This window comes from Candidatus Methylacidiphilales bacterium, from assembly GCA_030054035.1.
In the GTDB taxonomy this organism is placed as follows: domain Bacteria; phylum Pseudomonadota; class Gammaproteobacteria; order JASGCS01; family JASGCS01; genus JASGCS01.
The window spans coordinates 1-49,164 of record JASGCS010000005.1 but is presented as its reverse complement, the minus strand read 5'-3'; the positions used below and the strand labels follow the sequence as shown (position 1 = coordinate 49,164).

The following is a 49,164-nucleotide window of genomic DNA, read 5'->3' as shown; positions in this document are numbered from 1 at the left end:
CACCTTTAAAGTAGAGGTGGCCAAGACTTAATTGAGCTTTAGCATCCCCTTGTTCAGCCGCCAACTTAAACCATTTAAACGCTTCACTATAATCTTGCGTTACTCCTTTTCCATGGTAGTAGAGAGAACCAATAGAAATATGAACTGATGCAATTACTTTAACCTCAATATATTTATACCAATCACTTAAAATAGCATTGTAATTAATTTGACCTTTTGTTTTTATTGTATTTAGTTCTCTAAAATATTTTTGATGTTCTGGTAAGCCTTGTGTTGTGGCAATATTAAGCCACTTAAACGCTCGACCATAATCTTGATCAACTCCCTTGCCATTCATGTAGAGATATGCGAGTTGAAGTTGAGCGATCACTAGTCCTTGCTCAGCCGCCAACTTAAACCACTTAATCGCTTGACCATAATCTTGAGTAACTCCCATACCTTCATAGTAGAGATTTCCAAGAAGAGATTGAGCGCCTGCAAGATCTTGATCTGCTGCAAGTTTAACCCATGTAAATGCCTGTTGTTTATTGTTTTGAGTTACTCCTTCATCTGAAAGATAGTACAGACTAAGTAGTAATTGAGCTTCTGCAAGTCCGCGTTCAGCATCAAGCATGATTATTTTTAAAACTTTATTGCTGATTTGAAGTGAATTGCTATTTAATTCAAAATTAAATTTAAATTTGTTTAGTTCAGTAATAATGTCTTTATTACTCTCATGATAAATATTCTTAATCCCTGTACTGGAAGCTTCACTTTGTATATCTTTAAAGTCTGCAAATCCTTGAGACTGTAGTAGTAATAAACAAATTAAATAAAAAACAATATGTTTAATCATACCAATTGAAATTTTACTTTGCATAAACTAACCCTCTTGTGTTTTGGTTGATCTATTTATAAATTCTACCATAGTTCTAACACTGGTGATTTCAAGAGAAGAAAATAGAAGAAGGGTATAGCTGGTGGTCTTATATTGATTCTTCTTCAGTGGTTTTTTTTACTGAGGGAAGTGATCCGATAACGATATATGCAAAAAGACCCAAATCAAAATAGGGAATATACATTGTGATTACCCACCAAGGATTTATATCTGCATCACTGCATCTTCGTACGGTAGTTGCAAAATCAACAAGTAGTAATGGTAAGAGGAAGGTTAAAGCTATGAGTAAAGCTATTTTATTAACGAGAGGTAAAGTTCCGTCGTGAAACAAACCGTATTAATAGTGTATCTGCTTTTTGCTTTTTAGTGTAGGTACTTCTTTGACGAATTTAGGTACGAGGTAGCCTGGTAGGCTGTGGAGGTAGTAGGGGGTGATATGGTAGTTGAAATGTCTTCTGAAATAATATCTGCAGTGAATGGCACAGGCGCCTGTGGTGGTAATGAGCGCTCTACTTTGATATTTTTGTATTAGTCCATTGGTGATGATGTGTGCTTGTTCTTGGAGAGGATCGGTAGTAAAGCCATTGATGGCTCTTACTTGGTTTCTGCCTTTAGTGATTTTAGTTTTTCTTGAGCACTTTCATTCCCTTGATCAGCCGCCAACTTAAGCCACTTAATCGCTTGACTATAATTTTTAGCAACTCCATCGCCATTCATGTAGAGGTTTCCAAGCATAAATTGAGCGTTTGCTTCCCCTTGCTCAGCCGCCAACTTTAACCATTTAAACGCTTCACTGTAATTTTGAGCAACTCCTTCTCCTTCATAGTAAAAGAAGCCAAGACTACTTTGAGCGATTGCAACTCCTTGATCAGCCGCCATCTTAAGCCACTTTAATGCCTGACTATAATCTTGAGCAACTCCCTCGCCTTTAATGTAGAGGCCACCAAGACTTAATTGAGCGTTTACATCCCCTTGCTCAGCCGCCAACTTAAACCACTTAATCGCTTGACCATAATCTTGAGTAACTCCTTCTCCTGCATAGTAGAAATAACCAAGATTGTTTTGAGCACCGGCATTCCCTTGTTCAGCCGCCAACTTATACCACTTAATCGCTTGACTATAATTTTTAGCAACTCCCTCGCCATTCATGTAGAGGTGGCCAAGACTAATTTGAGCGATTGCAACTCCTTGCTCAGCCGCCAACTTATACCACTTAAACGCTTGACTATAATCTTGAGTGACTCCCTCGCCATTCTTGTAGTGAATACCAAGATTAAATTGAGCAATAGCATTCCCTTGCTCAGCCGCCAACCTAAACCACTTAAACGATTGACTATAATTTTTAGCAACTCCTTTTCCTTCATGGTAGAGATCACCAAGATTATATTGAGCGCCGGCATCCCCTTGTTCAGCCGCCAACTTATACCACTTAAACGCTTGACCATAATCTTGAGCAACCCCTTTTCCTTCATAGTAGAGATCACCAAGATTAAATTGAGCTTTAGCACTTCCTTGATCAGCCGCCAACATAAGCCACTTAAACGCTTGACCATAATCTTGAGCAACTCCCAAACCTTTCATATAGTTGTAGCCAAGATTATTTTGAGCGCGTACATACCCTTGTTCAGCTGCTAACTTAAACCACTTAATCGCTTGTCCATAATCTTGAGCAACTCCCTCTCCTTGAAAGTAGAGGTTTCCAAGATTGTTTTGAGCACCAGCATCCCCTTGATCAGCCGCCAACTTAAACCACTTAAACGCTTGACTATAATCTTGAGCAACCCCCTCACCTATAATGTAGAGGTAGCCAAGATTAAATTGAGCTTTAGCATTCCCTTGCTCAGCCGCGAGTTTAAGCTTTAAGAATGTCTGTTCGTTGTTTTGAGTTACTCCTTCACCTGCCAGGTGGTTGAGACTAGGTAGGAATTTATCTTCTGCAAATCCTTGAGACTGTAGTAGTAATAAACAAATTGAATAAAAAACAATATGTTTAATCATACCAATTGAAATTTTACTTTGCATAAACTAACCCTCTTGTGTTTTGGTTGATCTATTTATAAATTCTACCATAGTTCTAACACTGGTGATTTCAAGAGAAGAAAATAGAAGAAGGGTATAGCTGGTGGTCTTATATTGATTCTTCTTCAGTGGTTTTTTTCACTGAGGGAAGTGATCCGATAACGGTATATACAATAATTCCTAAAATGGGAATCAAGTAAGCAAGAATCCACCAAGGATTTATATCTGCATCACTGCATCTTCGTACGATAGTTGCAAATTCAACAAGTAGTAATGGTAAGAGGAAGGTTAAAGCTATGAGTAAATCTATTTTATTAACGAGAGGTAAAGTTCCGTCGTGAAACAAACCGTATTAATAGTGTATCTGCTTTTTAGGTTAGGTACTTCTTTGACGAATTTAGGTACGAGGTAGCCTGGTAGGCTGTGGAGGTTGTAGGGGGTGATATGGTGTTTGAAGAGTTTATTGCTTAGCTGGATTAATGTCTCTGGGTTGTCATTGATGCCTTTAAGTAGCACTGACGCCTGAGGTGGTAATGAGCGCTCTGCTTTGATATTTTTGTATTAGTCCATTGGTGATGATGTGTGCTTGTTCTTGGAGAGGATCGGTAGTAAAGCCTTTGATGACTCTTACTTGAAACAATGCCTTATTTGATTTCTACGTTTAGTGATTTTAGTTTTTCTTGAGCATTTTCATTCCCTTGTTCAGCCGCCAACTTATACCACTTAATCGCTTGACTATAATTTTGAGCAACTCCTTTTCCTAGATAGTAGAGATCACCAAGATTTTTTTGAGCTATGTCATCCCCTTGTTCAGCCGCTAACTTATACCACTTAAACGCTTGACCATAATCTTGAGCAACTCCCAAACCTTTCATGTAGAGGTAGCCAAGATCATTTTGAGCATATGCAAATCCTTGAACAGCAGCTAACTTAAACCACTTGAACGTTTGACTATAATCTTGAGCAACTCCCTTGCCATTCCTGTAGAGATCACCAAGATTATATTGAGCGATTGCAACTCCTTGTTCAGCCGCCAACTTATACCACTTGAACGATTGACTATAATCTTGAGCAACTCCCTTACCAAAATAGTAGAGGTTTCCAAGCATAAATTGAGCTTTAGCATTCCCTTGCTCAGCCGCGAGTTTAAACTTTAAGAATGTCTGTTCGTTGTTTTGAGTTACTCCTTCACCTGTCAGTTGGTTGAGACTAGGTAGGAATTTATCTTCTGCAAAACCTTGAGACTGTAGAAGTAATAAACAAATTGAATAAAAAACAATATGTTTAATCATATCAATTGAAATTCTACTTTGCATAAACTTACCCTCTTGTGTTTTGTTTGATCTATTTATAAATTCTACCATAGTTCTAACACTGGTGATTTCAAGAGAAGAAAATAGAAGAAGGGTATTGCTGTTTTATTAGTTATATGCCTGAAATAACATAACTATTTATTCAATTAATAGTGTATCTGCTTTTTGCTTTTTAGGTTAGGTACTTCTTTGACGAATTTAGGTACGAGGTAGCCTGGTAGGCTGTCTCGTAGTGTTTGCATGATCTGTTTTGCTTTGGGTAGGGGAACTTGAAAGTGGCTGGTGCCTTTGACAGGGTCTAGGCTGTGGAGGTAGTAGGGGGTGATATGGTGTTTGAAGAGTTTATTGCTTAGCTGGATTAATGTCTCTGGGTTGTCATTGATGCCTTTAAGTAGCACTGATTGGTTGAGGATGTGGTGGGTAGTTTGGTGGAGTTGTTGGATTGCAGTGGTGGCTGGTGTGGTTAGTTCATCTGGGTGATTGATATGGAGAACGATGACGAGTTGTTGTTTGATTCGTTTGAGGATATTGATGAGTTGTTGGGTAATTCGTTTGGGGAGTACCGTTGGTACTCTGGTGTGAATGCGAATGGTGGTGATATGCTTGATTTTGTGGATGAGGTTAAATAGTTGTTGAAGTTTGTGATCGTCAAGCATGAGTGGATCGCCACCGCTGAGGATAATTTCTTGGATAGTTTTATCGTCGGCTAGTGATTTGGTAATGGCTTGGAGGTTGGTGGGGGTGAGGGGGTTTTGTTCTTGGTAGTTGAAATGTCTTCTGAAGCAATATCTGCAGTGAATGGCACAGGCACCTGTGGTGGTAATGAGCGCTCTACTTTGATATTTTTGAATTAGTCCATTGGTGATGGTGTGTGCTTGTTCTTGGAGAGGATCGGTGGTAAAGCCTTTGGTGATTTTGGTTTCTTGTTTACTAGGGAGTACTTGCTTGATCAGTGCAGGGTTATTTGTGTTTAAGAAACTGATCGGTGCTAGGGTAGGGAATTGTTGATGCGCTTGGTTGCTGGTGGCTCGTTTGGTGATGGTGGTCAGTTGTTGGGGTGAGCGGACGGTTTCTTTTTTGAAAGTGGTTTTCCAGTTGTGCATGTATTTTGGTAATTTGGTACAATAGTGCACTATTGTATGACACAAATAAGTACAAATGAGTTTAAGGCAGGAGTTAAGATTATTCTTGATGGTGATCCATACAGTATTATTGAAAATGAGTTTGTTAAACCTGGTAAAGGTCAGGCTTTTAATCGGGTACGAATTAGAAATTTGAAAAATGGTAAGGTAGTGGATAGGACTTTTAAGTCAAATGACACTGTTGAGCTGGCTGATATTCTAGATACTGAAGTGCAGTATCTCTATGCAGATGCTGAGTTTTGTTATTTTATGAATCCTGAATCATTTGAACAAATTTCTGCCAATAAACAAGTAGTGGGTGAATCATTGCAGTGGTTAAAAGAGCAAGAAATATGTTTTATTACCCTTTGGAATGGTGTGCCTCTGCAAGTTACTCCTCCGCAGACTGTTAAGTTATTGATCACGCAAACCGACCCTGGCATTAAGGGTGATACTGCAACTGGTGGAACAAAGCCCGCAACATTAGAAACAGGTGCGGTAGTTAAAGTTCCCCTTTTTATGCAGGAAGGTGAGCTGGTGCTTGTTGATACTAGAAAGCAAGAGTATCTTTCCCGCGCCAAGTCTTAATCAATTGTCAGATTCCAATCAGTCGCCAAGTTCCAAGTCGTTGCTCGGTTATGCACAGGTACTCAAAATAGTTAGAGAATTCTTTTTGGCACGCACTGTGCTTGAGGTGGTTACGCCAAGCATCGGTAAGTATCCTTGTGGAGATACCAATACTCATTCATTGCAATTAATCAATGGACAGTTTCTTCGCACCTCGCCTGAGCATGAAATGAAAAAACTCATTGTTTCATGTGGTCAGGATATCTATCAACTTGGTGTAGTGTTCAGAGATGAACCGGTGCTTAGTGATTTGCATATGCAAGATTTTATAATGTGTGAGTGGTATCGGCTGGGTTACACAACCGATAGGTTGATTAAAGAGGTGGTAGATTTATTAAAGCAAGTTACATTTTTATGGCCACCAGAAGAACTATCGTTTTATCAATTGTTACAGCGTTCTTTTGGGGTATGGCTTGAGGACGCCTCGCCAGAAACATTAATGAACCTCGCTCGTGAATTAGGTTTGGTAGATGCAAAGGGGGCAAGGCCCGAGCAGGTGCTAGATTTTTTATACGCCAGTGCAACTCGTCAATTACCCCAAGAATCAATAACGGTTGTGCGTTATTTTCCAGAGTCGTTAGCTAATCAGTCCTGTGTGTTACCCCATGCACCACATTTGTGCGATCGCTTTGAGTTGTTTATTGGTAGGGTGGAAATTGCCAATGGTGCACGAGAGCTACGAGATGCGGCGCTCTACACTGAGCGACTTAAAAAATACAATCCTAGTGTGGCAATTGATGCTGAGTTGGTTGCGCTGATGCCGAGACTTCCTGATATGTCGGGTGTTGCGCTCGGTATTTCTCGTTTACAATACTTATATAATATTAAAAATACAACCTTATAGTTTGGTATGACCGTAAAAAATATTGCAGTGCTGTTTGGTGGCGTTTCTCCAGAACATGAAGTATCAATTGTTACTGGTTTACAAGTGATGGAGCATCTTGATAGAGATTTGTATTTTCCTCTCGCATGGATGGTGACTGGACAGGGCGAGTTATATTATCTACAAGGTTGCCATGATAGAAAGTCATTTGCATCAGCTTTGAAGAAAAGATTGTATTTGGGTTATGACGCAGAGACGATGAGCCCGTATTTTGTTCTGGAAGGTTGTGAGATTAAGCACCCGCTTTACTGTGCTATTAATGCAATGCATGGAGGAGGGGGAGAGGGTGGTGCTATGGCAGGATTGGCGGCGAGTTTCTCAATTCCACAGTCCTCTGAAACGGTAGAGTCGGCAAGTATTTGTATGAACAAGACCCTGACTAAAATTATCGTGCAAGAAGCGGGTGTCAGAATAGTTCCCTATAGATCTCTGCAACGCGTTCAATTCCAATATATAGATGAGTTTTGCCAATCAGTTGTTGGTGTATTAGGGTTTCCATTGATTATAAAACCTGCGCATTTGGGTTCAAGCATAGCTATTAGCGTTGCGCATTCATTAGCTGAACTTGAGTTAGCGATCCAAGGGTCATTGCAAGTAGATAGGGAAGTTGTGGTTGAGCAATATATGTCTGATTGTGCTGAGTACAATTGCTCTGTGCGTAGGGTGAATGGCAAGATTGAGGTAAGCCCAATTGAGCAACCCATTAAACAAAATCAAATGCTTAGCTTTGAAGATAAGTATCTGCGTGGAGCAAAAAAATTAGGTGGCATGAGTGATTTGCCGAGAAAAGTTCCGGCCCCAATTACTCCAGACCTTGCTGCTCAGATCGTTGCTGAGGCAAAAAAAGTCTATCTCGCATGTCGGTGTCAGGGTGTGGTGAGAATTGATTGGATTGTGCATGCCGAGTTACTTTATTGTAACGAGATAAACCCAATTCCTGGCTCTTTAGCAAGTTATCTTTGGGAGACAACTGGTGAGCTCTTTAGAGCTCAATTACATCAACTAATTTTGCAAACCAGGGAGCGATGGTTTTCTTCCCCGCTGCTCTGCGTTGAGACGAGCGACCTAGTAAAAAAATTTACTAGGTGACACATGTGTTACTAATGACGCGTTAATAATAGAGATCGGTTAACTCTGGAAATTGTAATAGCAGGGTTTGTTTCGGATCCTGTGATGTAATTAGATATTGAATCGCATCGCTCATTGAAGTGTGAAGAGAGAACGATTTGTTCGCATCGCGCAATACCTCAGCCATCTCTTTAGCAAAGATACTAGTTAGCAGTAGCGTGTGGGTAGCGCGCTCCCCAATCGCACGCGCGAGTTGCTGGTTGCGATCTCGTTCGCTCGGTAACAATTCTGGAATGCCAGCGCAGAGCACTAATAGATTTTTCTTTTCCTTACTAGCCAGTTCATGGGCGGTGGTAAGCGCGCTGATTGCAGTGGTGTAGCTGATATTATACGAGTCATCAATCGTAGTGAAGCCATGCAACCAAGTGAGTTTTTGTCTCCGATCTGGTACGGTGAGAGACTGTTTACATAATTGAAGTACATTCGGTTTTATTTCAAGCTGATGCGCTACCGAACAGGCAAGATCTAAACATTGTTGTTGAGTTTTACTTAAATGAGTTGCTTGCTCAGTAGATTGTGCAAGGTGGTACAGAACGGTTTTAATATTTTGCTCTCGGATATACTGATCTACTTCCCTGGTGGTGATGTGGTTTTGTGGCTTATGACATGGGGTGTGTATTTCTAGGAGAGCCGTGGCGAGATTTCTTTTTGAGCCAAAGCGCTCTCCATGCTGATCTCCAATCGAGGTTAGTATGGTGTAGTCTGGGCAAAGCATGGCCACACTTCGTGCGATTCGTCCTAGTGCATAGCTATCTACTTCCACTATGAGAAATTGGCACTGAACTTGATAGTTCTGTAATATCCATTGAGCAATGCCGATCGCAGAGTTAATATTTCCTCCCACCATTTGAGTTTTGTAAAAAGGTTTGAGCAGTTGGTAAAGAAAATTTTTCACGGTAGTTTTTCCATAGCTCCCAGCAATCACAATTACTTTTGTGCGTCCTTTACGGAGCAGGGAAGTTGCTTTTCGGATTTTTATTAATTTTAATAAGCCATAGATCGGCTCAGTAATCAGGAGTGGAGGCACGATCAAAAGTGGGATGGCTAATGTGGAGATAGCTATGATGGTGAGCGATGATGTGCTGGTCACACACCATAGCCATATTGCCACACTTCCACTATAGATAGCTAGGGCGCGTTGGGTGTAGATCAGTCTTCCTCTTGTTTGAATATTTCTTCTAAAGAAAAATCGTTTTACGAGCGTGAGGTATCTCCATACATCGTATTCTTCAAGTTGAGCAAGATACATAAAATCACTAAAGGGAAATATTTTACTCATCATAGTGCATTAGAAAACTTTTTGATTATGCCGAAAAGTATAAAGGGATTTTCAAGATGTATATTATGTCCAATTCTCGGTATGGTTATGCAGGTTGGATGTGAAGGTATAGCTGAGATCATTTCTTGGTATGTAGCATGGGTTACGGCAGTATCATGCTCACCCCTGATCAAGAGGGTTGGAATTTTAATTTGGGTAAGTTCTTGTTTCTGGTCGACTGGTACAATTTTTTTAAAAATTGATGCCAGGCCTTTTTGATCGGCATCTCGGAGTTCTTGGCTGCCTAGTACATTAGTGTTAGGTAACTTGAGCGATTTCCAAATGCGCGCGAGTAAAATTTTACTCCTCACTTTTCGGGAAGGACGATACAGTCCGGGAGTGCCCGATAAGATAACGCTACGCAACCATGCAGGTTGGCGAGCGGCTAACCCAATTGCCACTCTTCCTCCAAAAGAATGACCAAAAAGTATTGCGGGTGGATGTTTGGAGAGTTTGTCTGCAGTCCATTCAATATACTCTTGAATTCCCCAGTGTGATCCTGGGGCTGGTCCTGTACCGAAGCCAGGGAAATCAAATGTTGTAACTTGGAATTCAGATTCCAACATGGAAACAAGCGTTTGAAAACTAGTAGTGTCTTGTCCCCATCCGTGTAGCAAAATTATATGTTTTGCCCTATCCATAGTGGTGCCGAGGGCGAGAGTCGAACTCGCACAATGTTGCCATTACCAAATTTTGAGTCTGGCGCGTCTACCAGTTCCGCCACCTCGGCGCTTGTGAATCATGGATTGGTCGGTCTCCGATTTCTGTTGTCAAATTTTTTTGGTTTTCGTCTTCGGTGCATATTTCGAGAGTTAGGATTCGGTGCAGTTTGTTTACTCGGAACGAAATTTTTTTTCTTAAACAAATTTAGGAAAAATGAATTAATTTTTTGCGCTAAACTCTTTTTATCAGGTCTATAGACAAGGCTGACTTTGGCGCGATCTTGATTCTTTTCACGAAGGTCATTGTTTTTTCGATACTCTTTAAAGAGGTTTTTTGCCCGCTGTTCTTTTACCTCTTGTAGATATTCAGTTGATTCGCGTTGTTTGCCTTTTTCAATTCTTTTAATTTCAATTTGATGGAGCATTAAATCATAGGAGGGGATTAAGATAATTCTTCCATACTGTTCCCGTAATCTTGCTAAGTCATAAATTTTTTCATTATACAAATATGTAGCGATAGCTTCGGCAAGTACCACCACTGTTTCTACACTGTTAGCCTGTGCAGCTTGCTGTTCAATTAGATTTAGCGTGCTAATTGCGTAAGACTCTATAGATCGCACATGCCTAGAACCTAAGCAAGTCGGGCAGAGCGGATAACTACTATCCAGTAGGGAAGGTCTTAAGCGTTGTCTTGTAAGCTCCATCAATCCAAATTTAGAAATAGGCTCAATTTGAATTCTCGCTGAATCTTTTTCAGTAATAGAGAGCATATGTTTATAGGTTTTATCTTGGTTATTGCTTGAGCCCATGTCAATAAAATCTATTACTACCAGACCACCGACATCGCGAAGTCTAAGTTGACGCACAATTTCATTGGCAGCTTCAATATTGGTATTAAACGCAGTTTCTTCAATACCTCCTCCAGAGGTTGCTCTTGCTGAGTTTACATCTATAGCGGTGAGTGCTTCAGTGGGATCAAAAATGATCTCACCACCAGAGGGAAGTTTAATTTTGCGCTGATGAATTGACTCAACATCGGTTTCAATGCCGAAAAAGTTAAAGAGTTGCATGCCGCTTTCGTAGTGCCTTAGTTTTTCAATTTCAGAGCTCATGCTTAATGCCATTTTTTCCTTTACTTGCTCAAAAATAGTAGGCTCGTCTATGTATACTTCATCAACAGACTGATTCAAATTATCTCTGATAAAACTAAATACCGGACTATCTTCTTCAAACAACAAACAAGGGGCTTGTACTGATTCATGTTGTTCTATGATTTCTTTATAGGTATTAATGAGCACATCAAGCTCGTTCTGAAGCTCCCCAAGTTCTTTACCCTGCGCTGCAGTCCTAATGATCAAACCCATTTTTTCAGGTAACACGAGCTGCTGGATAATTTCACGATATTGCGCTCGCTCATCACTTGCCAGGGTTTTTGAAACACCTCTACTTTTGGTTGAGTTAGGTAGGAGAACTAAATTTCTTCCAGTTATGCTAAAGTTCATAGTAAGAAAGGCTCCTTTTGAGTCTCGCTCTTCCTTTTCAACTTGTACGATTATCGTATTACCTTTTTTGAGAATTTCTTTATAGTCTAGTTTATTCAACTTAATAGACTCTTCATCGCATCCCAAAAGAGTAAAATCAATATGAGAAATAGGTAAAAACCCATGGCGCTCACTACCAAAATTTACGAAAACTGAATCTAAACTAGGTAGATAGCTTCCGATGATTCCTTTATATATGTTAGATCGCTTTCTTTTAAAATGTGTATGCTGTGTTTCCAGATCCACCAATTTGCCATTTTCTACGGTAGCAAAACGAAGTTCTTCTTGGTGGGTTACATTGATTAGTATTTTTTTCATTAATATTGTTTCCGTTAAAGGTGGAGCCAGTGTATAAAAGTACATCGGACTGTTGCGTCCTTAAATAATGTGCATTAAAATATTCTTGATACATGACCATAGTTATTTATTTTGCTTTACAAAAGCAAGTTGACCCCTATTATACCACATGAAATTAACTCTTCCTGACCTTTACAATGCGTTTTAGGACAACCATTATTGGCGCAGACCAGAGTTTGCGAAGATTAGATCACTTTATTAAGAGTCTTTTACCGAGGATTTCCACTTCGTTGATTCAAAAGCTTATTCGAGTTAAAAAAATTACTATTAATGGAGCAAAAAGTAAAGCACATTATCGGTTACAGGAAGGGGATCTGGTCATGCACCCAGACATGATGGAAAGCCAATCTAGGGGTGAGCAAGAGTATGATGTAAAAGTTACCCAAATCTGGAAGTCGAGAATTTTGTTTGAAAATGAGGATTTTATAATAATTAACAAACCTCCTGGACTCGCGGTGCATGGGGGGACACAGATTAAAAGCACCGTACTAACAGAGCTTTCTCGTTTTTATCCTGAGACCATAAAACTGCATCTTGCACACCGATTAGATAGGCTAACGAGTGGGTGCTTATGTGTGGCGAAAAATCATTTATTCTTAAGGCATTTTCATCGGTTACTCTTGCTTAGTGAGGTTCGTAAAAATTACCTTGCGATTTTAAATGGCGTTGCTCCCTGGAGCTATATCACCGTTAATAAGAAACTTCAAATTATCCGATCTGATGTTGGTGGTCAAAAACGAAGCGTGGTGGCTGAAGAAGGTAAGGACGCAGAATCAAAATTTGAGCTATTAAAAACCAATCAGAAATATAGTTTGGTGCGTATTGCTATTACCCATGGAAGGTTGCATCAAATTAGAGCCCATGCAAAATATCTGGCTTTACCGATCCTTGGCGATAGTTGGTATGATGACAGCGCGCCTAAACACTCCCCGCTATTCTTACATGCAGAATCAATTTCATTTATTGACCATCATGGTAGTCAACATGCGTTTCGTTGCCAGCCTCCTTCATACTTTGATTCTATAATGTAAAATATAAATCAATATGGATGAGCAATCAGTTTTAAAAGACATTGTACTGACCAGTATTAAAGAGAATCGCAAAACCCAACGCTGGGCGATTTTTTTTAGATTGTTATTTTGGGGGTATCTTTTTTTCGTTACTTTTATAGTTGCCCGTTTGATTTTTTCAGAAAACCAAAGCACCACTTCTTCAACTCAGAAAAATCATATTGCACTGATTCGCTTAGAAGGGGTTATAGATTCTTTAAATCACACCACCAATTCTAACTCGATTATTGATAGCCTTGAAAATGCATTTAAAAATAAAAATAGTCAGGCCGTTATTTTATATATCAATAGCCCAGGGGGGAGTGCTGTGGAAAGTGATATTATCTTTCGTGCAATTAGGGAATTATCAAAAACATACCCTAAAAAAAATATTGTTGCCGTAGCGGGCGAGTACGCTGCCTCTGGGGGTTACTATATCGCATCGGCATGCAAAAAAATTTATGCAAATAACGCAAGTATTGTCGGATCAATTGGAGTTCGTTTTGATAGTTTTGGTTTTTCAGAACTCATGAAACGCTACGGCGTGGAGCGTAGACTCTACACTGCTGGAGATCACAAGGATTTGCTTGACCCCTTTTCCCCTTCTAAAGATCGCGACAAAAAATATCTTATAACTATGCTTAACGAAATACATAAGACTTTTATTGCTTCAGTTAAGGAAGGGAGAGGTGACAGGCTAAAAGAGTCAGAACCACTATTTGATGGTAGGGCTTGGGTAGGCTCGCAGGCCTTGGGATTGGGAATTATAGATGAAATTGGTGATTATAGATCTGTAGCCAAATCTATTGATGCAAATGCATCATTGATTGATTATTCTCCAAAATTATCGGTAATGGAGGAATTGGCATCAAATCTCGGAATACGTAGTTTAGTAACTACATTGAATCACCCATCCCCCATCACATTACTCCCATAACTAAAATTATAATCAACAATACTGAAGAAGATTTATTTCCTTTTTTTCAGGAAATAAAAAATACTATTGCTGACAAACAAGTGATTATTCATCTTGAAGGCGAACTCGGATCAGGTAAAACTTTTTTTGCAAACCAATTACTTGCGTTTTTACATTGTCTTGAAATAGTCAAAAGCCCTACCTATTCAATTATTGAATGGTATTCGTTAGAGCGGGCAACCGTGGCCCATATAGATTTATATAGAATTAGCTCGGAACTGGAGTTACATCCACTCGGACTAGATCAAGTCTATCAGCAATGTGATTTAATTTTGATTGAGTGGGCTAGCCTATGGGAGTCATACCTCCCAAAACCGAACCACACCTTGACTTTTTTATTCCAAAATCAAATTAGACAAATAGCGCTCATGTCATGGTAAGAATTAACAGCTTAGCAATGTGGGTATTACTCTGGATACTGTCATGGTGTTTTTTACCAGTTCACGCTAACACACTTTCATATGTGTTACAGCGCGCTGAAGACAATCAACACGCCACGATACAATTTTATCTTAGCGCTAATCAATCAGTGAAGGCGTATGAGCTACAAGCCCCGAGAAGACTTCTAATTTCTTTTGAGCAAACTCAAACAGATATTTCTGCGTTATTAGCACAACTATCTCGCTTAAAAAATGACTTTGTTTCTGAGATTACTGTCGAGCAAAAAAATTCTACCCTATTTGCGACTTTTATATACGCTACTAAAAACATTTCTATTCAGCAGGAATTAAAAACAAATAATGTAGTGATACGATTCATTAAAGATTTAAGCACCACCCCCACCACCCCCATCTCCGCTTCCGCCGCACCATCTCCAGCTATTACCCAACCTACAACATCACTGGTTCCAAAAAAATCAATCACAGGTAATGCACAGCGGTTAGTCATTGTCATAGATCCTGGCCATGGAGGCAAGGATCCTGGGGCGCTCGGAAAAAAAGTATATGAGAAGCAAATCAATCTCAGAGCCGCCTTAATGCTTAAAGAAAAGTTAGAAAAAATACCTTCGGTAGTGGTTAAACTCACCCGCGACAAGGATGTATTTGTGGAACTTCAAGATAGGGTGGAGTTTGCGCAAAAATACCGAGCCGGTCTATTTATTTCGCTCCATTCTGACTCAGCGCATAACACCAAGGCCAATGGTGCAAGTGTTTTTGCTCTTTCTATTATCGCAGCGTCGAGCAAGTCTAAGCGTTTATTAGATCGGCCGGGAGATGCTGTGTTGGGCTATGGAAAAATTGAATTGCGTTCTATACCAAAAGACCTAGCAAAAACCTTGCTTGATTTAAGTCAAAAAAGCTTAATCCATTCCACTGCGCTTGGTGCTATGTTATTGCCAGAAATTAGCAAAGTATCTGCCATCCACAATCATCAAGTGCAACAGGCGGCGTTTCAAGTGCTGAAGTCTTTTGATTTCCCCTCGTTGCTTATAGAAATGGGTTTTTTATCTAATCGCAAGGATGAGCAAAATCTCTTAAATTCGACTTGGTTAGATACGTTAACTAATGCTATTGCAAAAGGGATAAAAAAATTCTTAACTACTAATGTTAATTTTATTCAATTATATGGAAATGAATAAACTCACACTTTTTAGTCTTAGTGGCCCAACCTGCTCAGGCAAAAGCGCACTGGCTATAACGCTTGCAAAAGAATATAATTTTGAATTGATTAGTGTTGATTCTGGAATGGTATATAAAGGCATGGATATTGGTACTGATAAGCCGACCCTCCAAGAGAGAAGTGAGGTAACCCACCACCTCATTGACATTATTGAACCTCACCAAAGTTACAGCGCGGCGAGGTTTTGTAACGATGTGTATTCTCTCTGTGATGAAATATCACAGAGAGGCAATCGAGCACTTATGGTGGGTGGCACCTTGATGTATGTGCAATCCTTATTAAGCGGATGGTTTGTAAATCCCATCAAACCCATCACTATTTATCCTTTTGTGTTTGTACCTTTTACAAAAAAAGAATTGGATAGTAGAATTGAGACTAGATTTAATCAAATGTTGGAGAAAGGGCTAGTTGCTGAAAGCGAATGTTTGTTAAAAACACATTCATTAACTAACCATTGCCCCGCTTTTCGAGTGGTTGGTTACAGACAAGTCTTTGAATACCTCCAAGGAAAATATTCTTACCAATTAATGAGGAGCAATGCAATTATTGCAACTCGGCATTTGGCTAAGAAACAATTTACTTGGATACGAAATTATTTCTTTGGTCAAGTGTGCGTTTTCCCTCAAGCAATTTTTCAAGCTATCGCTTCAATAAAAAAATAATGCGTTGCCTAGTAATCCACATTAACTATAACCACTATATCCTAGAGCACTTAAAGCTAATTCAATTTGAAGAACTTGAACTGGTCAAACTCTGCGCCGCAGCTGGGTATAGCACCATGCAGGAAATACGATTCACCCTCAGCCATATTAATACAAATACATTTATTTCTAATGATCGTTTAGAGCAAATTCAACAGGCCGCCAAATTGCAAAATGCAAAGGCGGTGATTTTTAATGCCTCGCTTTCGGCTCGTCAAGAACTAAACATAAAAGAATTTTTAAAACTAGAAGTTAGAACAAGAAATATTATCATCTTAGAATTATTTTCAAAACATGCGGTTAGTTCTGATAGCAAGCTCCATGTGTCACTCGCGAGGCTTGAAATCTCAAGAGCATCGTTAGTTGGGCACTGGACTCATTTAGAACGACAACGAGGGGGAACTGGTACGCGATCCGGACCAGGTGAAACTCAATTTGAATCTGATCGCCGGGGGCTAGATGTTAAAATAACTTCGCTTAGAAAAAAAATAAAAAAAGTCGCATTAAGAAGAAAAGAGTTTCAGTACCGAAAGCGTGACTCTGTATTTAGAATTGCAATTGTAGGTTACACAAACTCAGGTAAAACCACACTATTTAATGCGCTTAGTCGCGCTAACCGTGTGGTAGCGGATCAGTGGTTTGCAACCTTAGATCCGCTGGCAAGGCGAATCTTTGTGACTGGATTAGAAAGGACTACCGAAGTAGTATTGTTAGATACTGTGGGCTTCATTTCACATTTACCCAAACAACTAAAGGAGGCTTTTACAGCGAGCTTGGAAGAAATTCTCTCAGCTGATTTGATTCTCCATGTCATTGACTGCGCAAGGGTAGGTTACCATGATCGAATCGCTGTGGTTGAAAATCAATTGAGTGAGCTCGGTGTTTTATCCACGGTTCCTATTATTGAAATATACAATAAAATTGATTTGATAAACGTTCCAAGTAGCTCGGTATACTTACCCGAACAAAATAAATACCGCATCTATCTATCTGCTCTCAATCAACCGCAATTGCCCACTATCCACTCTTTGATAGCAAGTCAAATCCATAATAACTATAGTAAAATAAATATCGTATGTTAGATTTGTTTACTAGACGATTTTCTCAGGGGCCCCCTGATCTTGATGAGTGGTTAGATTCAGTAGGAAGAAAATTAAAAAATTTTCTTTCTGGTAGGCCGAATTCCAATGAAGACTATCGAGATAACCATAAAGGTTCAGATGATAATGACTCTAACTTTTTTAACAATAATGCGTTGCCTCCTTCAAAACTATTTTTAATCGGATTAGGGATCTTATTTGCAATCTGGTTTGTTTTAGGGTTTTATATCGTCGATGAAAAAGAACGCGCTGTGATACTTCGTTTTGGAAAATACAGCACCTTACAAAACCCCGGAATCCATTGGGCGCCTTTTTTTATAGATTCTCCTATCAGAGTTAACATAAAACAAGTTCGCTCAACAAGTTATAGTTCAACCTTGCTGACTGGAGATGAAAATATTGTCAAAATTCATTACGAAGTGCAGTATATCGTCAGCGATCCAATTAAATTTTTATTCAATGTTAGAAATCCTGAGGCGGTAGTGGGCGAAGTGGTTAATAGTACTGTGAGAGAAGTAATTGGAAAAAATACCCTAGATTATGTTCTTCTTGAAGGAAGACCGGTAGTGGCTCAAGAGTCCAGAGAGCGTGCCATTCAAATCCTTGATGACTATCAAATCGGCATAACGCTTCAAACCATAAATATCCAAGAGGCCCAACCACCCGAAGAAGTTCAAAATGCTTTTAACGATACCAATAAAGCCCGAGAAGATAAACAACGTTACATTAATGAAGCGGAAGCGTATAGTAATGAAGTTATACCGGTTGCAAGAGGAGACGCTCAGAAAATCCTTGAGGGAGCTAATGCCTATAAATCTCGTGTTATCGCTGAAGCAGAGGGGGACGCTTCTAGGTTTTTGAATGTTCTTTCTGAATATGTTCAAGCGCCTGAAGTAACTGAACGAAGACTTTGGTTAGAGACACTTTCTGATATATACAGTAGAAATGTTAAAGTTTATGTAGGTAATCCAAAGTCAGGACAGCTACTCTATCTACCTTTAGATTCTATTAAGAAAAATCTAAGTGCTAATCAAGAGCTTAATCAGTCTTCACCAAGCCAAAATCAAAACACGACTAACGAAAATCAATTGCGTCAGCAGAATTCTGATACGAGAAGCAGGTTGGTGCGATAACCTATGAAAGAAACTATTATTATTAAAATTGGATTAGGGTTACTTGCTCTTACTATTCTCACCTCTTCTTTTTATCAAGTCAGGGAAGATCAATTTGCAATTTCAAAATTTTTAGGAAAAATTGGCGAGGACACTATTGAACCTGGCTTTCATTTCAAGATTCCTATCCTTACCCAAATTTACCTGTACGACAGAAAGTTACTTTCCTTAGATCAGCCAGCAGAAAGATTTTTAACATTAGAAAAGAAAAATTTACTTGTTGATTATTTTATTAGATACAGAATAAGCAATCTAAAAGATTTTTATACTAATGTCTCAGGTGACGAAACCATTGCTGCACGTAGGCTTATTTCAATTGTTAATGATATCCTAAAGAGTGAGTTTAGTCGTCGTACAGTACGAGAAGCCATTACGAGTGAACGCGATATCGTTACAAAAGCAGTGTTAGACACTGTGTTAAGTAAGGCCAGCAATTTAGGTATTACGGTGATTGATGTTAGAGTAAAGCGAGTAGATTTTCCAGAATCGGTAAGTGATTCTGTTTATGAGCGAATGATTAAGGAAAGAGCTTCTGTAGCTAAAGAATTCAGATCGGAAGGTAAAGAACAAGCCATACAAATCCAAGCAAAAGCTGATAGAGATCGTGAGCAGATTCTCGCCCAGGCCTACAAACAATCCCAGATACTAAAAGGGCAGGGCGACGCAAAGGCTTCACAAATATATGCAAGGGCGTATGGAAAAAATGTTAGATTTTTTAAGTTATATAGAAGTCTTGAAGCATACAAAAAATCTTATACTTCCGGAAATGATATCTTAGTAATTGACGGTGATTCTGAATTTATGCGCTATTTTAAAGATATGCGCTGATGCAGTAACGAATGCAACCGCCGCTATTAAAAGACCTACTACCTGCACAAGCCACTCAAGTAGAAAAATTTAGGAGAATTTTTTTGGATATACTCTGTGCAAAAAAATATCAGTTAATAGATCCTTGCGCCTTAGATGATCTCGAACGGTATGGCGCTACCCTTGGAGTACAATTCGTTAACCAGTCATTTTTAGTACCTGATCCATTTAGTGGAAAAACCTTATTACTTCGTGCAGACGCAACTCCACAGGTCGCGAGAATTGATGCGGAACTGAGTAATAATCAAATTATCCCAAGAAGATTTTGCTATGCAACCTCAGTCTATGTCACTAAACCACAGCACCCACTCCAACAGAGGAACCAAGTACAAGTTGGTGCGGAATTATTTGGAGTAGAGGGCGAAAAAGGTGATGTGGAAGTTATCACATTGCTCTATCAGCTCCTCAGGAAATCTAATTGCAACCAGATTCACTTGATTATAGGAGATGTTCGTTTTTTTCAGAATATCGTTTCAAAAATTAACTCAGAAAATCGAAATGAAAAGTTGTTACAAGAGCTATTGGTATTAGTGCGATTAAAATCACATACAGATTTAAATCTTTTTTCTAATCATTACAAATTGACAGCTGCAACTCAAAAACTATTACATTTGTTGCTTGACGCCCATGGAGATGCTCAGTCATCACTTACATTCAAAACAATTGAACATCTTGCTATGCAATTAGAGTTACAGCAAACCGCCCGTTCAGTTAAATCAATCTGTCAGTATATTAAGAAAAATCTGCCTCATATAACATGTATCATAGATCTCGGAGAATTACATGGCTACCATTATAAAAGTGGGTTGGTTTTTACCGCTTACACAACGCTCAATAACAATGAATTGGCTCGCGGAGGTAGATATGACGGGCTGTATCGTTTCCATGATAAACCCAGATCCGCAGTTGGGTTTTCACTTATGATTGATGCACTCTGCAATCTTTCTGGAAGAGCGTCATGAAGCATGTTCCTCAATTATTGTATATAGTTGGAACCCATTTTGGTGACGAAGGTAAAGGCAAAATTGTTGATACCCTTGCGAGTCAATATGACTACGCGGTAAGATTTTCTGGTGGAAATAATGCAGGACATACCTTATATCATCAAGGTAAAAAAATTGTACTTCATCTAATTCCTTCTGCGATTTTTCATCCCAATACTACATGCGTTATTGCGCAAGGAGTAGTGTTAGATCCCTATGGCTTACAAGAGGAAATCAAACAAGTCTCCACGCTGATGCCTGGGTTTGATCGTCGCTTAGCTATTTCTGGCAACTGTGCGTTATTATTTCCACTCCACCGTGACCTTGATAGTATGCGTGAAACAAGTCTCGGTAACAAAAAAATTGGTACGACAGGCAAGGGTATCGGTCCTGCCTACGAAGATATAAGTGCGCGAAGAGCTATTCGTCTCTATGATTTGCTTTCTCCTAACTTACCAGATAAACTTCACACCCTTGCACATCACGCTTCTGTCATTATGCAGCAACCGTTTGATGTGATTTATTCAAAACTTTGTTGCGATGCAGAGTTTGCCAAACAAACACTTTCACCTTTTATTGTTGATACCAACACCCTCCTGCGTGATGCATTAGAAAAAAATCGACCAATTCTTTTTGAAGGTGCGCAAGGAATTATGCTTGATTTATACGCAGGAAGCTGGCCATATGTTACTTCTTCTAGCTCCACATTTGCTGGATTGCTTACTGGCACTCAAATTGTCCCATCTCCCAGCAATCCAGTTTCTGTACTAGGTGTTTGCAAAGCATATACCACTCGAGTTGGGGGAGGGCCATTTCCTACTGAGATTGAAGGTCCAATACAAGATTATTTAGTGGAAAAAGGTAGTGAATTTGGTTCTACCACTGGTAGAAAGCGAAGGTGTGGGTGGTTGGATTTGCCAATGTTACGACATGCGGTGAGGCAAGGAACGGTGACCAGTCTATGTATAACTAAACTAGATGTATTTGATACCTTTGATACTATTTCTGTTTGTACCATGTATGATTGTAACGGTAGGCTACTTCGCTACCCCCCAGATAATATGAATGAGCTTGAGTTTTGCAAACCAATTTTTACCATGTTACCTGGGTGGAAACAATCAACTAATCACATAACTGATAAAAACAAAATCCCAACTGAAATGCAATCATTTATTAGTTTGATTGAACAAGAAGTTGGGGTTTCCATAGCAATAATTTCTGTTGGCACCAATCGTGAAAATATTGTGTGGTGCCGAGGAGAGGACTTGAACCTCCATGAGTTTCCTCACTAATACCTGAAACTAGCGCGTCTACCAGTTCCGCCACCTCGGCACGCATGATAATTTTACCCTAACAAAGATGTATGAACAGAATTAATACGATACCTAAAGATATAGATCTGATTGTAAAGCAGTACGCGCTACGGGCACAATTTACCGCTAAGCAGTTAGATCAAGCTGAGCAATTGGCGAACGCCGGTACCCGAGCTGAAAAAGAACCCAGATATGACGCGAGAAATCTACACTTTGTTACTATTGATGGAGATGATGCCAAAGATTTTGATGATGCAATTTGTTTGTTGAAACTACCTAACAACACATTTCAACTTCATGTTGCAATAGCTGATGTGAGCTTTTTTGTTACTCCTCAAAGTGCTTTAGATATTGAGGCACAAAAAAGAGGCACTTCAATTTATTTCCCTGACTTTGTTATTCCAATGTTACCACCAGCACTGAGTGAAGGTGTGTGCTCTCTCCTTCCACATACCGATAGGTACGTGGTACTTTGTACTATGGATTTGACTAACGATGGAGATGTTTCAAAATATGAATTTAAGCGTGCCATAATTAATTCAAAACACCGGCTTACCTATCAAAAGGTAGACGAATTACTTATTGCAAATAATCAGTCAGATCCCCTCACAGTTTTTTTACTAAAACTAAATGAATTACGCATAGTGCTTGAACACAAAAAAATGCTTAGAAAAGCACTTCATGTAGAAAGAAAAGAGACTGTAATTACTCTTGACGCTGAAAGAAATGTTAAACAGATCGGTAAAAAAGAACCCCTGATAAGCCAATCCATTGTAGAAGAATGTATGGTGCTTACCAACACCTGTATGGCGAATTACCTTCTCAAACAATACCCAGATGGAGCAATTTATCGAACCCACCAACCACCTCACCTCGATGACATAATCAAATTACAATCCACCATGAAAAAGTACGGTATTGCTATAGCGTTACCACCACCAAGTCAAGAAAAAAAGTTTTATTATGCAATGTTACTTGAGCAAATTAAAAAGCATGTTCTGGCTCCACAACTCTATCCTTTAGTATTGCAATCTTTACCCCACGCTTGTTATACCATTGATGCATTTGGGCATTTTGGCTTAGCCCTACAGCAATACACTCATTGTACTTCTCCAATTAGAAGATACAGTGATATCATCGCACATAGGCTATTACTACAATCGCTCTCTAGTACTACCAAACAGGTACCGTATTCCAAAAGTTTTCTTACTGAAGTGTCTACAATTTGTTCAGACCGGGAAAGAACCTCAGAGCAAGCGAGCAGAACCCATCAAGCATTGCTTGGTTGTCTCTATGTAAAACAAAAAATCTCTACCCAAACCCAAGCTACAATTGTAAGTTTTTATAAACATGGTGCGTTTGTGTACCTAACTCAATATGGTGTAGAGGCCTTTTGCAAATTTAAAACTGATTCCATACGATCGAGAAGGTTTCGTTCACGAACGCGAACATCACTTCACTTAGAAGATTATTTTTCAATTGGACAAACTATAGAAGTTACCATTAGTGATATTGATTTTGATCGTTATAAAATCACCACGACCGTAAGTTCTAAACTAATACCTCAATCCAAGCATGAACGAAGAAAAAATTACTGAGAAAGTTTTTGGAATCCATGCGGTATTATCGTTACTATCGCATCAACCGAGCCGAGTGTCACAACTACTTATTGATTGTAAACGCCTTGATAAGAGAATGGAGGAAATAAGAAAAATTGCTAATACTAAATCCTGTGCGATCTCTGAGGTTTCTCGTTCTAGATTAGATGAGATTTCTCCAAATATTAATCACCAAGGAGTGATTGCGTATCTCAACAAAGAAAGTAAATCGCAACTCAGCTTTAACCAATTACTTGACCGATTACCTCATGCGAAACCAACACCACTCATCATTGTGCTTGACAGAATTACTGATCCTAGAAATTTAGGTGCGTGCATTCGTTCAGCAGACGCTTTTGGTGCAACCGCAGTGATAATTTCTAAACATCAGACTGCAAGTGTATCGCCTCTAGTTAGCAAAGCTTCAAGTGGAGCTACGGTGCCAGTGGTGGTCGTATCAAACCTAAGCTTTGCCTTAAAAAAATTACAAGACCAGGGAGTAACTTGTATTGCGACAGTGGCTCAGCAAGCTTCAGATATTCAAGACGTAAACTTACTTGGCCCTGTTGCTATCTGTTTAGGGTGTGAAGGGCAAGGGCTTAAGCAATTGCTCATCAATTCGTGCGATCTTATAACAACAATTCCAATGAAAAGTGCGATAGGGAGTGTTAATGTTTCGGTGGCATGTGGTATACTTTGTTACGAAGTTAACCGTCAAAGAAATCAAGGGATTGCTTGAACAATACACCCTGTTTATGGTATACTATCAGCCCTTATGTCCATTAAAACAAAGATGAATCATTACGAAATCGTAATTCTAGTACATCCAGATCGAGTGGATCAGGTTGATGCAATGCTTGAGCGTTATGTAAGTATGATTGAAAAAGGCTCCGGTAAGATATATAGAAACGAGAACTGGGGAAGACAATCCTTAGCGTACCCAATTGAAAAATTAACTAAAGCAATTTATCTTTTATTAAATGTAGAATGTAATAGCGATGTGCTACATGAACTTCAAAAACTTTTTAGATTTAGCGATTCAGTAATGCGTTTTTTGATCATTCGGATGGATAAAGCAATCTCAGAGACATCGTTGTTTCTAAAACGAAAGCAGTTGCAAGAAAGTTCAGAAGTGGAAAACAACTCCGAATTGAGCGATGACCCTCTTCTAGCACCAATTACAGAACGGATATAACTAAACAAATGGCAGCCCCTAAAAATAAAAAAAGCAAAAGTTTTTCAATTAGTAAATCTGAACTTACTCGACTAGATTATCCAATCTTACGTGAACCTCCTAAAATGTTTGACTATAAAGACATTGCGTCGCTTGTGCCGTTTCTAAGCGAAACAAAAAAAATTCTTTCTCCAAAATCTAGATTTATGGATTCAAAAAAACAACGACAACTTAGTCTCGCGGTTAAACGAGCCAGATTTATTGCGTTACTTCCCTACACAGATAGTCACTCGTTACAACAATAATTTTTATGCAAGTTATTTTATTAGAACGTATTGCAAATCTCGGTTCAATTGGGGAGAAAGTTAAAGTTAAGAATGGCTATTGCAGAAACTACCTTATACCAAATAAAAAGGCACTACCTTATTCCGAAGAAAATTTTGCAATTTTTGAAAAGTTAAAAGAAAAATTACTTGATCAAGAGTCAAAACGCACCACTGATGCTCAAAGCGTAGCAGTTGCGCTTGAAGGATTAGCAGTTGTTGTTAATTCACTTGCCAATTCAGAAGGGAAGTTGTTCGGTTCTATTGGTACGACGATAATTTCTAGTGCGGTTAATAAACTTGGATTTTCTATTGGACGTTCGCAAGTGCTTATGCCCAATGGCCCGATTCGAGAAGTTGGTATTTTTCCTATTTCTATCAGGTTGCATTTGGATATTATTTCTACTATTCAATTAACAGTTAAAGCAGAAGAATCTTAATATTTGTTTTTTCGTGGGACCAGAACAACATTACAGTTTACTCCCGCATCAAAAAGAGCGCAATGAAGACTTAAAAAGACTTCAACAAGTTGAAGCCTCATTACTTGGTTGTTTGATGCAAAGTGAGCTGGCTTGGGTGGAAGTATTTGATAAAATTACAGTCGAAGACTTTTCTTTAACCAGCCATCGGCAGATCTTTAAAGCCATTACACAAATTGCAATCCATACCCATACCTTTGATGTAGTAGCGGTGGCTGATTTCTTAAGTAATAATAACCATCTTGAACAAGTAGGAGGGTTATCGTACTTACTACATCTTGTCTCAGAAAACCCATCTGCTGCCCATGTTAAAACCTATGCGCAAATTTTAAAAAACGCTTCACTGTTACGGGCGCTTGCAATTTTTGGTGAAAAAACTACCAAACACGCACTGTACCCTGAGGGAGAGTCTGCGAAAGATATCATCCGAATTATTGAGACTGACTTGATGAAAATTCAAGAACATGGTGGGTTAAAAAGTGATGTTGCGCATATTTCCGCCTTCTCTTCTTCTATTCGAGAAGATATCAAGCGAAACCAAGACCGAGAAACCAATTTACTTGGAATCTCAAGTGGTTTTCCAGCACTAGATAAAATTACGTTAGGTTTTCAACCCGGTGATTTGATTGTATTAGCAGCTAGGCCAGGACATGGCAAAACCGCCCTAGCCTTAAACATTACCCAAGCGGTTGCGCTCAACAAGTTACCAGTATTATTTTTTAGCATGGAAATGTCGTGTAAACAGTTGGTGGTTAGATTGCTATCTTCGTTAACCAATATTAATCACGCGACCATTCGATCTGGCAAATTACAATCTCAGTCCGATTTTGATATGATAGATAAAGTGCTCAGTTTAGATGAGCAGGAGTTCCCTCTATTTATTGAAGATGCTTCTGCACTTACTCCATTGGATTTGTTTACTATAGCTCGGATGGTGGTAAGAAAACATAAACTTTCTTTTATCGTAGTAGATTATATTCAGTTGATGAGCTCAAATGAGAGAGAAAATAATAGAGTAAATGAAATCGCAAAGATAACTAGGTCTTTGAAGCAATTAGCTAAAGAAATCCAAGTTCCGGTGCTTGCACTGTCACAGCTATCTCGTGAAATTGAAAAAAGAGGCAGGGAAGAGCCTAAGCTTTCCGACTTGCGCGATAGTGGTACTATTGAACAAGATGCCGATATTGTGCTCTTTATACATCAAGACGAAAAAGATGAAAATAAGAAAACTAATTATTTACAATGTAAATTAATAATTGCAAAACACAGAAATGGCCCAGTCGGCTCAATATCACTTGAGTTTAACAAACCGATAGTAACATTTACTTCAAGAGAAGTGGTGCCACTCCCTCCTATGCATTCCAGCGATAACGCTGACGATAAAAATAATTTCGAGCGTTATGAAGTTTAATATAAAACGTTAGCTAACACAAACACTACCCATGACTATGGCGAGTTTGCCTCTCTTCTCGCTCTTTAGCAGATTTACATTGTATGCAAAGGGTTGCTTCTGGTCTGGAAAGCAATCGTTCTCGACCAATTTTATCACCGCAACTTTCACAAAAACCAAATTGATTTTTTTCTAGTAGTCTTGTTGAGTGTTCAATCTTTTTTAATAAATTTCTTTCACGATCTCTTGTGCGAAGTTCAATAGAAAACTCTTCTTCTTGTGTGGCTCGATCGGTTTGGTCAGGAAAATTAATTGAATCAGATTGAAGGTGATCTTTGGTTAGATTCATCTCGTTAAGTAAAAGATCTTTTTTATTGGCAAAATATTGCTTGAAAAATTCAACATCTTTTTTTTGTAGATAATTACTCTGTTTTTTTAATTTACTTAATTTTGCTTTTTCGTACTCTAATATATTTTGCGGGGTGGTAGAATTAGTGTTATCAACTGCCCTTGCAATTACAATATGTTCTGACTTGAGCTTGCTTTTTAGCTTAGTATTACGAACTCGTACCAGGTTAATTAATTTTTGTTTGGGAGTTAGCGATTTTTCAGAGCGCGCAGTCTTTTTTTTAGCAGTCTTAGCGATTACCTTAACAATTTTACGAGAAGTAATTTTTTTGCTAGGCCGTTTGGATAGTGTTCGTTTAATTTTTATTTTGTTAGATTTCTTTTTTAACTTCTTAATCATCACAAACCTCCAGGTAATTAGTCATCTATTTTACACTATCAATAGAAGTAACTTTTGAACTAAACTCGCCGGTAGCGACTTTTGTTTTAACAACTTGCCCCTCAGTTAATGCAGCGCTGTCAGTAATTAATCTGCCACTTTGATCCTGTACTATAGCGTACCCTCGCTGTAAAAGTGCCATGGGATTATTCAATCTAAGCGAATTGATTAGCTCAGAGAGTTGATAGGATTTTTTGTCAAAAACACTTTTCCAGTAGTATTGTAATTTGTCTTGTTTATTTTGAATTGAGTTTTCTAAATGTTCTACCAACATGTGTGGGTGGTGATGTGCAAGGGTGCGTTGTTTATAATCTAGTTCCATAGCGTGTTGCTCTAGCAATGTGTACATAGTGTGTTTTATATTGTCAGAATAGTGCGAGATTGTTTCTCGTACTTCAAATTGATCTAACGTTACTAACACTGCTGCTGCGGTAGGAGTTGATGCGCGAACATCAGCGACAAAATCAGTTAAGGTAAAGTCATTCTCATGACCAATCCCACTAATAATTGGCACAGGAGACTTAGCTATCAATCTGATTATTTTTTCTTCATTAAAAGTCCAAAGGTCTTCGAGAGATCCTCCGCCACGAACGAGTAAAATTACTTGATTGCTAGTATCTAGGTATGCTTGTTGCAGTGCGTGGCATACTGCCTCAACACTACCTTGCCCTTGCACGGTAGTGTGATAAAAATTAACTTCCATGAGAGGCCACCTTTTTTCAAGAGTCACAACCACATCATGTTGCGCGGCTCCAGTTGGGGAGGTGATCAGTGCGATTGTATCAATAGCTGTCGGCAACTCTTTTTTTCTTTCTTGGGCAAAAAGCCCTTCGGCCTCTAATTTCTTTTTCAACAATTCAAAAGTAATTGCCAAAGCGCCAACCCCAAATTCCACTAATTTTGAAACAATTATTTGAGTCTCACCCCGTGCTACATATACTGAAATCGTACCAAATAAAATAACTTCCATACCTTCTCTTGGTTTTACTGCTGCTCCCGATTGAGAAAATTTAAACATACAGCATCTAATCATTGAGTTTGCATCTTTTAAATTAAAATACCAATGCCCAGATGACGGCTCACTCATATTGCCAATTTCACCTCGTATCCATCGGGGGGCTACCTGATATTCAAGTACCTTTTTAATTTCTTGAGTGAGTTCGCTAACGCTACAATATGGTTCTGTGAAATTCATACCTCTGTTCCTCATAATAGAATACAGTAAAATAGCAACAATAATGATAAAGAAAATCATATCAAATAAAGGATTGACTTTTGATGATGTCCTACTGATACCAGATTATTCGGATGTTCTCCCTAAAGATGTCGATGTGTCAACTATCCTCACAAAAAAACTTACCCTAAAAATACCCATAATAGCTGCGGCAATGGACACGGTAACTGAACATCGTATGGCTATAGCTATGGCCCAGGAAGGGGGACTAGGAATTATTCATAAAAATATAACCCCTGATTTACAGGCAAAAGAAATCCACTATGTCAAACGCTACCAAAGTGGGGTGGTGCATAAACCAATTACTGCAACCACCAATCACACCATTACAGAAATTATGGAACTTACCCAGCGTCACAAAGTATCGTCAATGCCAATCATTGACGAAAAAACTAACACCGTGGCTGGATTAGTAACCAATCGAGATTTGCGATTTGAAACCGCTTCCTCAAAGTCGGTTACTACTATCATGACTCCACGAGAACGACTGGTAACCCTTCCGGCTTACACTTCCAAAAAGGAAGTAGAAAATCTATTGCGCACTCATAGAATAGAGCGAGTTTTGATAGTTTCTCCACAAGGAGAATTACTTGGTATGATTACAAAATCAGATCTTTCAAAAAGTGATAATTTTCCCATTGCAACGTTAGATTCAAAAGGTAGACTAAGAGTCGGCGCCGCGATTGGGCCTCATGATTTTGAAAGAGCTGAAAAAGTACTTGCAGCAGGGGCTGACATTATTGCTTTAGATACTGCGCATGGACATAGTAAATCGGTTTTAGAAGCGACCAAATGGATAAAAAAGAAATTCCCAAATACTGATTTAATAGTTGGTAATATTGCTACTGCAAAAGCCGCAAAGGCACTAGCAAGTCTTGGTGTGAATTGTGTTAAAGTTGGGATTGGTCCTGGTTCTATTTGTACTACCAGAATCGTTGCTGGTGTTGGTGTGCCTCAGATAACTGCTATCCAGGATGTTGCTAATGCGCTTAAGCGATCTTCAGTTACAATCATAGCAGATGGCGGGATTCGCTATTCTGGAGATATTGTAAAGGCACTTGCAACCGGAGCTCATGCGGTGATGTTGGGCAACCTTATTGCTGGCACTGAGGAGGCACCTGGGGAAGCAGAGATTTATCAAGGAAAATATTATAAGAATTATCGAGGTATGGGTTCACTTGGCGCTATGACGCAAGGATCAGCGGATAGATATTTTCAAGAACGAGGATTGGATAAACTAGTTCCTGAAGGAATAGAAGGTAGGATTCCTTACAAAGGTGAAGTGAAAGAAGTGCTCTACCAATTAATTGGAGGGCTTCGTTCTGGAATGGGCTACTGCGGATCAGCCACACTCCCGGATCTTCAAAAAAAATCTACCCTCATTACCATCACCACAGCGGGCATAACAGAAAGCCATGTCCATGATGTTGTCATAACCAAAGATTCCCCCAATTACAATCGATAATGGAGAGCGGTTCAGAGAAATTCACTATTGTGATTCTTGATTTTGGATCACAATACACCCAGTTGATCGCACGGAGAATTCGTCAAGCGAATGTTTTTTCAATTATTCTTCCCTGTGACATTACCAAAGAGGTTTTAATGAGCCACAAACCTTCTGGGGTGATTTTATCAGGTGGCCCTGATTCAGTTTCAGCTGAGGACGATTTTATTCTACCTGAGTACTTACTACATGCATCAATACCTTTACTTGGAATTTGTTATGGTATGCAACTCATCGCACAAGCACTTGGTGGAAAAGTCGCAAGCCATACCGGTAGTGAGTTTGGTAGATCAGAAATCCTCATCAATAATCAAAGTCTATTACTTAATGGTATTGAAGATTCTTTTGACGAGAAGGGTCAATCAAAGCTCATCACCTGGATGAGCCATAGTGACTCAGTTCTCACAGCACCACCATCATTCACGATTAATTCCACAAACAGCCAAGGCGCTATACTTGCAATGTCAGACGATGTAAGGAAAATATATGGCCTTCAATTTCACCCTGAAGTTTCCCATACTCTACAAGGACAAAGAATTATAAATAGATTCGTGCATAGAATCTGCCATTGTGAATCAACCTGGACACCACAATCTATCATTGCCCAACAAATTGAACAGATAAAAAGTACCTGTGAAAATAAACATGTGCTCCTTGCTCTTTCGGGGGGAGTAGATTCTCTCGTCTGCGCAATACTGGTGCATCGCGCCATTGGAGAAAATCTTCATTGTGTGCATGTTGATAATGGCTTAATGCGTTCAGAAGAAAGCGCTTATGTCAAACAAATTTTTGAAAAACTGACTGGGATTACCTTAACGGTAATCGATGCTAAAAAGATTTTTCTTAAAACCATTAAACGAGAAACCAATCCTGAGAAAAAAAGAAAAAAAATAGGTGCGGCATTCATCAGTGTATTTGAACAATATGCTAAAAAACAGGCGCCCATTGCATTCTTAGCGCAAGGAACAATTTACCCCGACCTCATTGAATCAGCAGTCCTTTCAAAAAAATCAAAGGTCATCAAATCTCACCATAATGTTGGGGGGCTACCTAAAAAAATGAATCTTAAAATTCTAGAACCTCTCTCACATTTATTCAAAGACGAGGTAAGAGCAATTGGCAAAGAGTTAGGTATCCCGGACGAAATGACTAACCGACATCCATTCCCAGGACCTGGCCTTGCGGTAAGAATTCTAGGTGAAGTTACTGAAGAGAGGTTAGCCATACTCAGAATTGCAGACAGTATCTTTTTAAAAGAACTATATCAGCACAATCTATACAACCAATGTAGCCAAGCGTTCTGTGTCTTTATACCTCAAAAAACTGTCGGAGTAAAAGGTGATGGCAGAGTGTATGAGTACATCATCGCAATCAGAGCAGTAAACACAACAGACTTCATGACCGCAACCCACACAGAATTACCTCACTCCTTCCTATCACTAGTAGCCAGAAGAATCGTCAATGAACTTCCCAGTATTTCAAGAGTAGTCTATGATATAACGAGCAAACCACCAGCGACGATTGAGTGGGAGTAGGCTTTTATGCTATAATCAAATAAATGCAAACTAAAATCTATAGAATTAAATTTAAAACTGAAGACTCAGTCTATGAACTATTTGCGCATAACTTTTACCAAGCAGACCTATTTGGTTTTGTCGTCATAGAAGGTATAACCTTTACAGAATTTCAATCTGACATCATAGCAAATCCTTCAGAAGAGAAGCTTCGCGAAGAGTTTAAATTTACAGAAAAGTTATTCCTTCCACTCCACTCCATTTTAAGAGTGGAACAAGTTTCTAACAATGGACTTGCAAGAATAGTACCTATGGACAGTAAAAAACTTCAATCAGGTCCAGTGGTGTATTCACAACCACCCAACAATGTAAAATAAAAAAAACGGAGAGATGTCAGAGTGGTCGAATGAGCTCGCCTGGAAAGTGAGTAAATGGCTAATACCATTTCAAGGGTTCGAATCCCTTTCTCTCCGCCATACTTGAAAATCGGAATCGGAAGCCGAAGGGGGTCTGCATGAAGTGCCGACACAAACGCATTCCCGCCAAAAATTCCCGAATTCAAAAGGTTTTTCCACGCTCCGCGTGGCTCAAAAAGTACGGTTCGATCCTTAATTTGAAAGTTCGAACCGGCTTTTTTGTACAAATGAAGTATTTCTTCATTTGTACACTCGTTTGTCAATTCTATATTGTATTTCAAAAACTTTTCGGTAAGTTCGAACCGATTATTCGTTTTTGTGTTGTCTGCAAAAAGCGTAGACGATTGGGCTTCACTCAACATATCCTTTCTATTTTCCGCCAACATCCAAGAAGCCCAATCGTCTGGCAAAGAAACTTTTTTGATTTCCTTTTGAATTTCTGAAGTGATGATTTCCTCGCGAGCATATTTTTGTGAACAAGGATTTATCCGTTTGTTGCAACGCAAATAGTTATGACCTTTCTGCGTTTCGGTAGTAATGAAGCAACCACATTCTCCGCAACGGAAAAATCCGCGATAGATGTATGGTTTCAAACCTTTGCTATGCGGTTTAGATTTTCGGCTCATCACTTCTGCAACGGAATCAAAAAGTTTCTTTGTAATAATCGGTTCATGCTTGCCATCAAAAATCTCCCCGTTATACCTCATCAATCCCGTATAGATAGGATTTTTGATAAGTTTTTGATAATTCGACACCGCAAGTTCCTTTCCGCTTTTTCGTTTCAATCCAAGTCCGTTAAATTTGTCGCGGACTTCCCGCAAAGTGAAGTTTCCCGTTGCATATGCCTCAAATATCTTTTTAACTAAAATCGAAAGTTCAGGATGTGGCACAATACCTTTTCCTTTCTCGTTCACATATCCAATCGGAGACATTTGAGGCTATATTCCTTCCTTCACTTTGTTTCTATGTCCGTGCTTGATATTTTCACTCAAATTGTCCACATAATACTTGGATTGCGAAAAAGCGATTGAGAGCATGAATTTTCCTTGCGGTGTCGGATCAAACCAAAAATTTGGAAATTTCATTTCTACGATCACGCCAGTATCAACGAGGTAGATGATTTTTCCTCCATCTACCGAGTTTCTCGCAAGTCTATCGGGATGCCACGCCAAAATACCAGACGCTTCGCCTTTTTCCATTCGCTCTTCTTTTTGTTTTGGGGGAATTCGGGGCGGGCATCATTGTTATAGTATATCATAACATTGTGATATACTATAACAATGCGATATAATGTGGATAATGCAAAACGAATCTACAAAGTTGGGTCTGAATCTGAAAAGAATCAGAACCAAAAAAAGCATATCGCAGGGAGATATAGCGCGGGACTTAGGAGTAAGTCGCGGGTTTATTAGTACCATAGAGAACGGAAAGACAAATCCGACACTTGCGACAATCGCAAAATTGGCAAAGGCTGTTAGTGTTTCTGTTAATGAATTACTAAAATAGTATCTATGAGAAGCACTACTAAAAAAATATTAAAGGGAGTATCTCTTTTCTCAAGTGCTGGCATTGGAGAAGCCTTTTTTAAGGATATTGGGGTAAGAATTATAGTTGCTAATGAGTTACTAGAAGATAGGGCAAAACTATATTCTAAATTATACAGTGATACAAAAATGATCGCTGGCGACATTTTAGATAAAAAAATATTTAAGAGTATTTTGGAACACTCTGGTAATAATGTCGATTTTCTCATATCGACTCCTCCATGTCAGGGTATGAGCATGGCTGGAAAGAATAGAGATCAAAAAACAATGTTAAATGATCAAAGAAATCATTTAGTGTTTAAAATTATTGATTTTATAAACATTAAAAAACCAAAGTATATTCTGATTGAGAATGTACCGAACTTTCTAAAACTAAAACTTCCATTCAAAAATAACCTACTAACCCTAGAGCAAATTTTGTCTAGTTTGTATGGTAAGGATTACGAAATTGAAGCACGGGTTATGGATACCTCCGAATACGGCGTTCCTCAAAAAAGAAAAAGAGCAATTATAAAAATGCACAAAAAGGGCTTGCAGTGGGCTTGGCCGACAAAAGAAAAATCAAAGACAGTTAAAGAAGCTATTGGTCATCTACCGAGCTTGGAAGCTAACCAAAAATCAAAATTATCTTGGCATTTTGCGAGGAAACACGCAGACAATCATATTTTGTGGATGAAGAACACACCAACAGGAAAATCTGCTTTTGAAAACAAGAAATATTTTCCCAAAAAAGACAACGGCGAAACAATCAAAAGTTACATGACAACTTATCGCCGAATAAAATGGGATGAACCTTCACCAACTATCACAATGAGAAATGACGCTATTAGCTCTCAACTAAATGTTCATCCGGGAAGAAAGTTAAAAGACGGAACATATTCTGACGCAAGAGTTTTAACCCCTTTGGAATTGATGATATTAAGTTCATTGCCTGAAAAATGGAATGTGCCACAAGATACGCCAGAAATTCTTATCAGAAAATGTCTCGGGGAAAGTGTTCCGCCACTTCTATTAAAAAAGGTACTTTCTGGTATCAAATAATTTTATGACTTACAGGATTGAAAAGAAAAAATGGATATTGTATAGACACACAAATAATTTTGATTTAATTACGGCCGTGGCTGTTAATTTGAAGTATTTCTCTAAAGCATCTATCTCGAAAGATGATAAGTTAGGTTTACTACTTAAATTAAAAGACCTTGCGTGCTATAAAGAAAGAAATCCCGAGCTTCCATTGGATTCAATCAACCATCGGATAAATACCCTTGCGTATTATATGTTTGGGTATAAAGACACAATTGACGGACAAGACCGATTTCTTTTTAGTCCACTTGGAAATTTATTTTTAAAACATATAGATAAAAAAGAGAATTTAAGCAAAATATTTTTTACAATGCTTTGGGCTATTCAATTTGAACATCCGCACGGAGGATCAGACAAAGTTTTTAATTTGTACCCTTTTAGACTTATCTTTAAACTTCTTTCTGACGAAAGAATAGAAAACAGGTTATTTGCCTATGAAGTTTCTTATCTCCTAGTTTTCATTGAAAGCATTGATAATCAGAATTATGAAAAATTAGTTAGTGAGATTCTTAAAATAAGAAAATGGAGTGATGAGGAAATTGAGAAAGCATTTAAAGAAGATGAACATACTTATGTCAATTCTGCATACGAATGGGATTACTATGTGAGCGAATTATTCAAAAACGCTGGAGTTATAGAAAAGACTGAGGGCGAGGTTATCTGTAAATTACTTCAAGGTAAAAGCACTTATCGAAAAATAACTCGTAATTTTGTAACGCTTAATCCACATCTTAATAAACTTTGTCAGAAATTGATGGTTGAATATCCATTCGACGAAAAACCTTTGCAACTAGAAGACCCTGAAAGATTGAAAATTGATGTCGTTAAACAAATATATAACTTTTATCCTCAAATTCTATTAGAAGAAATTGGGGAGAAAAAGGATGATTTGAAATACGGATTACTCAATTTGGCAAAACTTATTGAACAATACTCAAATAATAATGAAGGCGCAGAGGCTTATCTTTTTGAAGATATTATTACTGATGGTTTTAATATGTTTGTTAATGTAGAAGCTAAAAAAATTGGTGGTGCTGGTAATGCAGATTTGGAATGTTTGTACATAACAAAGAAAAAGAAGTTTGCAGTAGATGCTAAATCAACAAAAAATAAACTGTCTGGATTGAACGCTGGAAGATTGGCGGAACACAGAAGAAGAATAGGTGGTGAATATACGATAGTTGTTACCCCAAGGTATGTTCCTGCTGTTTTGCATGATATTAAATCTGCACCGATAGTTATTATTCGGGCGAGCACCTTTTCCGAATATCTATACAATCACATTGATAATGAAGTGAGAGAAATTGACTATGCCGACTTTGACAACATTGTTATGAATAACCTTGGAAAGGACATTAGTCGTAATATTTCCACCCTTACGATTGATAAATTCTCTGTAAAAAATTAGCTTATGCACAACCCGATAATAAAAATAACAAATGAAGACAATGCTAAACTTATGGCCAGATACGAAGATAAATATTTCGATTTAGCTATTGTCGATCCTCCATACGGGATTTTAAATAAGACAAAACGAGGAGGCGATCATAAGTTTAATATGGACGAATACAGTAAATGGGATATAAAACCTGATGACGAATATTTTAAAGAACTTTTTCGTGTCTCAAAAAATCAAATAATATGGGGCGGAAACTATTTTGGATATATTTGGACAAAGAACAAATTTAACAAGTGCTTTATTATATGGGACAAAAAACAACCAGAAACCTTAAATAATTTTTCTATGGCTGAAATGGCGTGGACTTCTATAGACAAACCATCAAAAATTTTTAGATTTAGTGTTATGAAAAATCGAAATAAGACTCATCCGACACAAAAACCAGTTGAACTTTATGAATGGATTTTGAAAATGTTTGCCAAAAAAGGAGATAAAATACTAGATACACATTTAGGAAGTGGCACAATTGCTATCGCTTGCCATAATGCAGGTTTTGATTTGACGGCTTGTGAAATAGACAAGAACTACTATAAGAAATCTTTAACTAAAATACGAGAAAAAGTCCCAAATATTATTTTGGGCTAAACTTAAGATGACTAACAATGCCTCAATTCTAGAACATCAAGCATATGACACGCACTTAAATTATATAAAGTGTCTTTCTGATTTAGTAAAAGGAGTTAGCATTAAATACACGGGGTCGCTTAAAAAAGCTGGTATTTCGGATATTGATGAGAAGAAAAATCTAATAAGTCTTACGAAGAAATCTCTAAATGATGAATATAAAATTGTTCAGATTGATGCTGATTATTCCTACGCCTCAACCTCTTGGCTTCCAGTAAAATCCTATTATTTAATTTTTAATATACTTGCAACCATTGAATATATTTTTAAATTACAAAAAGGTATTTTTAGACTTTCACACGCAAGTTGTGTTGAGGAGTTTTCGCGTAAATTAAGCTGTGGTGAAATTGAGTTTTCCGAGCCTATTCTTAATCAAGTATTTGATCAAGCAATTTTAAATTATATAGTTAGAAGTGGTGCAAATTTAAGTAGTCGAACAAGTCAGTTTGATATGTATAAAATGGCAATCCGTAAAATTGCTAAATATAAACTTGATGATTGGAAACAAAAAAATCGAATAGATTTAAGGAAGCCAGCTCATAAAACTAAATGTCAGCAATACCTCGCTTCTTTCTCTGTTTCCGTTTTTGATTTTCCGTATTATATGAGGATTCGTTCAAACTACCGAGATTTTGCATTTATTGACGGAGTTACTACCACCGAAACTGCGAATTATTTTAATACATTTTTTTATTTTACCGTGGGTTTTGTAAAAGCTCTTGAGGGAATGAAAAAGGATTTGATCGGTCTTCGTACTTAAGGGGAGCATCCACGCCGTCTTCTCTTTTTCCTACGGCGGGGATATTGCCCGCGAACGGGAGGGTGGGACAAGCGCATTTGTATTTGAGCCTCGGACATTTCCGCTAGGGTGTCCATGACTAAAGGATGAGCGCCGCCGTAATCTTGCAATACTAAAATCTAGTAGCGAAAGCGACACCACATACAGCCGATATGAGAACGAGAAGGGGGGGGTTGTGCGAGGGCGGACTCCGAAGGAACGAGGAGGAGCCCGAAGCTGGGGGAGGATTCCTTCCTCCCCCCAAACAGCCTCCTGCCCTCGCTCCCGCTCCGCAGAGCGTGAATGGCGAGGATAAGCAGGAAACCTATGACATCTAGGCGCGAGTAGCCCTAGCGGAAATGTCCGAGGCGAATTCCGAGGATGGACCCCTTTAGATCAGGGACGAAAAATAGTAGAATGGTAGAGGCACAATATCGAATTTGTATTTTCTGTTTTTTGTCCGCCCCGAATTCCCCCAATACAAAAAGTGGAGCAAATGGAAAATTCCTCTCCAAACCCATCCTTTTCCATTTGCGACATCCGAATTCAAAAACAAATGAGCCGAGGTTTTGGCAAATCCTTTCCCCAAAAAATAGTTTTGCCAAAACTTCGTCCGCATTGTTCCGCCACCTGCCCGAATACTTGGAGGACAGAACACCAAAGAAAAATGTCCTTTCCACTTTCAAAAGAAATTTCACCCCCGCCAAATCAAGAAAGCAAGGAACATTTTTCTTTGGTGTTGCCGAGAGAAGTGAGGCAGTGGCGGAACGATACGAGCGTACGAGGCAGTTTCAAGCCACCACGCGCTCCGCGCGTGCGATTAGTCGGAATCAGGATTTAATTCAAAATACATTCGAACTTTGTTTAATACACACCTCCACTGCTCGCTAATGAAACAAAATCTAGATTTAGACTAAATAAAAACAGTGCTTCAGGATACCTGGTAGGCTGAATTGTTCAATTTATTATTAATTGAAGGTACTTTGCTGTCAAAATTGTCTATTTTTATTCTGAATTACCTTAATTATTAGTATAAAATGGTTAGTTAATGCGATTGAATAGATTGTTGAAAGTGGTGGCTTTTTGTGCAGGGTGTTCTTGCTATGGGGTGGTCTATGCTATTTCATTTGGAAACTTGACTGTTGAGTCTTATTATAATGAGCCTTTGCTGGCCACTATCCCAATTTATGATCATACTGCTAGCGAATTAAATGCATTGAAAATTAGCATTGCAGGTGATGGTGAGTATGCGAATGCTGGATTGAGTAAAGATTATGTATTAAATTCAATTACTTTTAAGATTTTTACTAATGGTAAAGGTGAATCATTTGTACAGCTAACTACCGTTGAGGGATTGAAGTTTTCAATTGCAGATTTGTTGATACAGTTTAATTGGTCAAGTGGCGCTTTGATAAGGCAATATCCGCTATTACTTGATTTTTATGCATCCAGCGATGATGTTGTTGCAGAGGCAATTAGAAACCCAGAAGTTGATACTTTTCGTGAGTTAAATCCAGACAACAAAGGGGTTGTTGATATTTCAAGATTAGGGGTACCTTTAAAAAAATATAGCGAAAAAGCTGAAAGAAAAGTTACTCCTCCTCCTGTACAGTCTGAAGTCTCTGCTGCTAAAGACACAGTTGTGAAATTACCAGACGATACTGTGCCTACTAATGATACGCAAGTTGCTAGCGATACTCCTTCTGAAAAAGATACCAGTACGCCTGCTAATGATACGCAAGTCGCTACTAATGAGCAACCTGTAAGTACTGCTCCTACGGTTAAGGTTGAGGAAAAGAAAGCTGAGCCTGAAAAGCCTGTGGTGGCTTCTGCACCAATACGATTGCAGGTGGATGAGGAGTCTGCTGCTGAGGTTTCTGATGTGCAAAGTGTAAGTGTTGTGAAAGGGGATACTTTATCGCAGCTTGCTTCTCGTTATATGAAATCTGGATTTACATTAAATCAAATGATGCTTGCTTTTTATAGTAAGAATCCTGACGCCTTTTTAAATAATAATATTAACTACTTGAAGAGTGGTGTATCATTGAAAATTCCTAACGATGAAGTGGTGTCTTCAATTAGTAAATCTGTTGCGTTAGCGAAAGTGCAGTCTCAGTATGATGAGTTCCATGCATCCTTGAATAGGTATGCTCCTGTCCCAACCGCAGTCCAGAAAGCTACCAGTTCAGTCGCTAAAAAACAATTTGAGGTACTCTCTTCTGATTCTGAAATTGGCGGTAAGGGATCTGTGTCTCAGAGTGGAGCGAAGGGTGGTAAATCTTTAATTGCTCAACTTGATAAGAAAAAAGCAGAAGCAGTAGAGAAGTTTAAACGCTTAATTGAAAAAGAACAGTCTCTTTTAGAATCAACTGACAGGCAAATTGTAGAGACGGCTAAACTGATAGCTATTGAGCAACAAAAACTAGCTAAACTAGAAAAAGAAGTTGCGTTGCTAAAGAATGAAGTGCCAGTTACTCCTAAAATCGCAGAAGCTCCGATTGTTCAGACTCCACCACCACTAAAGGTAGAGGAAGATAAAGGTTTGTTTGTTGAATTGAAAGAGGCTTTTTCTGCGGCGCTTTCTGGTGATTTTAGTAAATTATTTCAAAGTAAATCAGTATTAATCGCCATCGTAGTGGCTTTAATCGCCATTATCATCTTCTTTAATCTTATCCGTTACATTATTAATTTAGTCAATGTAAAAAAAAACGATTTTCAAAGTAAGGTCTTAGACTCTGGTCACCATGAGATATCGAGTCAAAATGAGAGCCAAGTTGAAAGTTTATTTTCCAAAATAAGTAATTATTTTAAATCACTACTTCCAGGTAGTGGAGGTGCGAGTATTGAGGTTTCTGATGGTTTTGGCGGGGTTAGGAAAATCAGACCTCAGCACAATACGATGCAACATGCGACTAGTGTTGTAGCTCCATTGGGGGCGGGGATAGCTCAATCGGAAGATTCTTTAGAAAGTGTTCAATCTAGCCCTAGCCATGTTGCCCATGCTTCTAAACCATTAAAAGAAACTGTAGAAAATCAAGAATTTTTAGAAGAAATTAATACCTATCTTGGTTATGGGCTGTATGAACAGGCTGAAATTGTATTAAACGAAGCAATTCAAAATGATGAGGGGAATAAGTCTTTTTATTACACTAAGTTATTAGAATTATTTTATACAACTAAAAATGTAAATAAGTTTAAAGAATTTGCAAATCTTGCAAAAAACTCTGGTGATGAATTACTGTGGGATAAAGCTGTGTCATTAGGTAAAAATTTAATTCCAAATGATCCATTGTTCGCTCATGAATCTTCATCTGCGATATTGAAAGTTTCTGATCTTATGGTTGAGCGACGAAAAGATACCGATGTGGATTTATCTGACGCAGGTAAAGTTGTAGATATCCTTGAAACTGATTTAGATGTTGGGGGGTCAGATATAGGTAAAATTTCTTCTTCTGCAACAAATGAAAATGACTTGTTAGACATAGTTGGAGATTTATCTGATCAACCTGAGGATTTGATACCATCTTCACCTCAAGAACCATCCGCGTCCCAAGAGCACGCTAATAAATTAGAAGCATCATTTGAGAATGTACCTTTTGAAGATTTTGAAATGAAACCTGTCGCTACTGTTCATGCTGAAGATGAAGCGATGTTAGACTTTCCAAATATCAGCCCAGAAGAAACCAGTCAGAATCTTACCGAGTTATCAAATAGCGCTGTTAAATCTCTTGAAAACTCTAGCAACCAAAGTTTATCAGAGAATATTGATGTGCAGGAAGAAATCAAGCTTACAGCCAGTTCTCCCCCTGCGGCTAGCAATCAGAGTGTTGAAGAGATGATTGAAAAAACACAGGCTTTTGATGGAAACTTTAATAATTTATTTGACGAAGAGATGCTTAATGACTCACCCAGTAGCGCCCCTCCTAGTAAATACGAGTCATCTGAAGAACATGATCTAACCCAAATCAATGTATCTAAAAAACTCCAAGACGACAGCAAGGTAACTTTTGATAGTCAACAGTTATCTCTGAGTGATAATGATAATGAGGTTGTGTCAACTGCTGCCGAAGATATGGAAAGCGAACCAGAAGTTAGCGAAGTAGCTGATGCTGATTCAGATGAGTTACTTAAAGAATTTGAGAATCAAATGGCACAGCTTGATCTTGAAGGCAACAACAAGACATAAGTTTTATGCGATTTGCATGTGCGATTGAATACCTCGGCACAGAATTTAGTGGTTGGCAAAAACAAGTAGTTAAAAACACCGTACAGGAAATTTGCGAAAATGCCTTTTCAAAAATTGCTGATCATGAGGTCACTCTGGTATGTGCTGGCAGAACAGATCGAGGAGTGCATGCTACCTGCCAAGTGGTTCACTTTGACACAAAGTCCTTACGCAAGGATGACGCTTGGGTGCGAGGCTCTAATGGTTATTTACCTTCTAGTATTAAAGTTAAATGGGTAAAGGAAGTTGATGATACATTTCATGCGCGTTTTAGTGCATTGTCAAGAAGTTATCGGTATATCATTTGGAACGATTTTACTTGTTCAGCGTTACTCCAAGGATTGACTTCCTGGTGTTACACACCTATTGATATTGCAGAAATGCAAAATGCTAGTAAGTATTTACTCGGAACTCATGATTTCAGTTCTTTTCGATCTGCGGGATGTCAGGCAAAAACCCCTATCAGAACTATAGAATCAATTTCAATCCATAGAAATAATGCGTGTGTTGTATTTGATATAACCGCAAATGGATTTTTGCAAAATATGGTTAGGATTATTATTGGTTGCTTATTAGAAGTTGGTACTGGTCGAAAAAGTATACACTGGGTAGAAACGGTACTGCAGAGCAAGGATAGAAAAGTTAATTCTAAAACAATGACCCCTAACGGTTTATACCTTACCTATGTAAAATATCATGACCGATATCAGCTGCCCCTTACCATGCCAATAGTACCTACTATCTCACTTGCCAATGAAGTTACGAATTAAATTATGTGGACTTAAAAATCATAAGGAGATAGAAATTGCTTGTAAGTATGGTGTATATGCGATTGGTTTGGTGTTTGTGCAACATAGCGTTAGAAAAGTTACGATACATAGAGCAAAGTCACTTTGTCTTTCCGCACTACCGTTAGTTCAGCTCGTAGGTGTTTTTATGAACCCAACCAAACAATTTGTAAATCAGGTTATTCGGTCCGTACCACTCAATATGCTTCAATTTCATGGTATTGAACGTGAAGCGTTTTGTAAATCATTTTCGCTCCCTTATTTAAAAAGCATTCCAATTAATAGTGTAGGTTGGAAGGGTATCGCTCGCTTCATAAAGCTATACCCTAGTGCAAGTGGTTTTTTAATAGATAGTCATAAAGCCAATCAAATGGGTGGCACAGGCACCATTTCGGAATGGGAACAAGTGCCAAAATCAATACAACATAAATTAATTCTTTCTGGAGGGATACATGTAAAAAATATTATCAAGGCGCACCTTCAAACTGGAATTACACAGTTTGATATTAGTTCTGGTATAGAAAGCTCACGAGGAGTTAAAGATACCCGTAAAATAGTAGCACTATTACGACATAGCTTAAAATGAAATTCTCAGTAACTAATAATGAACTTAATCAATTTGATCAACATGGGTATATTGGCGAATTTGGCGGCAGGTATATCCCAGAAACACTGGTCCAGCCATGTCAGGAGTTGACGAATAGTTTTACTAAATTAGTTACCGATAAAAAGTTTATAAAAGAATATAACTCTTTATTAAAACAGTATTGTGGAAGGCCTACCCCTTTAACTGATTGTAAAAGGTTGCCTAGAAAAAATCCCAAAACTAAAATATTTTTAAAAAGAGAAGATTTAAATCATACTGGTAGTCATAAAATTAATAACGCACTTGGCCAAGCGTTGTTAGCAAAATACATGGGAAAAAAATTCCTACTTGCTGAAACCGGAGCTGGGCAGCATGGCGTAGCTACCGCCACGATTGGAGCGTTGTTAGATATGCCGACTAGAATCTATATGGGTAAAAAAGATATGCTTCGGCAATCACCGAATGTTGCACGAATGAAGTTGCTTGGCGCAACGGTAATTGAAGTTGCTCAAGGAAGCGCAACACTAAAAGACGCGCTAAATGAGGCGCTACGCGATTGGGTTTCTAGTTATCGAAATTCTCACTATGTAATCGGTTCAGTTAATGGCCCACATCCTTATCCGCTTATGGTAAGAAGTTTCCAACGGATTATCGGACGCGAGACTAAGTCTCAACTCAAAGAGTTCGGCATTTTAAATCCTGATGTAATTGTGGCATGTGTCGGAGGCGGCTCTAATGCGATTGGAATATTTTATGACTTTATCAAACAAAAGCAAATAGCATTAGTTGGGGTTGAGGCAGGTGGATCTAGTCTCGGACATTCTGCAAGTATTTCAAAAGGAGTAGTTGGTGTCCTGCATGGTCAGAAATCATATGTACTAAGTGATCGGTCTGGGTTAATCTTACCAACCCACTCAATTTCTGCTGGTATGGATTACCCTGGGGTAGGACCTGAACACGCATATCTCCATTCCATTGGTCGAGTAACATACTGTACGATATCTGACCAGCAAGCCCTAAGCGCTTTTCATACCTTGGCACGATGTGAGGGCATCTTGGCAGCACTTGAATCTTGCCATGCCATTTCATACGCCTTAAAACTTGCGATGAAACCAACCAAGCAAATAATTGTAGTTAATTGTTCTGGTCGGGGCGATAAAGATTTAGACACGATACAACAATTTGCAAAATAATGTATGAAATTGTTACCTCACCATCGACTTTCAGTCCTATTTAATCATCCAAAAAAAAGGTTTATCCCATTTATTTTGTGTGGCGATCCTACTAGTAAGTATACACTCCAAGCAATGCACTCGTTAGTTGACAGCGGTGCTGACGCGATAGAGATTGGAATACCTTTCACAGATCCTATCGCGGACGGAGCTGTATTGACCCGTGCACACACCAGATCATGCGCACAAGGAGTTACTATAACTCAAGTATTTGAAACCGTGCACAGATTTAGACGCACTAACCAAAAGACCCCATTAGTTCTTATGGGTTATTACAACCCTTGTTTTCAATTTGGATTCTCAGCATTTTGTCATAAGGCAGCTAAGCATGGAGTTGATGGTTTGATTTTAGTCGATTGTCCGAATGATGGAAAAGAACGCGTTGCTATTGAAAAATTATGTGCTGCAAATCAAATAGCTTTTATACCGCTTGTTTCACTCAATTCTTCTATCAGCACTATAAAGACTCGTTGTTTGGGAGGTAGTGGATATTGTTATCTGGTTGCGGTGGATGGTGTTACTGGCAGTTCGGCAATTAATATTAAAAACATTAACAGTACTTTTAAGCGCATTAAAAAACATGCGTCCCTACCAATAGCTATTGGTTTTGGAATTAATTCATTAGATCGGGCAAAACAACTATATCGATTTGCAGATACGATTATTATAGGGACACATTTAGCTTCTCTGCAAGAATCAAGCAAGGGTAATATGGCTCTTTCCTTAAACAAAATCAAAACATTTTGTTCTCAAATAAACCAAATCTTTTAGCTATGAATTTATTAAATACGCTGGAGCGACAAATTGGTAGAAGCCATACCTATATGGATTATTCTCTCTCACGAGTTACTACAGCTTGGGAGAAATTAGGTTGCCCTATTCCTGCCCCAGTGTGTATTACAGTAGCAGGCACTAACGGCAAAGGTTCTGTGGTGCATTTGTTAAGTTCTTTGTTTACAGATGCAGGGTATATAGTTGGTTCTTACACCTCACCCCACCTTAATAATTTTAATGAACGAATACGTGTAAACCAAGTGCCTGTACTCGCTACTGAATTATTGCAATGTACCAATGAAATCTCAAATGTTTGCGAATCTACCCCGCTTACTTTTTTTGAACACACTACGTTACTTATGTCCCTTGCTTTTCAGCGCAGAAATGTTCAACTTGCAATTTTAGAAGTTGGATTAGGAGGAAGACTTGACGCAGTGAATATTTTTCCTAATCATATTGCTTGTATTACTTCTATTGATTACGATCATTGCGAGATTCTTGGCAATACTTTATCAGAAATAGCGTATGAAAAATCTGGCATAATCAAGTCCACAAGCAAGTATGCAGTAGTCAATGCCTCGGGTCAGGATTCTGTGTTTATAGACCGCTGCGAAGAACTCCATGTTCCATTACAGCTACTCGGTAGAGATTTAGCTGTAAAAACATTATCACAACATTGGGAGCTGGCTGATCTCCCAAGTCTTCAAAATAAAAAACTACCGTATCCAAGAAATAAAAGTCTGGTTCATCTAGAAAATTTAGCATTAGCGCTTGCCTGCGTTGAGCGATTACAAGTATCTTTCCCAGTACGGCTTGATATGATACATAGCCATATTATTAAACATTTTGTACCCGGTCGAACCCAGAGTAGCACCACATATCCCTTTATTTTGTTTGATGTTGCGCATAATGTCGCTTCGTGTGTGGCGCTAATATGGTTTCTACAAGATACAAAATTTTGTAGCCAAGAATTTGTGGTGGTGTCTGGGTTTTGCAAAGAGAAAGATATCTCAACTATGATCGCACTATTTAAAGACCTCCCGATCCAGCGATGGTATTGTGTGCAAAGTAATCTGGAAAGGGGAGTGTCACCTGGACAACTTGCTGCATTAGTTACTTCTATACTACCTCGCACTCAAGCCATCGCCAGTACTACAGAGGTTGCGTTAAATGATATAATTAAAAATAAAATTCCGACATTAGTATTTGGTTCGTTCTATGTTGTTGGAGAAGCGATGGCACATACCAATGACACAATTTAAATTTTCTGAAAAAGCACCTCAATTATATTCACAACATGTTGTTTTTGTAATCGGAGCGATTAGTCTGATCTTCTTTTTTTTGTTTTCATTGTGGCTCATCTACTCTCGAGCTGGGATTATTCAAAGAAATTGGCTTGAAACACAGGACTCAGTATATGGCATCTCTTGTTTTACGAACCAACTATCTTCAGAAACAATTCAAAATCCCACTGAACCATTAATTAATGAAAACCCTAGCTTGAGCAACATGTCTGCTCAGAGTCAAATTACCCCCCAGGTATCTACACCCCCCATCAGCGTGAAACCTAATAGCCCATTACCTCAACCACCAATTAAAGACTCTGCCAAGTCTCAAAATCAGTTCATAGTCCAAATTGGAGTATTTAGTCAAAAACAGAACGCAGACCGAATAGTCACTGCGCTTAAAAGAAAAGGCATACCAGCTAAAATAATCGTGCTTCAATTCCTTGACTCAAAAAATAAGTACCAACTTCATCTTGGGCCTTTTGCAAGCGAAACTGAAGCAAAAGCGTATTCAGAAAAACAATACAAAATAACCGAGCAAAGAGGTATAATCAAGTCCATAAATAAATAAATGGAAATGATTGAATTTCTTTTGTTCATGTGTATATGTGCGCCATAGTTGGAATTCAAGCAACTCGCCCAGTATCGCTTCTACTTCATTCTGCGCTAATATCGCTTCAGCATCGGGGTCAGGATGCCGCAGGAATTATAACTGAAGACCAAGGTAAATTCTATTCAAAAAAAGGATTAGGCCTAGTTAAAGCTGTATTTTCAAATAATGATATATCTGAACTATTCGGCAATTCTGGTATTGCCCATCTTCGCTACCCCACTTCAGGTACGTTTGATGCGTTAAATGAAATACAGCCATTGTATGTTAATGCGCCATTTGGAATTACACTAAGTCATAATGGAAATATTACTAACTGTGAAGTATTAAAAGCAAGTATCCAACAAAATTTACCTCGTCATCTCAACACTGAGAACGATTCAGAAGTTATTATTAATTACCTAGCCTATCAATTACAAAAATATTGCAAGTTACCTTCACTTACTCCTGACGACCTGTGGTGGGCGGTTTCAAATTTATTTCGTGAGGCGCGAGGAGGCTACAGTATTATTGTTCAAATAGCTGATAAAGGAATGATTGCAATCAGAGATCCAAATGGAATTAGACCGCTTATTTATGGTAGTAAAAAAACAGAAAAAGGAACTGAGTATATAATTGCCTCAGAAAGTGTGGCTATTGATATTCTAGGCTATACCGTTGAGCGAGATGTCGCACCTGGAGAAATGATCTATTTTCAATCCAATCAAAAACCAATTTCTTACACCTATAAAAACCAAACTTTATTACCATGTCTTTTTGAGTTTGTCTATCTTGCTCGTCCAGATAGTACCATTGACGGCATTTCAGTGTATACAGCACGAATGGAAATGGGTCTAGCGTTGGCGAATAAAGTAAAAAAATCTTTACCTAATGAAAAAATAGATGTGGTAATTCCCATTCCAGACACTTCAAGAATTGCAGCGTATGAACTGGCAATGAAATTAAAGATTAACTACCGAGAAGGGTTCATTAAAAATAGATACATTGATAGGACATTTATAATGCCAAAGCAATTATCGAGAGAAATCTCTGTAAAACATAAATTAAATCCGGTCAAACAAGAGTTTTATGAGAAAATTGTTTTACTAGTCGATGATTCCATAGTTCGGGGCACTACCTCAAAAGAAATTGTACAAATGGCTAAACAAATGGGCGCTAAAAAAGTTTTTTTTGCAGTAGCGTCTCCACCTGTTCTTTTTCCAAATTATTATGGTATTGATATCCCTTCATCTGAGGAGCTCATTGCTACCAATAGAACGAACCAACAGATTGCTGATGAGATAGGAGCTGAGTCAGTTATTTATCTTTCTCTTGAAGAGCTTACCGATGCATTAACAAAACTCAATTCAAAAATTAAAAAATTTGAAGATTCATGTTTTTCTGGTAGCTATATTCACGAATAAATTATTGCGAATAGCTTACTAACATGTTACTAACAACTTTATCACAGGAGATACTGATTTTTTTTTAAGCTATACAGGTTTTTAATAGCTTGTACACAATTTATTTACAGCCTTTATCTGGTTGTTTTCTGTAATAAAATATGAGTTATGAAATTGCGATTGAGTCACAGTTAACTAACATGTTAAAATCACATTATTATGATTCGGCAATGAAATTTTTACTTCCTTTAATTATTCAATTACTGGTTATTCAAACTACTATTTCTTCTCCTGTGTTCGACGCTATCCAAGATGGCCAAGCCACCGTTAGTCAATCCCCTAACACCACCACCATCAATCAAACCTCATCTGCTACCACTATTACCTGGAACTCATTTAATGTACAGGCCAACGAACAAGTAATCTTTAACCAACCCTCTACGACAGCTATTGCTATTAACCATATCCTAGATAGCAACCCTTCCCAGATATTTGGTTCTATCTCAGCTAATGGCAGAATCATTCTCTTAAACCCACAAGGCTTCTACTTCGGAGCCAACTCATCTGTTTCAGCAAACACCTTCATTGCAGCAACCACTAGCCTAACCAATACCATCTACAACCCAACCACCAATACCCTCACCATCATCAATCCCACCATCCTTAACAACTCCATTCAAGCCCTCGGACAAATCTCCACCTCAAAAACTCAACTCATCGCCAAAACTATCACCCAACAAGGAACCA

Annotated in this window: 48 protein-coding genes and 3 tRNA genes; 36 read left to right on the top strand and 15 right to left on the bottom strand. The window is 38.5% G+C overall.

Annotation, left to right across the window (positions count from 1 at the left end; genetic code table 11):
- From QM538_04890 to QM538_04865, 6 genes are all read right to left on the bottom strand, one after another.
- Positions 1-835 (bottom strand): tetratricopeptide repeat protein (locus QM538_04890; GenBank protein MDI9347819.1); only part of this gene is annotated, 835 nt, incomplete at its 3' end.
- Positions 836-965: 130 nt separating this feature from the next.
- Positions 966-1,208, bottom strand: coding sequence for a DUF805 domain-containing protein (locus QM538_04885; protein ID MDI9347818.1), 243 nt, complete (start codon positions 1,206-1,208; stop codon positions 966-968).
- 263 nt (positions 1,209-1,471) lie between these two features.
- A complete protein-coding gene (locus QM538_04880; GenBank protein ID MDI9347817.1) occupies positions 1,472-2,875 on the bottom strand; it encodes a hypothetical protein in 1,404 nt (467 codons plus the stop codon).
- A gap of 130 nt (positions 2,876-3,005) precedes the next feature.
- Entirely contained in the window at positions 3,006-3,242 is a 237-nt protein-coding gene (locus QM538_04875) for a DUF805 domain-containing protein (protein MDI9347816.1), read from the bottom strand.
- 298 nt (positions 3,243-3,540) lie between these two features.
- Positions 3,541-4,260 (bottom strand): tetratricopeptide repeat protein, encoded by a 720-nt coding sequence (locus QM538_04870; GenBank protein ID MDI9347815.1) that lies wholly within the window; start codon positions 4,258-4,260, stop codon positions 3,541-3,543.
- 95 nt (positions 4,261-4,355) lie between these two features.
- Entirely contained in the window at positions 4,356-5,312 is a 957-nt protein-coding gene (locus QM538_04865; GenBank protein MDI9347814.1) for a KamA family radical SAM protein, read from the bottom strand.
- Positions 5,313-5,348: 36 nt separating this feature from the next.
- Between QM538_04865 and efp the strand changes: the two genes are divergently transcribed.
- From efp to QM538_04850, 3 genes are read left to right on the top strand one after another with little or no spacing between them, the layout of a single operon-like run.
- Complete coding sequence (gene efp, locus QM538_04860) at positions 5,349-5,918, top strand: elongation factor P (GenBank protein ID MDI9347813.1); 570 nt, start codon at positions 5,349-5,351, stop codon at positions 5,916-5,918.
- Positions 5,860-6,801, top strand: coding sequence for a hypothetical protein (locus QM538_04855; GenBank protein MDI9347812.1), 942 nt, complete (start codon positions 5,860-5,862; stop codon positions 6,799-6,801). The genes efp and QM538_04855 overlap by 59 nt, the downstream gene beginning before the upstream one ends.
- A gap of 6 nt (positions 6,802-6,807) precedes the next feature.
- Positions 6,808-7,929 (top strand): hypothetical protein, encoded by a 1,122-nt coding sequence (locus QM538_04850; GenBank protein MDI9347811.1) that lies wholly within the window; start codon positions 6,808-6,810, stop codon positions 7,927-7,929.
- Between the two features lie 22 nt (positions 7,930-7,951).
- Here QM538_04850 and QM538_04845 read toward each other — a convergent pair whose 3' ends face one another.
- The 4 genes from QM538_04845 to QM538_04830 form a co-directional block, all read right to left on the bottom strand.
- A complete protein-coding gene (locus tag QM538_04845) occupies positions 7,952-9,250 on the bottom strand; it encodes a Mur ligase family protein (protein ID MDI9347810.1) in 1,299 nt (432 codons plus the stop codon).
- Positions 9,247-9,903 carry an alpha/beta hydrolase gene (locus QM538_04840; GenBank protein ID MDI9347809.1) on the bottom strand — a complete coding sequence of 219 codons (657 nt, stop codon included), beginning with the start codon at positions 9,901-9,903 and terminating at the stop codon, positions 9,247-9,249. The genes QM538_04845 and QM538_04840 overlap by 4 nt, the downstream gene beginning before the upstream one ends.
- Positions 9,904-9,929: 26 nt before the next feature.
- Positions 9,930-10,016: transfer RNA gene (locus tag QM538_04835), tRNA-Leu, on the bottom strand.
- Positions 10,017-10,025: 9 nt separating this feature from the next.
- A complete protein-coding gene (locus QM538_04830) occupies positions 10,026-11,807 on the bottom strand; it encodes an Rne/Rng family ribonuclease (GenBank protein MDI9347808.1) in 1,782 nt (593 codons plus the stop codon).
- A gap of 176 nt (positions 11,808-11,983) precedes the next feature.
- Here QM538_04830 and QM538_04825 point away from each other — a divergent pair, with 176 nt between their 5' ends.
- The 9 genes from QM538_04825 to QM538_04785 are packed head-to-tail and all read left to right on the top strand — an operon-like array spanning position 11,984 to position 20,293.
- Positions 11,984-12,877 carry an RluA family pseudouridine synthase gene (locus QM538_04825; protein MDI9347807.1) on the top strand — a complete coding sequence of 298 codons (894 nt, stop codon included), beginning with the start codon at positions 11,984-11,986 and terminating at the stop codon, positions 12,875-12,877.
- 13 nt (positions 12,878-12,890) lie between these two features.
- The gene (gene sppA, locus QM538_04820) at positions 12,891-13,832 is read left to right on the top strand and encodes a signal peptide peptidase SppA (protein MDI9347806.1); all 942 of its coding nucleotides are present in this window, start codon (positions 12,891-12,893) and stop codon (positions 13,830-13,832) included.
- An 11-nt stretch (positions 13,833-13,843) separates the two neighbouring features.
- Positions 13,844-14,251, top strand: coding sequence for a tRNA (adenosine(37)-N6)-threonylcarbamoyltransferase complex ATPase subunit type 1 TsaE (gene tsaE, locus QM538_04815; GenBank protein ID MDI9347805.1), 408 nt, complete (start codon positions 13,844-13,846; stop codon positions 14,249-14,251).
- A complete protein-coding gene (locus QM538_04810; GenBank protein MDI9347804.1) occupies positions 14,245-15,450 on the top strand; it encodes an N-acetylmuramoyl-L-alanine amidase in 1,206 nt (401 codons plus the stop codon). Before tsaE ends, QM538_04810 begins: the two co-directional genes overlap by 7 nt.
- Positions 15,443-16,153, top strand: coding sequence for a tRNA (adenosine(37)-N6)-dimethylallyltransferase MiaA (locus tag QM538_04805; protein MDI9347803.1), 711 nt, complete (start codon positions 15,443-15,445; stop codon positions 16,151-16,153). The genes QM538_04810 and QM538_04805 overlap by 8 nt, the downstream gene beginning before the upstream one ends.
- A complete protein-coding gene (hflX, locus tag QM538_04800) occupies positions 16,153-17,274 on the top strand; it encodes a GTPase HflX (protein ID MDI9347802.1) in 1,122 nt (373 codons plus the stop codon). The genes QM538_04805 and hflX overlap by 1 nt, the downstream gene beginning before the upstream one ends.
- Complete coding sequence (gene hflK, locus QM538_04795) at positions 17,268-18,425, top strand: FtsH protease activity modulator HflK (GenBank protein MDI9347801.1); 1,158 nt, start codon at positions 17,268-17,270, stop codon at positions 18,423-18,425. Before hflX ends, hflK begins: the two co-directional genes overlap by 7 nt.
- Positions 18,426-18,428: 3 nt before the next feature.
- Positions 18,429-19,292: a protease modulator HflC gene (hflC, locus tag QM538_04790; protein ID MDI9347800.1), complete on the top strand. Its 864-nt coding sequence runs from the start codon at positions 18,429-18,431 to the stop codon at positions 19,290-19,292.
- Between the two features lie 11 nt (positions 19,293-19,303).
- Positions 19,304-20,293 (top strand): ATP phosphoribosyltransferase regulatory subunit, encoded by a 990-nt coding sequence (locus QM538_04785; GenBank protein MDI9347799.1) that lies wholly within the window; start codon positions 19,304-19,306, stop codon positions 20,291-20,293.
- A 541-nt stretch (positions 20,294-20,834) separates the two neighbouring features.
- On the opposite strand, the gene QM538_04780 is transcribed toward QM538_04785, so the two are convergent.
- On the bottom strand, positions 20,835-21,044 hold the full coding sequence (locus tag QM538_04780; protein MDI9347798.1) for a hypothetical protein: 210 nt from the start codon (positions 21,042-21,044) through the stop codon (positions 20,835-20,837).
- A 517-nt stretch (positions 21,045-21,561) separates the two neighbouring features.
- Positions 21,562-21,646: transfer RNA gene (locus QM538_04775), tRNA-Leu, on the bottom strand.
- A 31-nt stretch (positions 21,647-21,677) separates the two neighbouring features.
- On the opposite strand from QM538_04775, the gene QM538_04770 reads away from it, so the two are divergent.
- From QM538_04770 to dnaB, 6 genes are read left to right on the top strand one after another with little or no spacing between them, the layout of a single operon-like run.
- Entirely contained in the window at positions 21,678-23,225 is a 1,548-nt protein-coding gene (locus tag QM538_04770; protein ID MDI9347797.1) for a ribonuclease R, read from the top strand.
- Positions 23,203-23,964: a 23S rRNA (guanosine(2251)-2'-O)-methyltransferase RlmB gene (rlmB, locus tag QM538_04765; GenBank protein ID MDI9347796.1), complete on the top strand. Its 762-nt coding sequence runs from the start codon at positions 23,203-23,205 to the stop codon at positions 23,962-23,964. Before QM538_04770 ends, rlmB begins: the two co-directional genes overlap by 23 nt.
- Positions 23,965-24,000: 36 nt before the next feature.
- A complete protein-coding gene (rpsF, locus tag QM538_04760) occupies positions 24,001-24,420 on the top strand; it encodes a 30S ribosomal protein S6 (GenBank protein ID MDI9347795.1) in 420 nt (139 codons plus the stop codon).
- A gap of 8 nt (positions 24,421-24,428) precedes the next feature.
- The gene (rpsR, locus tag QM538_04755) at positions 24,429-24,704 is read left to right on the top strand and encodes a 30S ribosomal protein S18 (GenBank protein ID MDI9347794.1); all 276 of its coding nucleotides are present in this window, start codon (positions 24,429-24,431) and stop codon (positions 24,702-24,704) included.
- Positions 24,705-24,709: 5 nt separating this feature from the next.
- Positions 24,710-25,162: a 50S ribosomal protein L9 gene (rplI, locus tag QM538_04750; protein MDI9347793.1), complete on the top strand. Its 453-nt coding sequence runs from the start codon at positions 24,710-24,712 to the stop codon at positions 25,160-25,162.
- A gap of 13 nt (positions 25,163-25,175) precedes the next feature.
- Positions 25,176-26,612: a replicative DNA helicase gene (gene dnaB / locus QM538_04745; protein ID MDI9347792.1), complete on the top strand. Its 1,437-nt coding sequence runs from the start codon at positions 25,176-25,178 to the stop codon at positions 26,610-26,612.
- Between the two features lie 25 nt (positions 26,613-26,637).
- Here the strand turns inward: dnaB and dksA are convergent, their stop codons facing one another.
- Both dksA and xseA read right to left on the bottom strand, forming a co-directional pair.
- Positions 26,638-27,339 carry an RNA polymerase-binding protein DksA gene (dksA, locus tag QM538_04740; protein MDI9347791.1) on the bottom strand — a complete coding sequence of 234 codons (702 nt, stop codon included), beginning with the start codon at positions 27,337-27,339 and terminating at the stop codon, positions 26,638-26,640.
- A gap of 25 nt (positions 27,340-27,364) precedes the next feature.
- The gene (gene xseA, locus QM538_04735) at positions 27,365-28,573 is read right to left on the bottom strand and encodes an exodeoxyribonuclease VII large subunit (protein MDI9347790.1); all 1,209 of its coding nucleotides are present in this window, start codon (positions 28,571-28,573) and stop codon (positions 27,365-27,367) included.
- A gap of 43 nt (positions 28,574-28,616) precedes the next feature.
- Here xseA and guaB point away from each other — a divergent pair, with 43 nt between their 5' ends.
- The 4 genes from guaB to QM538_04715 all read left to right on the top strand — a co-directional run bounded on the left by guaB (position 28,617) and on the right by QM538_04715 (position 32,106).
- Complete coding sequence (gene guaB, locus QM538_04730) at positions 28,617-30,077, top strand: IMP dehydrogenase (GenBank protein ID MDI9347789.1); 1,461 nt, start codon at positions 28,617-28,619, stop codon at positions 30,075-30,077.
- Entirely contained in the window at positions 30,077-31,651 is a 1,575-nt protein-coding gene (gene guaA / locus QM538_04725; protein MDI9347788.1) for a glutamine-hydrolyzing GMP synthase, read from the top strand. The genes guaB and guaA overlap by 1 nt, the downstream gene beginning before the upstream one ends.
- 23 nt (positions 31,652-31,674) lie before the next feature.
- Positions 31,675-32,007, top strand: coding sequence for a DUF1820 family protein (locus tag QM538_04720; protein MDI9347787.1), 333 nt, complete (start codon positions 31,675-31,677; stop codon positions 32,005-32,007).
- A 7-nt stretch (positions 32,008-32,014) separates the two neighbouring features.
- Positions 32,015-32,106 (top strand) — tRNA-Ser (locus tag QM538_04715).
- An 878-nt stretch (positions 32,107-32,984) separates the two neighbouring features.
- Here QM538_04715 and QM538_04710 read toward each other — a convergent pair.
- Positions 32,985-33,245: a recombinase family protein gene (locus QM538_04710; GenBank protein ID MDI9347786.1), complete on the bottom strand. Its 261-nt coding sequence runs from the start codon at positions 33,243-33,245 to the stop codon at positions 32,985-32,987.
- A gap of 312 nt (positions 33,246-33,557) precedes the next feature.
- Here QM538_04710 and QM538_04705 point away from each other — a divergent pair, with 312 nt between their 5' ends.
- From QM538_04705 to QM538_04640, 14 genes are all read left to right on the top strand, one after another.
- Positions 33,558-34,631, top strand: coding sequence for a DNA cytosine methyltransferase (locus tag QM538_04705; GenBank protein MDI9347785.1), 1,074 nt, complete (start codon positions 33,558-33,560; stop codon positions 34,629-34,631).
- Positions 34,632-34,635: 4 nt separating this feature from the next.
- The gene (locus QM538_04700; GenBank protein ID MDI9347784.1) at positions 34,636-36,081 is read left to right on the top strand and encodes a hypothetical protein; all 1,446 of its coding nucleotides are present in this window, start codon (positions 34,636-34,638) and stop codon (positions 36,079-36,081) included.
- A 3-nt stretch (positions 36,082-36,084) separates the two neighbouring features.
- On the top strand, positions 36,085-36,717 hold the full coding sequence (locus QM538_04695; GenBank protein ID MDI9347783.1) for a DNA methyltransferase: 633 nt from the start codon (positions 36,085-36,087) through the stop codon (positions 36,715-36,717).
- Positions 36,718-36,724: 7 nt separating this feature from the next.
- Entirely contained in the window at positions 36,725-37,516 is a 792-nt protein-coding gene (locus QM538_04690) for a hypothetical protein (protein ID MDI9347782.1), read from the top strand.
- A gap of 435 nt (positions 37,517-37,951) precedes the next feature.
- Positions 37,952-38,425: a hypothetical protein gene (locus tag QM538_04685; GenBank protein MDI9347781.1), complete on the top strand. Its 474-nt coding sequence runs from the start codon at positions 37,952-37,954 to the stop codon at positions 38,423-38,425.
- Between the two features lie 157 nt (positions 38,426-38,582).
- On the top strand, positions 38,583-41,720 hold the full coding sequence (locus tag QM538_04680; GenBank protein MDI9347780.1) for a FimV/HubP family polar landmark protein: 3,138 nt from the start codon (positions 38,583-38,585) through the stop codon (positions 41,718-41,720).
- A gap of 5 nt (positions 41,721-41,725) precedes the next feature.
- On the top strand, positions 41,726-42,529 hold the full coding sequence (truA, locus tag QM538_04675) for a tRNA pseudouridine(38-40) synthase TruA (GenBank protein MDI9347779.1): 804 nt from the start codon (positions 41,726-41,728) through the stop codon (positions 42,527-42,529).
- Entirely contained in the window at positions 42,513-43,133 is a 621-nt protein-coding gene (locus QM538_04670) for a phosphoribosylanthranilate isomerase (GenBank protein ID MDI9347778.1), read from the top strand. Before truA ends, QM538_04670 begins: the two co-directional genes overlap by 17 nt.
- On the top strand, positions 43,130-44,326 hold the full coding sequence (gene trpB, locus QM538_04665; protein ID MDI9347777.1) for a tryptophan synthase subunit beta: 1,197 nt from the start codon (positions 43,130-43,132) through the stop codon (positions 44,324-44,326). Before QM538_04670 ends, trpB begins: the two co-directional genes overlap by 4 nt.
- 3 nt (positions 44,327-44,329) lie before the next feature.
- Entirely contained in the window at positions 44,330-45,136 is an 807-nt protein-coding gene (gene trpA / locus QM538_04660) for a tryptophan synthase subunit alpha (protein MDI9347776.1), read from the top strand.
- A 53-nt stretch (positions 45,137-45,189) separates the two neighbouring features.
- Positions 45,190-46,401, top strand: coding sequence for a Mur ligase family protein (locus QM538_04655; protein ID MDI9347775.1), 1,212 nt, complete (start codon positions 45,190-45,192; stop codon positions 46,399-46,401).
- The gene (locus QM538_04650; protein ID MDI9347774.1) at positions 46,388-46,996 is read left to right on the top strand and encodes an SPOR domain-containing protein; all 609 of its coding nucleotides are present in this window, start codon (positions 46,388-46,390) and stop codon (positions 46,994-46,996) included. Before QM538_04655 ends, QM538_04650 begins: the two co-directional genes overlap by 14 nt.
- Positions 46,997-47,031: 35 nt before the next feature.
- Positions 47,032-48,438, top strand: coding sequence for an amidophosphoribosyltransferase (gene purF, locus QM538_04645; protein MDI9347773.1), 1,407 nt, complete (start codon positions 47,032-47,034; stop codon positions 48,436-48,438).
- A 140-nt stretch (positions 48,439-48,578) separates the two neighbouring features.
- Positions 48,579-49,164: filamentous hemagglutinin N-terminal domain-containing protein (locus QM538_04640; protein MDI9347772.1), on the top strand; the 586-nt coding region annotated here is incomplete at its 3' end.

Coding starts and splice junctions, on each gene's coding strand:
- guaA (MDI9347788.1), top strand. CDS start 30,077: ATGGAGAGCGGTTCAGAGAAATTCACTATTGTGATTCTTGATTTTGGA.
- guaB (MDI9347789.1), top strand. CDS start 28,617: ATGATAAAGAAAATCATATCAAATAAAGGATTGACTTTTGATGATGTC.
- QM538_04770 (MDI9347797.1), top strand. CDS start 21,678: ATGAACAGAATTAATACGATACCTAAAGATATAGATCTGATTGTAAAG.
- QM538_04710 (MDI9347786.1), bottom strand. CDS start 33,245: ATGGAAAAAGGCGAAGCGTCTGGTATTTTGGCGTGGCATCCCGATAGA.
- rplI (MDI9347793.1), top strand. CDS start 24,710: ATGCAAGTTATTTTATTAGAACGTATTGCAAATCTCGGTTCAATTGGG.
- xseA (MDI9347790.1), bottom strand. CDS start 28,573: ATGAATTTCACAGAACCATATTGTAGCGTTAGCGAACTCACTCAAGAA.
- rpsR (MDI9347794.1), top strand. CDS start 24,429: ATGGCAGCCCCTAAAAATAAAAAAAGCAAAAGTTTTTCAATTAGTAAA.
- truA (MDI9347779.1), top strand. CDS start 41,726: ATGCGATTTGCATGTGCGATTGAATACCTCGGCACAGAATTTAGTGGT.
- hflK (MDI9347801.1), top strand. CDS start 17,268: ATGTTAGATTTGTTTACTAGACGATTTTCTCAGGGGCCCCCTGATCTT.
- QM538_04700 (MDI9347784.1), top strand. CDS start 34,636: ATGACTTACAGGATTGAAAAGAAAAAATGGATATTGTATAGACACACA.
- QM538_04670 (MDI9347778.1), top strand. CDS start 42,513: ATGAAGTTACGAATTAAATTATGTGGACTTAAAAATCATAAGGAGATA.
- hflX (MDI9347802.1), top strand. CDS start 16,153: ATGCGTTGCCTAGTAATCCACATTAACTATAACCACTATATCCTAGAG.
- rlmB (MDI9347796.1), top strand. CDS start 23,203: ATGAACGAAGAAAAAATTACTGAGAAAGTTTTTGGAATCCATGCGGTA.
- QM538_04690 (MDI9347782.1), top strand. CDS start 36,725: ATGACTAACAATGCCTCAATTCTAGAACATCAAGCATATGACACGCAC.
- trpA (MDI9347776.1), top strand. CDS start 44,330: ATGAAATTGTTACCTCACCATCGACTTTCAGTCCTATTTAATCATCCA.
- trpB (MDI9347777.1), top strand. CDS start 43,130: ATGAAATTCTCAGTAACTAATAATGAACTTAATCAATTTGATCAACAT.
- QM538_04810 (MDI9347804.1), top strand. CDS start 14,245: ATGGTAAGAATTAACAGCTTAGCAATGTGGGTATTACTCTGGATACTG.
- QM538_04845 (MDI9347810.1), bottom strand. CDS start 9,250: ATGATGAGTAAAATATTTCCCTTTAGTGATTTTATGTATCTTGCTCAA.
- QM538_04685 (MDI9347781.1), top strand. CDS start 37,952: ATGGTAGAGGCACAATATCGAATTTGTATTTTCTGTTTTTTGTCCGCC.
- rpsF (MDI9347795.1), top strand. CDS start 24,001: ATGTCCATTAAAACAAAGATGAATCATTACGAAATCGTAATTCTAGTA.
- QM538_04805 (MDI9347803.1), top strand. CDS start 15,443: ATGAATAAACTCACACTTTTTAGTCTTAGTGGCCCAACCTGCTCAGGC.
- QM538_04850 (MDI9347811.1), top strand. CDS start 6,808: ATGACCGTAAAAAATATTGCAGTGCTGTTTGGTGGCGTTTCTCCAGAA.
- QM538_04720 (MDI9347787.1), top strand. CDS start 31,675: ATGCAAACTAAAATCTATAGAATTAAATTTAAAACTGAAGACTCAGTC.
- QM538_04870 (MDI9347815.1), bottom strand. CDS start 4,260: ATGGTAGAATTTATAAATAGATCAAACAAAACACAAGAGGGTAAGTTT.
- QM538_04650 (MDI9347774.1), top strand. CDS start 46,388: ATGACACAATTTAAATTTTCTGAAAAAGCACCTCAATTATATTCACAA.
- QM538_04865 (MDI9347814.1), bottom strand. CDS start 5,312: ATGCACAACTGGAAAACCACTTTCAAAAAAGAAACCGTCCGCTCACCC.
- efp (MDI9347813.1), top strand. CDS start 5,349: ATGACACAAATAAGTACAAATGAGTTTAAGGCAGGAGTTAAGATTATT.
- QM538_04785 (MDI9347799.1), top strand. CDS start 19,304: ATGCAACCGCCGCTATTAAAAGACCTACTACCTGCACAAGCCACTCAA.
- QM538_04830 (MDI9347808.1), bottom strand. CDS start 11,807: ATGAAAAAAATACTAATCAATGTAACCCACCAAGAAGAACTTCGTTTT.
- hflC (MDI9347800.1), top strand. CDS start 18,429: ATGAAAGAAACTATTATTATTAAAATTGGATTAGGGTTACTTGCTCTT.
- QM538_04825 (MDI9347807.1), top strand. CDS start 11,984: ATGCGTTTTAGGACAACCATTATTGGCGCAGACCAGAGTTTGCGAAGA.
- QM538_04655 (MDI9347775.1), top strand. CDS start 45,190: ATGGATTATTCTCTCTCACGAGTTACTACAGCTTGGGAGAAATTAGGT.
- dksA (MDI9347791.1), bottom strand. CDS start 27,339: ATGATTAAGAAGTTAAAAAAGAAATCTAACAAAATAAAAATTAAACGA.
- QM538_04705 (MDI9347785.1), top strand. CDS start 33,558: ATGAGAAGCACTACTAAAAAAATATTAAAGGGAGTATCTCTTTTCTCA.
- QM538_04695 (MDI9347783.1), top strand. CDS start 36,085: ATGCACAACCCGATAATAAAAATAACAAATGAAGACAATGCTAAACTT.
- QM538_04680 (MDI9347780.1), top strand. CDS start 38,583: ATGCGATTGAATAGATTGTTGAAAGTGGTGGCTTTTTGTGCAGGGTGT.
- sppA (MDI9347806.1), top strand. CDS start 12,891: ATGGATGAGCAATCAGTTTTAAAAGACATTGTACTGACCAGTATTAAA.
- QM538_04880 (MDI9347817.1), bottom strand. CDS start 2,875: ATGATTAAACATATTGTTTTTTATTCAATTTGTTTATTACTACTACAG.
- purF (MDI9347773.1), top strand. CDS start 47,032: ATGTGCGCCATAGTTGGAATTCAAGCAACTCGCCCAGTATCGCTTCTA.